Annotated in this window: 46 protein-coding genes and 4 pseudogenes; 27 read left to right on the top strand and 23 right to left on the bottom strand. The window is 38.7% G+C overall.

All coding sequences use genetic code 11. The annotated features are described in order from the left end of the window. Positions 1–219 precede the first annotated feature (219 nt). From VB797_RS16405 to VB797_RS16360, 10 genes are all read left to right on the top strand, one after another. Complete coding sequence (locus VB797_RS16405; protein WP_323238776.1) at positions 220–1,008, top strand: hypothetical protein; 789 nt, start codon at positions 220–222, stop codon at positions 1,006–1,008. A gap of 33 nt (positions 1,009–1,041) precedes the next feature. Next, entirely contained in the window at positions 1,042–7,041 is a 6,000-nt protein-coding gene (locus tag VB797_RS16400) for a non-ribosomal peptide synthetase (RefSeq protein ID WP_323238775.1), read from the top strand. Between the two features lie 20 nt (positions 7,042–7,061). Further along, the gene (gene asnB, locus VB797_RS16395; RefSeq protein ID WP_323238774.1) at positions 7,062–8,942 is read left to right on the top strand and encodes an asparagine synthase (glutamine-hydrolyzing); all 1,881 of its coding nucleotides are present in this window, start codon (positions 7,062–7,064) and stop codon (positions 8,940–8,942) included. A 42-nt stretch (positions 8,943–8,984) separates the two neighbouring features. After that, positions 8,985–9,797: an aspartate/glutamate racemase family protein gene (locus VB797_RS16390; RefSeq protein WP_323238773.1), complete on the top strand. Its 813-nt coding sequence runs from the start codon at positions 8,985–8,987 to the stop codon at positions 9,795–9,797. A 21-nt stretch (positions 9,798–9,818) separates the two neighbouring features. After that, positions 9,819–11,714, top strand: a complete 1,896-nt coding sequence (locus tag VB797_RS16385; protein WP_323238772.1) for a non-ribosomal peptide synthetase — start codon at positions 9,819–9,821, stop codon at positions 11,712–11,714. Next, positions 11,711–15,904 carry an amino acid adenylation domain-containing protein gene (locus tag VB797_RS16380; protein WP_323238771.1) on the top strand — a complete coding sequence of 1,398 codons (4,194 nt, stop codon included), beginning with the start codon at positions 11,711–11,713 and terminating at the stop codon, positions 15,902–15,904. Before VB797_RS16385 ends, VB797_RS16380 begins: the two co-directional genes overlap by 4 nt. Positions 15,905–16,051: 147 nt before the next feature. Further along, a complete protein-coding gene (locus tag VB797_RS16375; protein WP_323238770.1) occupies positions 16,052–19,363 on the top strand; it encodes a type 2 lanthipeptide synthetase LanM family protein in 3,312 nt (1,103 codons plus the stop codon). Positions 19,364–19,503: 140 nt separating this feature from the next. Next, entirely contained in the window at positions 19,504–19,770 is a 267-nt protein-coding gene (locus VB797_RS16370) for a DDE transposase family protein (protein WP_323238792.1), read from the top strand. Next, positions 19,682–19,864 (top strand): transposase family protein, encoded by a 183-nt coding sequence (locus tag VB797_RS16365; protein ID WP_323238769.1) that lies wholly within the window; start codon positions 19,682–19,684, stop codon positions 19,862–19,864. The genes VB797_RS16370 and VB797_RS16365 overlap by 89 nt, the downstream gene beginning before the upstream one ends. A gap of 146 nt (positions 19,865–20,010) precedes the next feature. Beyond that, a complete protein-coding gene (locus tag VB797_RS16360) occupies positions 20,011–20,388 on the top strand; it encodes a transposase family protein (protein ID WP_323238787.1) in 378 nt (125 codons plus the stop codon). 163 nt (positions 20,389–20,551) lie between these two features. Here the strand turns inward: VB797_RS16360 and VB797_RS16355 are convergent, their stop codons facing one another. From VB797_RS16355 to VB797_RS16340, 4 genes are all read right to left on the bottom strand, one after another. Next, positions 20,552–21,451: an Eco57I restriction-modification methylase domain-containing protein gene (locus tag VB797_RS16355; protein ID WP_323238768.1), complete on the bottom strand. Its 900-nt coding sequence runs from the start codon at positions 21,449–21,451 to the stop codon at positions 20,552–20,554. Between the two features lie 49 nt (positions 21,452–21,500). Next, entirely contained in the window at positions 21,501–22,883 is a 1,383-nt protein-coding gene (locus VB797_RS16350; RefSeq protein ID WP_323238767.1) for an IS4 family transposase, read from the bottom strand. 399 nt (positions 22,884–23,282) lie between these two features. Further along, complete coding sequence (locus VB797_RS16345) at positions 23,283–23,591, bottom strand: caspase family protein (protein ID WP_323238766.1); 309 nt, start codon at positions 23,589–23,591, stop codon at positions 23,283–23,285. A 257-nt stretch (positions 23,592–23,848) separates the two neighbouring features. Further along, on the bottom strand, positions 23,849–24,049 hold the full coding sequence (locus VB797_RS16340; RefSeq protein ID WP_323238765.1) for a plasmid partition protein ParG: 201 nt from the start codon (positions 24,047–24,049) through the stop codon (positions 23,849–23,851). 269 nt (positions 24,050–24,318) lie between these two features. Here VB797_RS16340 and VB797_RS16335 point away from each other — a divergent pair, with 269 nt between their 5' ends. The 3 genes from VB797_RS16335 to VB797_RS16325 all read left to right on the top strand — a co-directional run bounded on the left by VB797_RS16335 (position 24,319) and on the right by VB797_RS16325 (position 26,135). After that, the gene (locus tag VB797_RS16335; RefSeq protein WP_323238764.1) at positions 24,319–24,726 is read left to right on the top strand and encodes a hypothetical protein; all 408 of its coding nucleotides are present in this window, start codon (positions 24,319–24,321) and stop codon (positions 24,724–24,726) included. A gap of 174 nt (positions 24,727–24,900) precedes the next feature. Continuing rightward, positions 24,901–25,776: a hypothetical protein gene (locus tag VB797_RS16330; protein WP_323238763.1), complete on the top strand. Its 876-nt coding sequence runs from the start codon at positions 24,901–24,903 to the stop codon at positions 25,774–25,776. A 107-nt stretch (positions 25,777–25,883) separates the two neighbouring features. Further along, complete coding sequence (locus VB797_RS16325; RefSeq protein WP_323238762.1) at positions 25,884–26,135, top strand: hypothetical protein; 252 nt, start codon at positions 25,884–25,886, stop codon at positions 26,133–26,135. 331 nt (positions 26,136–26,466) lie between these two features. Here the strand turns inward: VB797_RS16325 and VB797_RS16320 are convergent. Further along, positions 26,467–28,067, bottom strand: a pseudogene (locus tag VB797_RS16320) (ISLre2 family transposase). A 165-nt stretch (positions 28,068–28,232) separates the two neighbouring features. Here VB797_RS16320 and VB797_RS16315 point away from each other — a divergent pair. Continuing rightward, a complete protein-coding gene (locus VB797_RS16315) occupies positions 28,233–28,367 on the top strand; it encodes a hypothetical protein (RefSeq protein WP_323238761.1) in 135 nt (44 codons plus the stop codon). Positions 28,368–28,507: 140 nt separating this feature from the next. Continuing rightward, entirely contained in the window at positions 28,508–31,246 is a 2,739-nt protein-coding gene (locus VB797_RS16310; protein WP_323238760.1) for a cation-transporting P-type ATPase, read from the top strand. Positions 31,247–31,292: 46 nt separating this feature from the next. Here the strand turns inward: VB797_RS16310 and VB797_RS16305 are convergent, their stop codons facing one another. From VB797_RS16305 to VB797_RS16275, 7 genes and pseudogenes are all read right to left on the bottom strand, one after another. Then, positions 31,293–32,546 carry an APC family permease gene (locus VB797_RS16305; protein WP_323238759.1) on the bottom strand — a complete coding sequence of 418 codons (1,254 nt, stop codon included), beginning with the start codon at positions 32,544–32,546 and terminating at the stop codon, positions 31,293–31,295. 1,306 nt (positions 32,547–33,852) lie between these two features. Then, positions 33,853–34,377 (bottom strand): hypothetical protein, encoded by a 525-nt coding sequence (locus tag VB797_RS16300; protein ID WP_323238758.1) that lies wholly within the window; start codon positions 34,375–34,377, stop codon positions 33,853–33,855. A 199-nt stretch (positions 34,378–34,576) separates the two neighbouring features. Continuing rightward, positions 34,577–35,272 carry a rhomboid family intramembrane serine protease gene (locus tag VB797_RS16295; protein WP_323238757.1) on the bottom strand — a complete coding sequence of 232 codons (696 nt, stop codon included), beginning with the start codon at positions 35,270–35,272 and terminating at the stop codon, positions 34,577–34,579. Between the two features lie 35 nt (positions 35,273–35,307). Continuing rightward, positions 35,308–35,556, bottom strand: a pseudogene (locus tag VB797_RS16290) (YhjD/YihY/BrkB family envelope integrity protein); the annotation flags it as partial. A gap of 72 nt (positions 35,557–35,628) precedes the next feature. After that, positions 35,629–36,192 (bottom strand): hypothetical protein, encoded by a 564-nt coding sequence (locus VB797_RS16285; RefSeq protein WP_323238756.1) that lies wholly within the window; start codon positions 36,190–36,192, stop codon positions 35,629–35,631. A gap of 169 nt (positions 36,193–36,361) precedes the next feature. Then, on the bottom strand, positions 36,362–36,715 hold the full coding sequence (locus tag VB797_RS16280) for a phage holin family protein (protein ID WP_323238755.1): 354 nt from the start codon (positions 36,713–36,715) through the stop codon (positions 36,362–36,364). Positions 36,716–36,968: 253 nt separating this feature from the next. Beyond that, positions 36,969–38,246, bottom strand: coding sequence for a sensor histidine kinase (locus VB797_RS16275; protein ID WP_323238754.1), 1,278 nt, complete (start codon positions 38,244–38,246; stop codon positions 36,969–36,971). Positions 38,247–38,470: 224 nt separating this feature from the next. Between VB797_RS16275 and VB797_RS16270 the strand changes: the two genes are divergently transcribed. Next, a complete protein-coding gene (locus tag VB797_RS16270; protein ID WP_323238753.1) occupies positions 38,471–39,076 on the top strand; it encodes a hypothetical protein in 606 nt (201 codons plus the stop codon). A gap of 56 nt (positions 39,077–39,132) precedes the next feature. Here VB797_RS16270 and VB797_RS16265 read toward each other — a convergent pair whose 3' ends face one another. From VB797_RS16265 to VB797_RS16250, 4 genes are all read right to left on the bottom strand, one after another. Continuing rightward, complete coding sequence (locus VB797_RS16265; protein ID WP_323238752.1) at positions 39,133–39,810, bottom strand: response regulator transcription factor; 678 nt, start codon at positions 39,808–39,810, stop codon at positions 39,133–39,135. Positions 39,811–40,080: 270 nt separating this feature from the next. After that, positions 40,081–42,753 (bottom strand): MGH1-like glycoside hydrolase domain-containing protein, encoded by a 2,673-nt coding sequence (locus VB797_RS16260; protein WP_323238751.1) that lies wholly within the window; start codon positions 42,751–42,753, stop codon positions 40,081–40,083. 137 nt (positions 42,754–42,890) lie between these two features. After that, positions 42,891–43,496: a fasciclin domain-containing protein gene (locus tag VB797_RS16255; RefSeq protein ID WP_323238750.1), complete on the bottom strand. Its 606-nt coding sequence runs from the start codon at positions 43,494–43,496 to the stop codon at positions 42,891–42,893. 53 nt (positions 43,497–43,549) lie between these two features. After that, complete coding sequence (locus VB797_RS16250; RefSeq protein ID WP_323238749.1) at positions 43,550–44,236, bottom strand: hypothetical protein; 687 nt, start codon at positions 44,234–44,236, stop codon at positions 43,550–43,552. A 355-nt stretch (positions 44,237–44,591) separates the two neighbouring features. Here VB797_RS16250 and VB797_RS16245 point away from each other — a divergent pair, with 355 nt between their 5' ends. Beyond that, the gene (locus VB797_RS16245; protein ID WP_323238748.1) at positions 44,592–44,849 is read left to right on the top strand and encodes a hypothetical protein; all 258 of its coding nucleotides are present in this window, start codon (positions 44,592–44,594) and stop codon (positions 44,847–44,849) included. A gap of 139 nt (positions 44,850–44,988) precedes the next feature. Here VB797_RS16245 and VB797_RS16240 read toward each other — a convergent pair whose 3' ends face one another. The 7 genes from VB797_RS16240 to VB797_RS16210 all read right to left on the bottom strand — a co-directional run bounded on the left by VB797_RS16240 (position 44,989) and on the right by VB797_RS16210 (position 50,953). Continuing rightward, positions 44,989–46,398 carry a hypothetical protein gene (locus VB797_RS16240; protein WP_323238747.1) on the bottom strand — a complete coding sequence of 470 codons (1,410 nt, stop codon included), beginning with the start codon at positions 46,396–46,398 and terminating at the stop codon, positions 44,989–44,991. A 174-nt stretch (positions 46,399–46,572) separates the two neighbouring features. Beyond that, positions 46,573–46,710: a hypothetical protein gene (locus tag VB797_RS16235; RefSeq protein WP_323238791.1), complete on the bottom strand. Its 138-nt coding sequence runs from the start codon at positions 46,708–46,710 to the stop codon at positions 46,573–46,575. A gap of 47 nt (positions 46,711–46,757) precedes the next feature. After that, positions 46,758–48,101: a ferric reductase-like transmembrane domain-containing protein gene (locus VB797_RS16230; protein WP_323238746.1), complete on the bottom strand. Its 1,344-nt coding sequence runs from the start codon at positions 48,099–48,101 to the stop codon at positions 46,758–46,760. 13 nt (positions 48,102–48,114) lie between these two features. Further along, on the bottom strand, positions 48,115–48,930 hold the full coding sequence (locus VB797_RS16225) for a superoxide dismutase (RefSeq protein WP_323238745.1): 816 nt from the start codon (positions 48,928–48,930) through the stop codon (positions 48,115–48,117). A 73-nt stretch (positions 48,931–49,003) separates the two neighbouring features. Beyond that, positions 49,004–49,354, bottom strand: a complete 351-nt coding sequence (locus VB797_RS16220; RefSeq protein WP_323238744.1) for a phage holin family protein — start codon at positions 49,352–49,354, stop codon at positions 49,004–49,006. Between the two features lie 140 nt (positions 49,355–49,494). Next, a complete protein-coding gene (locus VB797_RS16215; protein ID WP_323238743.1) occupies positions 49,495–50,499 on the bottom strand; it encodes a TIGR00341 family protein in 1,005 nt (334 codons plus the stop codon). Positions 50,500–50,773: 274 nt separating this feature from the next. Beyond that, on the bottom strand, positions 50,774–50,953 hold the full coding sequence (locus tag VB797_RS16210; protein WP_323238742.1) for a hypothetical protein: 180 nt from the start codon (positions 50,951–50,953) through the stop codon (positions 50,774–50,776). Positions 50,954–51,230: 277 nt separating this feature from the next. Here VB797_RS16210 and VB797_RS16205 point away from each other — a divergent pair, with 277 nt between their 5' ends. The 10 genes and pseudogenes from VB797_RS16205 to VB797_RS16160 all read left to right on the top strand — a co-directional run bounded on the left by VB797_RS16205 (position 51,231) and on the right by VB797_RS16160 (position 57,647). Continuing rightward, positions 51,231–51,566: a helix-turn-helix transcriptional regulator gene (locus tag VB797_RS16205; RefSeq protein ID WP_323238741.1), complete on the top strand. Its 336-nt coding sequence runs from the start codon at positions 51,231–51,233 to the stop codon at positions 51,564–51,566. A gap of 583 nt (positions 51,567–52,149) precedes the next feature. Beyond that, a pseudogene (locus VB797_RS16200) lies at positions 52,150–52,566 on the top strand (Uma2 family endonuclease); the annotation flags it as partial. A 141-nt stretch (positions 52,567–52,707) separates the two neighbouring features. Continuing rightward, positions 52,708–53,067: a hypothetical protein gene (locus VB797_RS16195; protein ID WP_323238739.1), complete on the top strand. Its 360-nt coding sequence runs from the start codon at positions 52,708–52,710 to the stop codon at positions 53,065–53,067. Then, positions 53,067–53,468, top strand: a complete 402-nt coding sequence (locus VB797_RS16190; RefSeq protein ID WP_323238738.1) for an HNH endonuclease signature motif containing protein — start codon at positions 53,067–53,069, stop codon at positions 53,466–53,468. The genes VB797_RS16195 and VB797_RS16190 overlap by 1 nt, the downstream gene beginning before the upstream one ends. 71 nt (positions 53,469–53,539) lie before the next feature. Next, a complete protein-coding gene (locus VB797_RS16185) occupies positions 53,540–54,226 on the top strand; it encodes a Uma2 family endonuclease (RefSeq protein ID WP_323238736.1) in 687 nt (228 codons plus the stop codon). Between the two features lie 366 nt (positions 54,227–54,592). Beyond that, positions 54,593–54,820, top strand: a complete 228-nt coding sequence (locus VB797_RS16180) for a hypothetical protein (RefSeq protein ID WP_323238734.1) — start codon at positions 54,593–54,595, stop codon at positions 54,818–54,820. Next, the gene (locus VB797_RS16175) at positions 54,789–55,214 is read left to right on the top strand and encodes a hypothetical protein (protein WP_323238732.1); all 426 of its coding nucleotides are present in this window, start codon (positions 54,789–54,791) and stop codon (positions 55,212–55,214) included. The genes VB797_RS16180 and VB797_RS16175 overlap by 32 nt, the downstream gene beginning before the upstream one ends. A gap of 536 nt (positions 55,215–55,750) precedes the next feature. Continuing rightward, positions 55,751–55,969: pseudogene (locus VB797_RS16170) on the top strand (reverse transcriptase N-terminal domain-containing protein); the annotation flags it as partial. Between the two features lie 596 nt (positions 55,970–56,565). Next, positions 56,566–57,003 carry a reverse transcriptase N-terminal domain-containing protein gene (locus tag VB797_RS16165; RefSeq protein WP_323238731.1) on the top strand — a complete coding sequence of 146 codons (438 nt, stop codon included), beginning with the start codon at positions 56,566–56,568 and terminating at the stop codon, positions 57,001–57,003. Positions 57,004–57,182: 179 nt separating this feature from the next. Next, a complete protein-coding gene (locus tag VB797_RS16160) occupies positions 57,183–57,647 on the top strand; it encodes a hypothetical protein (RefSeq protein WP_323238730.1) in 465 nt (154 codons plus the stop codon). Positions 57,648–57,671 lie beyond the last annotated feature (24 nt).

Raw genomic sequence — 57,671 nt, 5'->3', positions numbered from 1 at the left:
AGTCTGATCGTTTTGTCAACTTTTTTATTTGTGAGAAATTCGGGTATCGCTTTACTTTATATTAAAAGCCATGTAGTCTATTATGCATCATGCGAAACGGTAAAGTAAGGTTATCCTATTTGTATAAGCCTATTCTCTAAACTACCGAAGGGAAGGATTAGGGAATAGCCAAATTCATCGCTGTCAAATAGATCGATAATAATCTCAAATGAGGACAATATGAAATCAGAATTAGCAATTAAAAATTGGTTAACTTTAACTGCTGAGTCAATAAAAGATTATCCTGATGGCATCAATCAAATTTACGAAGGTAAATTCGATGGAATGGTGATTAAAGAAGTATTGCCAAAATCAGAAATACAGAAGGTTAAACGTAACCTGGAGAGCAGAGATGTTCGAGAGTCCGTACACTTCGGCACAATGCTGGGTGCGATTCTCACCGATAGGCAAACTGATAGGATGAAATATTTCAATACTGCCGATATTGTGAGACCCCAATTGGATCAGATTTTTGAAACGAGTTTTGAAACTTTGGTAGAATCGGTATTGAGTAAAATCTCAGGAGGGAGAAAAGTCGAGGTTCCCATAGAGAATGCGGATTCATATTATATTCCAGGTACGGTCAGATTTGTAGAGCCAAATACGGGTGGAATCCGTGTACATAAAGGAAATGATTTTATTGATATTACAGGTTGGCAATACTTAAATCAAGTTTCCAAAACCATAGATTCTTTGAGCTATTTTATATTAATTGAGAAGGCAGAACAAGGTGGGGAATTGGTACTTTACGAACCATCGACAGATCAATTGTTGACTCCAACACTAGATTTAGATTTAGAAGAATGTAAGGCAACATATATCGATCCCGATGTGGGAGATATGATTGTTTTTCGTGGTGGAAATATAGTACATAAAGTTGCGGATGTTAAGGGATTAACAACTCGGATTACAGTTGGCGGCTTCATGGCTATCTCCAAAGACGATCAAAAGGTCTTTTACTGGAGTTAATTAGCTTTGCTCAGACTTTACGGAGGTGTAGGTGTGCAAGAGGAAAAAAATGAAGCCTTTCGACTTTCAAGTCAACAAAAGCATCTGTGGTTGTTGCAGCAAGCTGATTCGAGCTTTTCTTTCCGTACTCAATCTGCTATTATGATCGAGGGACTTATCGATCTAGAGGCTCTAAAATCTAGCGTAGATAGCGTTATTAATCGGCAGGAAATTCTCCGTACTACTTTTCATTGCGCCCCAGGAGAGATTATCCCTCTTCAAGTCATTACTAATGGCAACCCACCTCCGATTGTTCGGCATGATTTAAGTGCTTTAACTACGTCTGAGCAGACAATTGAAATCGAAGCAATATTTCAAAAGACGAGCCAGTTGCATTTCGATTTTGAAAAGGTTCCAATTCTACACGTATCCTTAATTATTCTCTCACAAAATAAGTATATATTGCTCCTGAGTTTATCGTCTCTTTATGCGGATAGCGTAACGTTGAAGAACTTAGTCCATGAAATTAGTTGTGATTATGCAGGGTTGTCAGAACAGCTTTACAAAGAACCTATACAATACGTTGATTATGCTGAATGGCAACATGAATTATTGACAGCAGAAGATACAATTAAAGGACGAGATTATTGGGGAAAGCAAGATATTTCTAATATTTCAAATTTTAAAATACCTGGAGAAAATCAGTCTTCATTATCAAAAGACTTTCAACCGAAATCGATTACAATTACCATTAGTTCTCACATAGTAGAGGAGCTTAAGCTCGTTGCAGACGAGTATAATACTTCTATATCTGTATTCCTGCAAACTATCTGGCATATCTTATTATGGCGATTGACGGGACAAACAAATTTAATTATTGGTGTATCATACGATGGTAGACCATATGAGGAATTACAGAAATCATTTGGATTATTCGCGAAATATTTACCTATTCATTCTAATTTAACAGAACAAATACAATTTTCAGAAGTTTTAAAACAAGTTGATGAAACTACAAATAGCCAATATAAATGGCAGAATTATTTTAGTTGGGATGTAATAGGTGGGTTCAATAGTAATGATAAAAATATACCTTGGTTTCCAGTAAGTTATAATTTTGCGGAATCAGTCGATAAATGTATTGCTAAAAATCTAACTTTTTATGTATATAAACAGTTTATATGTATTGATAAATTTAAATTAAATCTTTCTTGTTTATTAAAAAAAGATAACGAAATTATCGCTGATTTTTACTACGATTCAAATTTATTCTTAGGAGAAAATGTAAAAGATTGGGCGGAACAATTTCAAACATTATTAGAAAATGCGATTGAAAATCCGTTACGTGCAATTAGTCAGTTAGAAATTCTTAGGGAACCAGAGCGACAAAAATTGTTGTTCTGGTGTAAAAATACAGAAACTAATACTAATTACGGCAAAATTGAATGCTTACATCAACTGTTTGAAAAACAAGCAGATATCACACCAGATAATATTGCTGTTGTGTTTGATAACCAGCAGTTAACTTATGCCCAACTCAATCAGAGTGCAAATCAATTGGCATATTATTTGCAGAGTTTGGGGGTGGAATCGGAAGTGCTGGTGGGAATTTGTATGGAGCGCTCCCTGGAAGCAATTATTGCCCTACTGGCTGTCCTCAAAGCAGGTGGTGCTTACGTACCACTCGAACCTCGGCTCAATAAGGAGCGTCTGGATTTCATTGTAAAGGATACCCAGATAAAATTGATATTGGCTAAGCAGTCGTCAGCTTTGAATCTTCCCGAACACAAAGCATCTGTAGTTTTCCTAGACACAGATTGGGATGTCATTGCTCAACAAAGCAGTGAAAACTTAGTTAGTGCAGTCACCCCAGCTAATTTAGTTTATGTACTCTACACCTCTGGTTCAACAGGAAAGCCTAAAGGAGTCGCTGTAGAGCATCGACAGTTGTTTAATTACCTTTATGGTATTTTAGATCAACTAAATCTGCCCAATGGTGCTAGCTTTGCTTTAGTTTCTACCTTTGCAGCAGATTTAGGAAATACGGCAATTTTCCCGGCTCTGTGTACGGGAGGCTGTCTGCATGTGATTTCTGACCAACGAGCATCTAACGCAGATGAGCTTGCTGCTTACTGTCAAAATCATGGGGGTATTGACTGTCTTAAGATTGTTCCGAGCCACCTTAATGCTTTACTAAATTCCTGCCAAAATCCGGCTCAAATTCTACCCCGACATCGGTTAATCTTGGGTGGGGAAGCTTTGAGTTGGGATAAGGTTGAGAAACTGGAACGGTTAGCCCCCGATTGTACGATTATAAATCACTACGGTCCCACGGAAGCAACGGTTGGAGTAGTTACTTATCAGGTGGAAAACTTGAGAAGGGATATATCAAGTACGGTTCCCCTAGGACGACCCTTGGGAAATAGCCAAATCCTGATTTTAAACGAACATCTGCAACCCGTTCCTATCGGTATTCCCGGTGAATTATATATCGGTGGTGCAAATTTAGCGCGAGGATATTTTAACCGACCAGATTTGACCGGAGAAAAATTTATTCCCAATCCGTTTGAGAATAAAAAAACACAAAGTCGTCTTTATAAAACAGGGGATTTAGCACGTTTCCTCAATGATGGTAACATTGAGTTTCTAGGTCGGATTGACCATCAAGTGAAGATTCGTGGCTTCCGCGTCGAGTTGGGAGAGATTGAAACAGTACTCCAACAACACCCAACAGTACGAGAAACTGTGGCGATCGCTCTAGATGATGAACGAGGTGAAAAGCGTTTAGTTGCATATATTGTCCCACATCCAGGTCAAGGATTACCAGATGGACTACGCAGCTTTTTGCAGAAAAAACTGCCCGATTACATGGTACCATCTGCCTTCGTGATGTTGGACGCTTTGCCCCTAATGGTTAATGGTAAACTTGATCGTCACGCACTACCAGCACCAGACTGGGCTAATCCGGAATTAAAAGTTTCCTTTATCGCACCTAGCACACCAGAAGAACTACTATTAGCTAATATTTGGGCGGAAGTTTTGGGTGTGGAGTCAGTAGGAATAGAAGACAACTTCTTTGAGTTGGGTGGAGATTCAATTCTGTGCATTCAAATTGTTGCTAGAGCCAAAGAAAAGGGGCTTTGCCTAAACCCCATGCAACTATTTCACCATCAAACTATCGCCGAATTGATTGCAGCAGCAACCAAGACTCCTCAATTACAAATAGAGCAGGGGTTGGTAACTGGTGAAGTACCTCTGACACCCATTCAGCATTGGTTCTTTGAGCAGAATTTACCAGAGCCGCATCATTGGAATATGTCGATTTTGCTCGAAACTCCACCTAATGTAAACATCAAGTGGTTGCAGCAAGTCTTAGAAGAATTGAACCAACATCACGATACTTTACGTTTGCGGTTTGAGCGAGTGGGTGATTCTTGGCATCAAATATATACTAGCGATAAAATAGCTCCATTGTCTCAGATAGATTTATCAAGTCTTCCAGCACCAGAACAAGCAAGAGCGATTGAGACAGAGGTTGCTAATTTACACACAACGCTGAATTTGTCAACTACAGTAGTGCGGGTTGCTTTATTTAATCTTGCTGATAATCAACCAGGACGCTTGGTAATTATAATTCATCATTTGGTAGTGGATGGTATATCTTGGCGTATCTGGTTAGAAGATTTTCACAAAGCTTATCAACAGCTTAGTTTGGGTAAAGCTATTGAATTAGGGGCTAAAACCACTTCTTTTAAACATTGGGCGGAATGTCTGAGTATTTATGCTCGCTCGAATACACTTCAGGAAGAGTTGGATTATTGGCTGCAAAGTAGTTTCCGTAAATCTCGATTGCCTAGAGACAATTTTGACCAGCCTAACACTGTTGCAAATCTCCGTACCGTCTCCGTATCGGTGAGTGTGGAAGAGACACAGGCTTTATTGCAAAAAGTTCCAGCGGTGTATAAAACCCAAATCAACGATTTGTTATTAACAGCTTTAGGATTAGCCTTTAAGCAGTGGACTGGGGAAAACACTTTACTGGTTGATTTAGAAGGACACGGACGGGAGCCACTTATTGAGAATGTGGATGTGTCGCGCACCATTGGTTGGTTCACTACTCATTTCCCCGTTGTATTGGACTTATCTGGGGAATCAGAGTCTAGTGTTGAGAATGGTAAAATACCTCATGGGATTGGCTTGGCTGTAAAATCGGTTAAGGAGCAACTGCGGCGTATTCCTAACCGTGGTATCGGCTATGGTGTGCTGCGCTATCTGAGTGAAAATCCAGAAATTACCAAGCAATTGAAAGGTTTTCCTCAAGCTGAGGTGAGCTTTAATTACTTGGGACAATTGGATCGAGTGCTAACGGAATCAACACCATTTCGTTTGGTGAAAGAGTCTACAAGCTCCGAGCGCAGTCATCAAGGAAAGCGAACCCATCTAATTGCCATTGATGGTATAGTTCTCGACGGCAAACTCCAATTAAACTGGACTTATAGCGAGAATATATATAGATGCTCGACAATTAAAAATTTGGCAGAGAATTTTGTCAGTATACTTCAACAAATCATCTGTCACTGTCTAACTTGTTCGAGAGACTTATCACCCGATGATTTTCAGCTAGCTGAGTTGGATCGGAAACAGTTAGATAGACTCAGCAGCAAATTTGGGATTGAAAATATTGAAGATATTTATTCCCTCTCACCTCTACAACAAGGTTTGCTTTTCCATAGCTTGTACGATCCAAAGTCAAGAATGTACTTCCAGCAAAAGATTTTTACCTTGCAAGGAAAATTGAACATTCCGACTTTTGTGCGATCGTGGGAACAAGTAGTAAATCGATACCCCAGTTTACGAACCATCTTTATTTGGGAAGAATTAGCACAACCGCTCCAAGTCGTGTTAAAAGGGGTAGAAATATCTTGGGATATGCAAAACTGGTCTGGGATATCTTCTACAGAACAAGAGCAACAATTGCAAGCTTATCTTCAAGCAGATTTACAACAGGGTTTTTCCCTTAGCGATAGACCGACCATGCGTTTGGCTTTGATTCAAACTGCTACAGATATTTATCAATTGATCTGGAGTCATCACCATTTAATATTAGATGGTTGGTGCAATTCGATTATCTTGAAAGAGGTCTTTAGCTTTTACGAAGCATTGAGTAACAATGAGGATTTATACCTTGAATCAAGTCCTCCTTACAAAAACTATATTGCTTGGTTACAGCAGCAAGATTGGCGTAAAGCTGAAACTTTCTGGACTCAGACGCTAAGCGGGCTACACAGACCAACCTTGTTGGATGTAGAATCAGTAAGTAATTTGTCCAATCGTGTACGGGGATATGCCCAAGAGGAAATCTATCTTGGGGCAGATGCGACATCAGTACTCAAGTCATTTGCAAGGCAGCATCATCTAACGCTCAATACTTTAATTCAAGGGGCTTGGGCTTTGTTGTTAAGTAGATACAGTGGTGAAGAAGACGTAGTATTTGGGATAACTGTCTCCGGTCGTCCAACAGAATTACCAGGAGTTGAGGCAATGGTGGGGTTATTAATTAATACACTACCGATGCGGGTACAGGTTTCTCCTGAGTTAAATTTAATATCTTGGTTGCAAAAGTTACAGTATAAACAAACCGAGATGCTTGAGTATCAGCACAGTTCATTGGTACAGATTCAAGAGTGGAGCGAGATACCGCGAGGAACACCATTATTTGACAGCTTTGTCACTTTTGAAAATTACCCAGTTGATGTTTGCTTACGAGAGCAAAGCGGAAGTTTGAAAATACTCAATGTCCGTTTCTTTTTTGAAACGAACTATCCCCTCAGCGTGACGGTAGAACCGGGTTCAGAATTGTTAATACGGATTGACTACTTTCCCAATAAATTTGATGCTGATACTATTAGCCGGATATTAAAGCAGCTTCAATCTGTGTTAGAAAATATTCCCGTGAATGCAGGGTATCCTCTATCGCATATTTCCCTAACTACTGAAACTACCGCAGTAGAAAGTCAACTGTTAGTTAACAGTTTCAATGTTGACTTGGAGTAAAATAATTTAAGGAAGAAATTATGTGCGGCGTTTGTGGATACTTTGATATTTCAAAACAACGAAAAGCGGAAAAAAATATCCTCGAAAAGATGGCTAATACCTTAATTTATCGAGGTCCCGATTCATCTGGGTATTTGATTAAAGATAATTTAGGATTGGGTTTTCGCAGGTTAAGTTTAATTGATTTAGAGGGTGGTAATCAACCACTATATAACGAAGATAAAACTATTTTCTTAGTATGTAATGGAGAAATATATAATTATCGCGAACTCAAAAAGCAGTTAATTCAACAAGGTCATAAATTTCGCACCAATACAGATGTTGAAGTTTTGATTCATCTGTATGAAGAATATGGGTTAGATTTTTTAAATAAACTTAACGGTCAATTTGCTTTTGTACTTTACGATTCTCACAAGCAACAATTATTTTTAGCTAGAGACCAAATGGGTATTTGTCCACTTTTCTACACGATTGTGGACAAATTTTTGATTTTTGCTTCGGAAATCAAGGCGATTTTAGCCCATCCTTTAGTGAAGCGTGAAGTAGATTTAGTTGGTTTAGACCAAATATTAACATTTCCCGGATTAGTCAGTCCGAGAACTATGTTTAAAAATATCAATAGTTTAAAAAGTGGTCACTATATTAATATTAAGGATTCTCAGGTAAAAATTACAGAATATTGGGATTTAGATTATCCGAAAATTGATGAAACCAAGGATAGTCAACCAGAGAGCTATTATATCGAAAAATTACAAGAGCTTATCATTCAATCGGTGAAGTATCGCTTAAATGCTGATGTTCCTGTTGGGGTTTATGTTAGTGGTGGTTTAGATTCTTCATTAATTGCTGCAATAGTTAATAAAATTCATCTTGAAAGCGATATACATTCTTTCTCGATTGGTTTTACAGATAAAGATATATGTGAGTCAAAATATCGCGAAATTCTGCTCAAAAAACTTAATTTTATTCATCATGAGATTTGCTTTGATTCGCATCAAATTAGCGCAGGCTTAATGAAAGCTATTTATCATTCGGAATGTCCCGTGAAAGAAACTTATAATACAGCTTCCTTAGCTCTTTCAAACTGTGCCAATAGTCAAAATATAAAAGCTGTTTTAACTGGTGAAGGAGCAGATGAATTGTTCGCTGGCTATGTTGGTTATCGATTTGAAGAATTACGAAACAGCAACCTTGGACAAAATCAAAACGATTATAGTTTAGAAACTATATTAGAAGATGAATTGAGGCTGAAAGTATGGGGAGATAAAAATATTTTTTATGAAAAAGATTTATACGCTTACCGAGAAACCAAATTAGCTTTGTATTCTCTAGAACTTAATGAGAGATTTAGTGAATTTGACTGTCTTAATTTTGAGTTAATTAACCAGGAAAAGCTCCAAAATAGACATTCTATTCATCAAAGGTCTTATCTTGATTTTAAATTAAGATTATCAGACCACTTGCTTGCTGACCATGGCGACCGTATGGCTTTAGCTAATTCTGTAGAAGCGCGATATCCATTTTTAGATATTAATCTGGTTGAATTTACTAAAGAAATACCACCATTTTTAAAATTAAATAAATTCCAAGAAAAGTATATTCTTAAACAGACAGCAAGAGACTTCCTTCCTACACAAATAATTGATAGAGAAAAATTTGCTTTCCATGCACCAGGTAGCCCATACTTGTTAAAACAAAATATTGAATATATTAATGATATATTATCAAGCGATTTACTGAAAAAACAGGGCTATTTCAATCCAAACACCATAGAAAATATCAAACAACAGTATTTACAAGATGGGTTTCGACTCAATCTTCCTTTTGATATAGATTTATTAATTATACCCCTTACTTTTGGCATCTTTTTACAAGAATTTCAAATGCCAGAACTCAATTAAAATTATTTACATTATTTTAATTACAAATTAAGAAAAAATAAAATGAAAAAGAGTTATAATAGGGTAAAAAAAGAAATATTTGGTGTTTTAGGTGGTATGGGTCCTTTAGCATCAGCTGAATTTTTAAAAACTATATATGAAAATAATATTTTAGGTCAACGGGAACAACAATCTCCTCAAGTTATAGTTTATTCTGACCCTACTTTTCCTGATAGAACGGAGACTTTGCTCGGAGGTGACTATAAAATTTTACTTGATAATTTAATATCAGCTTTATATAATTTATGTGAATTAAATGTTTCTAAAATTGTTATTTGTTGTATCACATCTCATTACTTACTTCCCCAGCTACCCTATGAGCTAAGGGATAGAATTATTTCTTTAGTAGATATCATCTTTAAAAAGATTTTAGAACAACAAAAAAAGCATTTATTAATTTGTTCAACAGGAACGCACAAGCTAGAAATATTTCAAAATCATATTCTTTGGCAATTTGCCCAAGATTACATTTTACTACCGGATAAAAATGACCAAAATTTAATTCATGAAATGATTTACTATCTCAAAGTTAATGGTGGATATCAAAAATGTATTCCTATTTTAGATAGTTTACAAGTTAAGTATAATGTTCAAAAGATGATTGCTGGTTGTACCGAAATTCATTTACTAAATAAACATTTACAAGTATCTATAGGTAAACAAAAAGAACAATTGTTTTTAGACCCCTTAATGGTTATCTCTGAAGAATTATGGAATATATCAATTCTCCAAGAGTATACCGATTTACCAAATAATATTGCTGGTTTCAAGTTTCTATCTCAAATATTTTCACCAGAATATTTTGTCAATAAATAGGTCAATATAATTCAAAAAATCATGAATCATCCACCATTAATCCAAGATTGGTTTAGCCAAACTGCTGAAAAGTTTGGTGACAATACCGCTATTGATTGCGGCGAGCAAAAATTAACTTACAATGAAATTGAAGCGCAGTCAAATAAGCTGGCAAATTTTCTGATTGATCGTGGTGTTACGAAAGGCTCGATTGTGGCGATTTTGGCTCAAGATTCTATTAAAATTATTATTGCCATCATCGGTATTTTAAAAGCAGGCTGTGTTTTTGTACCGCTAGTTCCAGATTTACCCGAACATCGCATTAATAATATCGTTGCTGAAATCTCACCAAAATGGTTTATCGTTGATACAGCAGGATTGAAGAAAATTAATCGCGGGAGAATCGTAGAGTTTTCACAATCTCCAGTTATTTGTTTGTCTGAAACTCCAGTTTTGGAAAACTTTAATTCCTTTGATTATCACCTCAATGACTATGCCGAATACTCTAAAATAGAAAAGCCGATAGTTCAATCAGAACCGGAAGATATTTGCTACATATATTTTACCTCCGGTTCAACGGGAAAACCCAAAGGAATTGCAGGTCGTTTGAAAAGTATCAGCCATTTTATTAACTGGGAAATCAAAACATTTAATATTAAACAATCTACCAGAGTTAGTCAATTAATAACTCCTGCTTTTGATGCTTTTTTAAGAGATATTTTTGTTCCTCTATGTTCTGGTGGTGTCGTCTGCATACCAGAAGAAATTGATACTATCCTTGACGCAAGAAAACTCATATCTTTCCTGGATAATCAACAAATTAATCTAATTCATTGCGTGCCTTCTTTGTTTCGTTCTATCTTAAATGAGGATTTAGACAACAAACTATTTTCATCTTTACAATATATTCTTTTGTCAGGAGAACCATTGCTGACTACAGATATCAGTCGATGGATGGATGTATATGGTGACAAAATTCAGTTAGTTAATCTTTATGGTGCTTCGGAAACAACAATGACGAAATTCTTTTATTTCGTTAAACCAGAAGATATAAAGCGCCAATCTATCCCCATTGGTAAACCAATGGATGGAACTGCTGCAATAGTAGTGGACGATCGAGGAAAAGTTTGTCCTCCGGGAATGGTGGGTGAAATTTATATTCGCACTCCTTATCGAACCTTGGGATATTATCAGCAGCCAGAATTGACTAGTAAAGTTTTTATCCCCAATCCTTTTAGTGATAATCCTGATGATATTATTTATAAAACTGGCGATTTAGGTCGAATTTTGTCAGATGGAAATTTTGAATGCTTAGGTCGCAAAGATGGTCAAGTCAAGATTAGAGGGGTAAGAATAGAATTAGGGGAAATTGAAAATCATCTGCGATCGCATCCATTAGTTAAGGATATTGCTGTGGTAGATCGAGATGATTCAAATGGCAATAAATATCTATGTGCTTATGTTGTTCTCAAAGAAGCACTTCCCCCAGGGGAGTTGAAAGATTTTCTATTAGAATCCCTACCCGAATCAATGATTCCTTCGGTATTTGTGGTCATGGATGCTTTACCCAGAACCATCAGTGGAAAAATCGATAGACGCTCCCTCCCCGCACCTAATCGACAGCAAAACCGGATTTTTGTCCCACCTAAAACACCCATTGAGGTACAGCTAGCACAAATTTGGATGCAAGTCCTCAATATTGATCGAGTCGGGTTAAACGATAACTTCTTTGAATTAGGCGGACACTCCCTCAACGCCACTCAACTTGTATCCCGTGTGGGTAAAGCCTTCCAAGTCGAAATGCCCTTGCGTTTCCTCTTCGAGTCACCAACATTAGCATCTCTTGCGGAAACTCTTGAAACTCTGCGTTGGGCAAAAGAAGAATCCCAAGTTAAGCAGCATCAATTTCATGGGGTATTAGAGGAGGGAGAATTATGACTACCGTCCAGTTTTTATCCCAGCTGCGTCGGCTCAACATCAAGTTGTGGGTAGATGAGGTTAATGGAACTCCAACTCAAGAAGCTCGTCTCCGTTATAGCGCTCCCCAAGGAACGCTCACACCTGCAATCAAGGCAGAATTACGAGAGCGTAAAGCAGAAATTTTGGAGTTTTTGTGTCAAACTAGAGCTACTCCTACACCCCAACCATTGCGATCCACCTCACGGGATGCCAAACTTCCTCTCTCATACGCTCAACAACGGTTGTGGTTTATCGACCAGTTGAACCCTAACAGTTCGGTATATAACATTTGCGGAGCGTTGGAAATTCAGGGATTGCTCAACATAGTAGCATTGGAAGAGAGCTTCAACCAAATTATTCGCCGCCACGAAATCTGTAGAACTACCTTTAAAGTTGTGAATGGGGAACCAATGCAAGTTATTGTCCCCAATTTCAACTTAAGGCTCAAACAGGTAAATATCACACATCTGCCAAAAAAGCATCACTCTGCTGAGGTGAGACGATTAGCAACGGTGGAAGCCCAACAACCTTTCAATTTATCTACAGGACCTTTGCTACGAGGAACTCTGCTGCAATTAGATGAAATGCATCATGTGCTAATTTTGACCGTTCATCATATAATATTTGATGCCTGGTCTATGGGTGTGCTGATTGGGGAATTAGGGTCACTTTACGAGGCAAACTCTTACGGTATTTCCCATACACTTCCCCAATTACCTGTCCAATATGCGGACTTTGCAGTTTGGCAGCGAAAGTGTTTACAGAATCAGGTGCTGACAACTCAGCTTACCTATTGGAAACAAAAGCTTAGTGGTAATTTACCCCTGTTGCAACTGCCTAGCTATCGTAAACTCACCCAGCCAAGTTTCCGAGGAGCCAGACAACGATTCACACTAACTAAAACTTTAACAGAAGCATTGAGGTATCTGAGTCAACAGCAAGGGGTGACTCTGTTTATGATGCTACTAGCAGCGTTCAAAACCTTGCTTTACCGCTATACAGGTCAGGAAGATTTGCTGATAGGTACGGCTACAGCAGGTCGCAATCAACCAGAATTAGAACTACTAATTGGCTGTTTTGTCAATACCGTGGTACTACGAACTGACCTTTCAGGAAACCCGAACTTTTTGACGCTGCTGGAACAAGTTCGGAACGTAACTCTCGAAGCTTATGCTCACCAGGACTTACCCTTTGAGAAACTGGTGGAAGAATTACAGCCAGAACGAGACTTAAATCACTCCCCACTATTCCAAATCGGTTTCGCGTTTTATAATGCTCCCAAAGTAGAAACTCAGCTTTCTAACTTGACTTTGAATTCTTTTGCGGTAGATAGCGGCACATCCAAATTAGATTTAACCATTAGCTTTAAAGAAAGCGAAGCAGGGTTAATAGGGAATATAGAGTATAAAAGTGAACTGTATGATAGTGCTACAATTACTTGGATGCAGGCTCATTTTCAAACCTTGTTAGAAGGAATTGTTGCCAATCCCCAGCAGCGATTGCATTCCTTACCTTTATTGACTACAGCCGAAAGTCAGCAATACCTACAGTGGAATGATACTCAAACACAGTACCCCGCTGATTTTTGTGTTCATCAGCTATTTGAGGCTGAAGTTGAACGCTCCCCCGATGGGATTGCGCTAAGTTTTAATGACTTTACACTTACTTACCAGGAATTAAATATCCAAGCAAATCAGCTAGGCAATTACTTGCAATCCCTAGGTATAAAACCAGAAATGCGGGTGGGAGTTTACATAGAGCGTTCGCCGTTAACAATTGTCAGCATCTTAGCTATCTTCAAAGCAGGTGGTGTTTATGTACCCCTAGATCCAACAATTCCTCAAGAACGTTTGGCTTTCATAATGGAAGATGTGCAACTTTCATTGTTGCTTACCCAGCAATCTTTGGGGATTGAACCAGAAGAAAAAACGACTGTAGTATATCTGGATAGAGAATGGGAAAATATTACCCAACACGACCATGCTAACCCCCGCCAAATTGTAACACCCGACAATATCGCCTATATTATTTATACATCCGGCTCCACAGGCAAACCCAAAGGGGTACTTTTAGAACATCGAGGACTGTGCAACCTTGCCACAGCACAGATGAAGGTTTTTGATGTCCAACATCATAGCCGCGTTCTCCAATTTGCTTCCCTTAGTTTCGATGCTTCCATCAGTGAAATTTTCATGACTTTAGTAGCAGGGGCAACTCTGTGTTTAGCAACCACTGATGACCTATTGCCTGGTACGAACTTACTGCGGTTGTTGCGCGATCGCAAGATTACGACCGTTACTTTACCACCATCGGTGCTAGCAGTACTACCGGAGTCAGAACTGCTTTCTTTGCAGACAATTATTGTTGCAGGGGAAGCTTGTTCTGCCGATATAGTAGCGCGTTGGGCTTGCGATCGTCGCTTGTTTAATGCCTATGGACCCACTGAAACAACGGTTTGTGCTACCATTGCCGAATGCAGCAACGACCATTTACAGCCGCCTATTGGTCATCCGATTGCCAACACCCAAGTTTATATTTTAGATGAAACACTGCAACCAGTGCCTATAGGAGTACTAGGAGAATTATATATTGGTGGTATTGGAGTTGCTCGTGGTTATCTCAATCGTCCTAATTTAACCGCAGAGAAATTTATTCAAAATCCGTTTAATAATTCAAATAATAATTCAAAATTTAATCGTCTGTATAAAACTGGAGACTTAGGTCGGTATCGTAATGATGGTAATATTGAGTTTCTCGGTCGCATTGACCATCAAGTAAAAATTCGTGGTTTCCGTATTGAATTAGGGGAAGTTGAGACGGTACTGCGCCAGCATCCAGATGTACTTACTTGCATTGTCACAGTCCACGAAGACGGCTCTGGCAAGGGTTTAGTAGGTTATATTATCCCTGAAAATAGTATCGCAATCGATCAGCAACAACTAAAGGACTATCTTAAGGAACATCTCCCAGATTATATGGTGCCTTACGTCCTAATTATTCTGGACAAACTACCCCTGACTCCCAACGGTAAGGTAGACCGCTTTGCTCTCCCCGCTCCCCTGGAAAGCTTAAAAGCAGAAACCAAGATTATACCCCGCGACAGCTTAGAATTAGAATTAGCAAGGATTTGGGAAGAAGTTCTTAATGTAGGGTCTATTGGTGTCACGGAAAACTTCTTTGACCTTGGTGGTCACTCGTTACTTGCGGTACGGTTAATGGCTCTAATTCAGCAACAGTTTGGACAGGAATTACCTCTGTCAACTCTCTTCAAAAACGGAACAATCGAACAACTGGCGATTATTCTCCGTTCCAAAACACCCGCAGAAGCTTGGTCTCCCCTTGTAGCAGTTCAAACCATAGGTTCAAAGCCACCTTTATTTTGTGTCCATCCAATTGGTGGAAACGTTTTGGGTTATATTGCTTTAGGGCGTTATTTAAGTCCGGAGCAACCACTTTATGGTTTGCAAGCTCCCGGAGTGGAGGGACAAATAAAGCCTTATACTCAAATTCCCGAGTTAGCAAAATTTTATATCGAAGCCCTGCAAACCGTTCAACCATCGGGTCCATACTTTTTGGGAGGACACTCTTTTGGTGGACTTGTAGCTTTTGAAATGGCTCAACAACTTCATAGTTTGGGACAAGAAATAGGCTTGTTAGCGATTATAGATACACCAGCTCCGATTCGGGGGAAAGTTACCGAAACCATAGATGATGCTAGATGGTTAGTGAAGCGCTCGCAGGTACTAGAACGTTTTTTTGGTAAAAAACTTGGTGTTGACTATGCAGAACTTATTTCTTTAGAAGCAGAAGCGCAATTCAACTACTTTTTAGAAAAATTGAGACGAGTTAATCTTATTCCTCCCGATGCTGGTCATGATATGATTCGTCGCATTATAGAAGTTCAAAAAGCCAGTTACCAAGCCTTAATAAATTACGTACCGCATTGTTATCCAGGTAAAATTACTCTTGTGCGTACCTCCGAAGTCCTAGTTTCCGATTCTTCGGGTGTGTTTGCTCAAAGCTTTCGCGAACCTGACTATTGTTGGGGTGAATTGACTACTCAACCGATAGAAATTCATCGGGTTCCCGGAGATCATGTGACAATGCTCGCTGAACCGCACGTCAAAGTGCTGGCTGAACGGCTAAAATCTTTTCTTGATTGTTATTAGGTAGAAAATGTGAGAATAGGAAAGTAGAAAGGAAAAAAAGTATTTTCCTTATTTTATTAGGAGCATGGGAGCTACTCCTAGATTTATCGATGGGGTAACTGATAACTGAAATGACGCACCACCTTTCTATTTCTAATCGCTGTAAATATGAAAAATAATAATATAGTAAAGATTGTTGAGAGAGCAACCTCATTATCAGAGCGTCTCAATAAAGAGTCGGATTTAATTCGCCAAGAGCAAACAAATGAAGAGCTATTAGAGCATTGGTGTGAAGTTGTTGCCCAAGGTGATTGGGAGAAATTTCACAAGCGGTTGCAATGGGATTCTTTAGATATTAATACAGTTGGTTCAGTACTATCAACTATTGCTCTAACTGAATCCAAACCATTACCAACCTGGGCAGAAACTTTAACTCTTATTATTCAAATTGCGAGTAAATTTAATTTAGATGAAGTAGATTCAAACAGTAGTAAATTCCCAATTGATCCAGAAAAGCCATTACCATTTTCAGATTTATTGCTAAGCGCTGTTTTGGTCGGAAGACAGAAATTACAAACTTGTTTGGAGTCATCATCACCAGATTGTTTACCTGTAAAACTACTTTCAGAAAAAGCTTACCTACAACTAGAACGCGGTTTGCTACAAAGGCTGGTAAATCTCAGTGCTAAAACCCTACAATTTGAATTTAGTAATTTTCGTCCCCATGATTATAATCAACTTAACTTAATCCTCGAAAAATTAAATTTATCGGCACAGATACAATCAAATAATCCTAGTAAAGAATATTATATTAATTTTGTTAAAAAACTTCTACAAGATGGGTTACTGGCATTTTTTCAACAGTATCCCGTTTTGGCCAGACTGATCGCAACCACAATTGATTTCTGGGTAGAAGCGACGCTAGAGTTTCTACAACGCTTGCAAGCAGACAAAACAAAAATTGAGCGGATTCTAAATTTTACAGAAAATTCTTTAGGAAAGGTAACATTTATTTCTGGCTCCCTTTCTGACTATCATAATCGCGGTCGTTCTGTCTTAATTCTCACTTTTACATCTTCACACAAACTAGTCTACAAACCCAAAAATTTAGGTTTAGATGTTGTTTATAACCAATTATTGGATTGGTGTAATCAACACAGTACACTTTTACCTTTTAAAGTTATCAAACTGCTAGATTGCCATACTTATGGTTGGGTTCTCGATTATGTGGAACAACAACCCTGCGAGGATGAAGAAGCAGCAAAGCGGTTTTACCAGCGTGCTGGTATGCTGTTGAGCCTATTGTATGTTCTCGGAGCAAATGATTGTCACTACGAGAATTTAATCGCTTGTGGAGAACACCCGATTCTAATTGATACTGAAACTCTATTGCATCCTCAAGCTCAGCTCATAGAAGGTTCGGTGCAGACTATAGAAGAAATGACTGACATCGAAGCACAGTTTCAAGATTCAGTGCTACGGACTGGACTTTTACCCCGTTGGGATTTTAGCCCCGATGGACGAATTGCTTATGACATCAGTGCTTTAGGCTGTGTTAAACCACAGCAAGCACCTTGGCGATCGCCGCGCTGGAAAGCAGTAAACACGGACGAAATGCACTTAGCATATGAGAAAGTTAAGTTACAATTACAGGCAAATGTGCCGATGTTACGTGGGGCTGCACTCTCACCCAACGACTACCTAGAAGAAATAGTCGCAGGCTTTAGGCAAATGTATCAATTTTTGAGTACATACCGACAAGCATTGCTGAAAGAGGATGAATTTTTGAATGCACTAAAAGCACAGCAGGTACGGTTTATTTTTCGCGCTACCAAAATTTATCAAGTCCTCTTAGAGAAAACGTTAGCACCACAATTCCTAGGTAATGGAGTTGAGCGTAGTATTGAATTAGATATTTTGAGTCAAACTTTTCTTACATCTAAGGATAAACCAAAGGCTTGGCCGATTTTGCGTTCGGAACTCCAGGCAATGGAACAACTAGATATCCCCTATTTTGGCACATCTTGTAGTACTGATGCCGTAACGGTTGGGTTAAAAGAGCCAATTCAAAAATATTTTAAGCAACCCAGCTACAATCAATTTCTGACTCGGCTGCAAAACCTAAACGAAGCAGATTTAGCTATGCAACTAGGAATTATTCGAGGTTCTTTCTATACTAGAGTTGCACAAACAAATGTATCTGAAGAATCATCAGGCTCCAACTCAACATCTTTCTTGACTGCCGATTTTTCACAAACTCCCCCAATGAATTCTTCTCAACTGCTCCAAAAAGTTGACGCTATTGCTCGGGAAATCCAAGCAAGAAGTCTACGTGCTAACTCTGGTAATGTCAATTGGATTGGCTTTAGCTATGCTCAGAATGCCGAACGCTTCCAATTCGAGCCTTTGGGTTATAGTCTCTACGATGGTACTTGTGGTGTAGCTTTATTTCTAGCAGCAGCTGACCATATTACAGGTAAAAACCATTGGAGCAACTTGGCTTTGGATGCACTACAGTCTTTGCGGACATTATTACACACACCAAATGAATTATTAAAGCAAAAATTTGCGCGGCGAATTGGGATTGGTGCTGGGACAGGAATTGCTTCCATTATTTATTCATTGGTTAAAATTAGCCAATTCTTATCAAATACAGCACTGCTAGAGGATGCCCAGCTAGCTGCTAAATTAATTACGCCAGAGTTAATTGCTGCCGACCAACAGTTAGACCTGATGGGGGGAGCAGCAGGAGCAATCTTAGGTTTATTGACACTTTATCAGAAAACGGGTGAATCAGAAGTTTTGGATAAAGCAATTCTGTGCGGTAAGCATTTGCTTTCCCATCGTGTTAGCGAACCAGAACAGCCCAGAGCATGGATAACCATAGCTCAAAAACCATTAACAGGTTTCTCTCATGGAGCAGCAGGGATTGCTTATGCTTTGTTGCGGCTGTATGAACTCACTCAAAATCAAGCTTATCTAAAAGCAGCTGAAGAGGGAATTGCTTACGAAGACAGCCTTTTCTCAAAGTCGGCACTTAATTGGCCCGATTTACGCCGTCAATCTGGGTTTATGGTTACTTGGTGTCATGGCGCTCCTGGTATTGTAATATCACGGTTAGGTATTTTGTCAATATACCCAACAGATGAAATACATCAAGATGTGGAAATTGGATTGCGGACGACTCAGAGGTATGGTTTGCAAGATGTAGACCATCTGTGCTGCGGCAATTTTGGTCGTATAGAAGTCTTATTGGTAGCAGGACAAAAACTATATAGTTCTCAATTACTAGAAAATGCTCAGAAAAAGGCTGCTTGGGTAGTAGCAAAAGCAGATAAAATAGGTACATATCAACTATTTGGTAACTTGCCAAACTCCTTATTCAATCCTGGTTTTTTCCAAGGTACGGCAGGGATTGGCTACCAGTTATTACGGTTAGCATACCCACAAGTATTACCATCCGTGTTGTTGTGGGATTAATTGTGCAAAGATGAACTTTATTCGAGTTTTCCCGGAGAATAATTCTGTTGTTCAAGGGCATTAGACATCTCCGGAATATAAATAAAATCTGGTAAAATAATATTCAATCAGCTTTTATCAGGGTCAAGAGAATGAATTCAATGTCAGGGTATATCGATAAACATCCCGAAGAAGCACAGCGGTTAGTTGGTCTAAATTTCGAGAAATTAAAACAGCTAATAAGGCAAGCAATTGCCCTACGGACACAATCCGAATCAGAAGCAGAATTGAAAAAGACAAGAATTATAAAAAAAGGAGGTGGTCGTAAAACAAAGTTATATGACGGAAGAACAAATATTACTAACTCTAATATATTTGCGACAATTGACAACATTTCAATTGTTGGGTATTCAGTTCGGAGTAAGTGAAACAACAGCAAATGATACATTTAATTACTGGTTTCCAATTTTAGGCAAACTACTACCACCAAGTTTACTTGAACAGGTAAAAAAACTCCAATGATTACGAAATTGTTCAAGAGCTTTTAACAGAGTATGAGTTAATAGTCGATAGCTGTGAGCAGCCTGTAGAAAGACCGCTGAGTTTACAAAGAGCAGAAAAAGTATTATTCAGGTAAAAAGAAAAACCATACTCGAAAAAATCAATTAATAGTTTTACCAAACGGTAAAGATATTGTTGATGTCGTAGCAGGTAAACCAGGACCAAAAAGTGACGTAAAATTGTTTCGTGAATCCCGAGAAGGATTTGACCCAAATCAAAAATTTAATGGGGATAAAGCATATGAAGGAGAAGAGTTAACAAAAACTCCTCATAAAAAACCTAAAAAACAAGAATTAACTTCAGAACAAAAATCAAGAAATAAAGAGTTAGCATCTGAACGAATCTTTGTTGAACACTTAATTCGTTTGGTCAAAATATTCCGAGTAGCTCAAGAGAGATTTAGATTGAACTCAAATAAATACGAAGAGATAATTATGACTATTTGTGGACTTGTTAGATTGCGAATAGGTACATTTATTTTATGAGTATAAAAAACTCAACATGTTAATAATAAATTTTTCAACACATATGCTAGCTTTCTGCTAGTTATTAATAGTAAGTGTCTCAAATGCCTAATTTTACGTATACATTAGCGACCTTTGCAGTTTGGCGATAGGCGAAGCCGACACCCTTCGGGTGTATCGCAATTTAGAAAGTAGTGATAGTAAGACTTTGGTTATTTTCGGAGATGTCTATTCCCAAAACAATGCTTCCTTGAAAACTTTTATTCGCATTCGCTAAAAGCACCTTTGGATTTTCATTTCCCCCAGCATGAAATAGAAAAGCGGAAATTAAATCAACTTCCCTTCCATCTAATAGCTTTGTTTTTTGATAAATTCCCTTCAATACATTCACAACGCTGACAACAACCGCAGCTTGTCCAACCCATTTCATCCGCTTTTGAGCATGATAAATCGTTCCCCCATGCTGACAAATCCACCTCAAACCAGTGCTACGAGTATCACCTTGAGCAATGGTATTAGTAGCAATTAACCCAAATGCTCCACCTTGACGCAATAAATCAAAAGCACGACGAAAGAAAAACGCTACTAAATCCGAATTACCGTGGGATTCTGGGAAAACTTCTTTTAACCAATCCAGATAACCGGGTGCATTAGCATTAATTGTGGTATTCTTCCCTGCAAACGGCGGATTTCCGACAATAGCATCAAACCCAGATTTCCCAACATCAAATACCTCTGGATATTCAATATCCCAGTTAAAGGGAATAATACATTGATTGCTGCGACGTAGTTTTTGAGAAATCCGTTTTACAGAAGTTAAATTTAACGTCTCTACATCCGATGTTTCATATCGCCATTTTCTAACTAATTCTGCAAACTCCTTTTCTTTCTCCTCTCGTTCCTTCTTATTACTCCCCGCAAAAAACGCCGCAATTTTCACATCACCAGTTAACCGAGCTTCCCGTAATTCTTGTTCAACATCAAGCAGACGCAAACGTTTTTGATCGTAATCAGCATCTCTGCGGTTATCATTCGCTTGAATTTGCGTTCTTAAATTCCGCGCTTTATCAATTTTCTCTTTCAACAAAGCAGCCCTCTCAATATTGACAAAAAACACATATTGTGGTTATGAGTCACGGGATAAAATCTTGATTTGCTTTGTATTGCTTTAACTTTCGTTTCGTAGAACAGTGAGGGTGTTTTCTATCAACCATCGGTGGTGGTTGCTTCTTTTTGGGATTTCTAGGATGCTTGCGAAATGATTTGAGATGTATTTTGGTTGCTAGATACTCAAGAGTGTCCACCAAGTGACTGAGCGTACAATTCTCAAAGCATTGCCAATGAAGCGGAGGAATCGCAATCATCATTCCCCGATAAATGCCATGAATATCATCCACTAGATAAAAATCTGATAGCCCTGCTTGGATTTTGTTCACTCCATGTACGCTTCCGAGGACTGCTTTAAGTGTTGCTAAAAGGTTGTATGCTGATAGAGCCATGCAGTATGAAAATAAGGCAGCTTTGGGATAAGCTAAGGTTTCAATTTCCCCATGAAAGTTTTGGGTCACGGTTTGGAATAAAGTTTCTACACTCCATCGCCCTCGATAAAGTTCTGCCACCAAAATAGAAGAAGCATCTGTTGGTGGTAAGTTGGTTAAAATCGTCATTTCACACTCTTGATCGCGGGTGGGACGAGTCAACTTGACTACAATACGGCGACACTGAAAACTTCCTCCCTCATAAGCAATTTCAACAAGTTGTTCAAACACGATTCCTGTTTCACATAATCCGATTTCCTGTAATTCCCCTGTGGGGGTATATCCTAAGTTTCCGTGTTGACGAATCACAAAAAATGCTGATTGTTGAATAATGCTATGTAGAAATCCAGAGGTACAGAAGTTACGGTCTGCAATCCATACCTGCTGTGGTAGCACTTGTGCTAAAACTTGACCAAATAAAGAGCGTTCTTGGGCATGACCATCTTCACAGGGAATAACATCAACTACCAGTTTTGTCTGTGGGTCTAGGATGGCAATTGTTTTTCCGGGTAATGGTCTGGCTCCATTCCCACGTAAAGCTTTTAATCGACGCTCGCTAAGAGCTAAACAACTGCCATCTACGATTCTTATGGGATATTGTTTTCCTAAACAACTAGGGCTTTCCACATTCAAATGAGCGAGCAATTCCTGGAGGTCGGATGCTGTTTCACGTAATAATGCCCGACTTACGGGCAGTTCAACCCGTTGTAGTTTGTTGTACAATGCCGTGGCGCTCACGCTTATCTCCACTGCTTTTTTTTGATAGGCTGCATGAACTGATGGGTACATCCCGCACACCACCACACTCATCAAATCCACAGTCGTCGAAAACAATAACTCTTGTTCGTATTGGCGATCGCTGTAAGTCTTGAACAAATGATTCATTCGCTCGGAGTTAAAAATGCGTTCCATTAAAACTCGCATCATTACACTGACTGGGCTTGCCTCTACAAAAGCATCAAATAACGGAGATAGCATAAGCGTTTAAATGCTGTTGAGCGTTCTACCTTCTTAAAAAACCCACATCACGTACTATTTGTCAATATTGAGAGGGCTGGAGTTACGTTTCTACGTTGTTATGAAAGGAAAACATAACAACCACCTATTTACCGTTTTGGTTCGAGCTTTTCAGGAGTCATTTAGCTCGTTCTAAAGTGACGTGATTTAATCAATACCTTAGACTGTGTTCACCCTTCTACATCTTTCCCCCTTGCTCCTCACTGCCTGACCCTGGCAGCTATGGCTACTTTTAGCGTCTGCACTCCGACTGTTTCGTTACCTACGAGGGGAGTGACGTACCGTTAGAATACGGAATACTCTACGGAGGTCTGGGGTAGAAAGCCCAGAAAGACTCGGAGTCTCAGTTTAATTGACCTTTCAGGTCGCACTCCCCTTATTTACCTGGGTACCGTGACAAGCGAAATGCACCCAAAGTAAATCATCAGGTGCTATTTGACTGCAAAGTCCTTTTAATTCAGCTTCGATGTTATCGCGAGTGGGAAACCGATGGTCATCCGAGTTCAATTCATCGTGGAGACAAACTACTTGATAACCCAAGTAATTAAGAATTTGTTCTAAAGCTTTGACATCATTGACACAGAACTTTAACCTACTAAAGTTAGGGTCACTATAACGATTTACTCCAACTAAAAATGCCCAACGGTTTCCTACTGTACTGCTTTCCACTCACTATTGCTCCCAACTTTAATTACGCTATATAGTGAAGTGTATTTTAATATAGCAGTTGTTTATTTGTATCCATTTTTACTTACAAACAATTGTTTTAATAGGAACAATACTTGTATTAATATTTACATAGTAACCGAACGGAAACTTTTTCCGTTCGGTAGTGTTGGAAGTGAGAAAGGATTTAGCATACAGATATTTTTTGCTCCGCAAGCATTTTTAACTCGATCATCTACTTTAACTATAAACAAGACGACTTAACTTTTTTTATTCCCATCTGAATCTTCTTCTTGGCTAAGAAGACCTGGTGGTGCATTCTCCTCAACCCACTTTTCAATTAACTCATGGGCAATATCACTCATGTTTATGCCTTTCCAGGTACACACGGTATTAAAACGCCGCTTTAATTTTTCTTCCATAGAAAGGGTAAGTCTCTCCGTTCTGGTTTTCCTAGCCATAACTAATAATACAAATAAATAATACAAATAATCATGTGATTATCTGACTGTCTGAGTGTGTGATTGTGTGATATGATTTTAGGTATAGAAATAAAAATATTCCCAGCACTGCATTTAAGCATTGCTTGAGGAGATTTTGCAACTTGGTTTTAAACACCAAAGTCCCCCGCCACGACTCGCAATCAAAACGGAGGACTTGGTTTATCCAAATAGAAAGAAACATCTCTAAAAAAGACATTTATCTCTTATTCGGAACATCTATCTCTATTATGAACACAACTGCGCCTTTTGCACTAGCGTACACTTTTGATTACGCAAAATTTGCTAAACCCGATTTACAAAATAAAGCAAAATCGACCCTTGGAAACTTTGTGGGTTTCGTTCGTCAAACCTTCGATGGCTTACTAGGAAGCGGTAAAGCTTTGTGGGATTTATATTATGACTGTATTGCTCATTGCCCAAACGGTAAGAAAGTATTTGAACAATGGCTGATATCCGATGACTTTGGTTCTTCGCGTTATTTCGCTAAAAGCGCAATGGAAATTTATGCCTGGTTTGAGAAATTGCCTTCAAGGACGCAGCGTCTCATCCGTCAAAACGTCCAAAAATGGAGCGTATCAGCGCTACGTCAACTAACTAAGGTCAGCCATGATTTAGTAAAAGAGCTAGTGCGATAGCGAAGCGCTGCTGCAAGCAGATCGCGAAGCGCATGTCCGAACGGCTTATCGCCAAAGATAACAGCTGCACAAGTGAAAGAGGAGCGGGAGAGAGAGCGACAGGTAGAACAGGGGAAATCGAACAATATTCCCCCACTCCCCCACTGTTGCGCTCCCCCACTCCTCACTCCTGGAATGAGAATTGTAATCAAAAGTGATGATAGGGGTTGGACTGGTTATAGCGGGATAATAATTTCCGAATGGAACAATGATTTCTGGGTTCTACTTGACCATACAGTTTCTCAGGGTATGGAAGTAAAACATCTGTTCAAACCACATCAAATTCAGCCAGAATCCCTTCGTAGTGATATAAAACCAGCTTCTCCAAAAGAAATGTTTACACCAGCCCAAGTGGAACAGAAAATCACCGAAGCTTTAGCACAACGAGACAAAGAGAGAGCCGAAGAAGCAGTCAGAAAATTTGTAGAAATTCGCGATGCAGCGCTAAAAGCAGCAAAAGAGGAAATAATTGCGGCGCAAAAACACGCGACTCAGATGGAACAAGCCAAACATGAACTAATCGAGCAATTAATAGCTTCATATAACGAATTGCAGTCTGTACGTAGTTTAGTAGATCAAAATAACCAACTCCAACAACGAATAAAAGACTTAGAAAAAGCCCTCGAAGATTCAAACAAAGATAGCTGGGGTAATACCTTAAATAAGCAAGCTGCAAAGGTGGTTAACAAGAAGTTAGAGAAAAGTATTGAGCCATTAATGTCAGAAGTCGAGCGCTTAAATAACGTACTTTCCCAAAGAGAACAGGAATTAACTCAGCTTCAAGTAATGAGCAGGAAACATCATGAAGTTTTGCAGCAGAAATCAAAATCTAACTCGGTAATAGCTGAATTTGGCTCTATTGGAGAAAATCTGGGCTGGAATGGTTGGAGTGGTAAAGGATATCAAACAAAAAGTGGAACTTTGTACACGGGAATTCATGCTCTAACTGCTTTTATCTCGGATTTGAAAGCATCGCATCCTAATTATCAATCTTCAGAGATTCCTTTTTAAATTGAGAGCAAATTAGATTCTTGTAAAACGTTGCCTTTGATTAACAATTAATTAATGGCATTTCAGTTGGCATGACTAAATAAAACAACCATTCATAAATAAGTAATATGCAATGTCGTCAAGAACCGCAAACGAACACTAAAAAAATCCCTCGTTGGTTCGCAAAATTTATATTGCTAAGAACGCAAAATAAACCCGATAGCCAAGAGATATTGTTCGGAATATTAGAACCTATGACACCGCAGGAATGGTGCTTATTTTGGATACCAATTATTCATCCAGGAGTTGAGATTCCTTACAATGGAGAACGGAATCCTCATGGTTACATGGTGCGACTCGTTCTTAGTAGAAACCCCTAGAAAATAGGGAAGTATGGCTAAGGTATTCCGTAGTAATACGAGGATATAACTATTCCCTCTATGTAAGTGAAAACCCTACCCTTGAGGAGACAGGGAGCAACGCGATTTTGTGAAATCAACCAGTTTTATCGCGATCGCTAACAACAAACATCAGTAATAAAAATATAAATGACACATATCATTAGAGTAATAATACTGTGTGAGACAAGAGATGTGTGCCGCAAAGCGGCACACATCTCTAAGTTATAGATATAAAGTCAGCAAAAAATACCCCAGCGGAAGGGTGCTGATAATTACATAATAAAGAGAAAAAAAGAATATTTGGTATAATTTATGCAATCTGTATCGGCTTAACGAGTGCAGTTAAAATAGAATCACAGAAATTATTCCAACAGTCAGCAATCCATTGACAACGAGCGTGTAACAAAATTTTCAGCATTATTTTTTAACCAAAATTTGCTATTTCCAATCAGGGCGTAAGTTAACAGCTTGGCGAATTAAACTTTCCACAGCACCCTTCGGGTTCGGCAGCTGCTACAACGGGGGGAACCCCCGCAACGCACTGCCTCACCGCTACCAATAGGTAGTTTAATTTTGGAAATTTTATGATAATTGAAACATCCTTCTTTATTCCCTTTGATAAAATAATTCCTAACTCTATCTAAATTTTTACGACGCTCGCCAGTCAATTCCAAACTTAGTTTATTCATGTCTTGAATAATAGAATTTATTTTACCTTTTTTTAATGCAGAACGAGTTTCTTTACACAAAGGCTTCCGTTCTGTTTCTTTAGAAAAAATATTATCTGCAAATATTTGCAGATGTTCAGTTGCGTAATAAAAATCTAACAGATGATAAGTTTCTAATGGGCAATTTAATTTTTCAAGAAGAGGAGGAATATGTTTCCATATCCATTCTGCTCCGTCAGCAATTAATAAAACTTGTTTCGCTTTATTTATTCCTAAACTAACAAGATACATTTCGAGGATTTTGAGAAATTCTTTGTAATCTTCATCTCTTTCCATCATTTACAATTGGAATTTCACCATTTTTAATTTTTTTACCTTTTTCATCTACACTATAAATCGTCAAAACTTTCGGTTCAATCCATTCTCCAGTAGAACCATGCCTGTTTGTCTTAGAATTTTTACGACCTTTTTTATCAATACGAATTCTAGTTCTTCCACCCTTCGGGTTCGCCAGTTCGACGGGACGGAAACCGACACCGCCGACTGGACTCACCATCAGCAGCTATAACTACCCGTTGACCTTTTAATGTATCACCTGGTAATAAATTACCAATATTAAGATTAAATATTTTTGATTCACGTAGGCTCAATCCAATTTTACCAAAACAATAAGTAAGGCGTTCTATACGTTTTAAACGGTGGATGAATACCCCAATCTATTAATGTTTGACGTGCAGCGTCAAATGATGAACTTATTGCGCCATCCGCCAGCAACAGTTGACCATACCAGAGGAGTAATTCCTTCTTCCATACCTAGCCACCTTAAAAAGGGACAAAATCCTTGATTTAAAGTCTTGCTTGTTTGATTATTCTTATTATTACGTTCCACAACGTAAGGCAACTTGAGACTTAATTCTACATTTCCTATAGTTAATATCTGACGATTTTTATATCCGTGATTTTTTGTTTTTATACGCCACCATCCTTGTGTTTTCTTGTTTGCTGTATTGATAGCTAACGTACTATGAGAAAGATTATACGTTCATAATTGCTACACATTGATATGCGATAAATTAGAGCAATATTTCTTATTTCCTCTTCTTTATTTTTTATTTCTACTCCATCCCAATTTTCAGCATCAGTCAATTCTAAAATTTTCGTAACATTGTCTTTGAATTCCTCCTTCATATTTGCTTAAATCTAGAGTTGCATATATTTTATACCTAAAAGGTAAGCACCCCATGAGTAGAGAGTTTTGAGCCATAAAACCCTTTATCATAGGGAATCTTACCTTTTTTTGTTCTCAAAGAATAAGGAGTTGCAGCAAAGCTGCAACTCCTTATTCCTCTCGCTTATGTATTTATACTATATGTCATGTTATTTTTTTGTTTTGTTCCTAGGTGTTAATTTGGCGATAGGCGAAGCCGACACCGAAGGTGTATCGCACTGGTTTTCACAAAATCGCGTTGCTCCCATTCTGATGACTGGGGAAGCTGCAACTACCATGACTCGAATTATGTCCGACATTCAATTTAAATTCTGAATTTTAATAGACTCACTTTTGAATCACATTTGTCTCTAATAGTAGATATACAGATCAACTTTAATAATTAGCTAAAAATTACAACAATAGCTAATAGTCTTAGATTTTCACTGCAAATCTTAAATATAAGGGCGAATAAGATGACAGCAACACAAAGAGAGATAATTCGGTCAACTCAATGGCATCATCTATCTGTACAAGAAATAACTCGACATTTAGATTCTAATTTAGAAACTGGTTTAATTTCTGCTGTTGCGACGAAAAAACGGGAACATTTTGGTGAAAATGAACTCAAGAGCAAGCCAGGTAAGAGTCCATTGCTACGATTTATCTTACAATTTAACCAACCCCTGCTGTACATCTTATTGATAGCAGGTGCAATCAAGGCGTTTTTAGGGCAATGGGTGAATGCTGGGGTGATTTGGGGTGTAACCCTGATTAACGCCATTATTAGTTTTGTGCAAGAGTCTAAAGCTGAAAGTGCGATCGCTGCCTTAGCTTCCTCGGTAAAAACAAATGCAACCATCATTCGCGATGGTCAAAAGATGCAGATTCCATCAACAGAGTTAGTTCCGGGGGATATGGTTCTACTAGCTTCCGGAGACAAAGTACCAGCCGATTTACGTCTGGTGCAAGTACGGAATCTGCAAGTGAATGAATCAGCACTCACGGGTGAATCAATTGCAATTGAAAAAAACACGCAACTACTCAGTCTAGATGCACCTTTAGCAGAACGCACTAATATGGCTTATGCGGGTAGTTTTGTCACCTTTGGCATTGGCAAGGGCATTATTGTTGCCATTGGAGATACTACAGAAGCTGGGCGTATTTCCCAGCTAATGGAGCAGGGAAACAGCCTCAAAACTCCATTAACTCGCAAGTTTGACAAATTCAGCCGTACTTTGCTCTATATCATTTTAGGGATAGCAGCATTGATGTTTGCGGTTGGACTAGGATACGGCTACTCTTGGGCAGAGATGTTTGAAGCTGCGATCGCCTTTGCAGTCAGTGCTATTCCTGAAGGGTTGCCAGCAGTTGTTACGGTTACATTAGCAATAGGTGTTTCCCGCATGGCACGTCGTCATGCAATTGTTCGCAAATTACCAGCAGTCGAAACTCTTGGTAGTGCTACAGTTATTTGCTCTGACAAAACTGGTACACTCACTGAAAACCAGATGACTGTACAATCGATATATGCCGGAAGTCAAAATTACACTGTGACTGGTGTAGGCTATGCTCCACAAGGAGAAATTTTACTCAATGAAAAAGCATTAAACTGGGATAATTGTGCTGCTCTTAAAGAATGTTTAAAAGCCGGATTTTTATGTAATGACTCGCATCTAGAAAAAAAAGACGAGCAGTGGGAGATTGTTGGCGACCCAACAGAAGGAGCGTTGATAGCCGTTGCCAATAAGGCTGGATATACCCGCAGCAGCTTAGAACAGAAAATGCCCAGATTGGATGTTATACCCTTTGAATCTGAGTTCCAATACATGGCAACTTTACATGAAACTTCGTCATTGCCAAATAAACAAAAACACAAAATTATTTACATTAAAGGCTCAGTTGAAGCTATTCTTAAACGTTGTCAACTTTGGTTAGATGCAGAGGGAAACCTTACCCCTGTGGATGCACAAACGGTGCATCAAAAAGTTGATGCAATGGCGAATCTTGGTTTACGGGTATTAGCGTTTGCAAAAAAATCCATGCCAGTTACTCAGGATTCCCTTGACCATACAGACATCGAAAATGATTTGATTTTCTTGGGATTGCAGGGGATGATCGATCCGCCTAGAGCAGAAGCAATCAAGGCGGTACAAGCCTGTCAAGAAGCTGGTATCCAAGTCAAAATGATTACAGGCGACCATGCAGTAACTGCTCAAGCAATAGCTCAAACTATGGGCTTCAACAAAAACGGCGAAGTTCTGGCTTTTACAGGAAGCGAACTTGCTCAAATGGGTAAATCAGAACTCGCTATGGCTATAGAAGATGGAATGGTTTTTGCTCGCGTTGCTCCAGAGCAAAAACTCCGTATCGTCGAAGCATTACAATCAAAAGGTGAAGTCGTCGCGATGACGGGGGATGGTGTCAACGATGCGCCCGCTCTCAAGCAGGCAGATATTGGTATTGCGATGGGAGGTGCAGGTACAGAGGTAGCAAAAGAAGCCTCTGACATGATTTTAACCGATGATAATTTTGCGTCCATAGAAGCAGCAGTTGAGGAAGGGCGCACTGTTTATCAGAACTTGCTCAAAGCGATCGCTTTTATCTTACCTGTCAATGGCGGTGAATCGATGACGATTTTGATTAGTGTACTGTTTGCCAGAGAATTGCCGATTTTATCTTTACAAGTTCTGTGGTTAAATATGGTTAACTCTATCACCATGACTATACCTTTAGCCTTTGAGCCAAAGTATCTTGGGGTGATGCAAAAACCACCACGTAATCCTCGCGAACCGTTACTTTCCCAAAGTCTAATCAAACGCATCCTGGCAATTTCAGTCTTTAATTGGATTTTGATTTTTGGCGTTTTTGAATGGATACGACAAACCACAGGAAATATCGATTTAGCCAGAACAATGGCAATTCAGGCTTTAGTAGGAGGAAGAATTTTTTATCTTTTAAGTATTAGTCAATTCGGAAGTGCTGTTATCAATAAACTTCGTGGCATCAAGCAGACAGTTAGCGATGCCTCAGCAATAGGAATTGGAATCGCTTGTACTGTAATTTTGCAGATAATTTTTAGTCAATGGAATTTGATGAATAGCTTATTTTATACGGCACCACTAAACTTGAATCAATGGTTAATTTGCCTATTTCTTGGATTGCCAATGGTTGTAGTATCTTTCTTGGTTAATAGTTTTGACCCTATTAACTGATTCAGTTTTTTGTCTAAAGTCCAATTTTCGATTTAATTCTCCTTAATTACTTGATATCTTCAAGACCTTGCAAATCATTATTCATTCTCAGACGATTAATTAAATGAAAATATCCAGGCGCAAATTGACTGGAATTTTCTAAAATATTTGCTCGTACATTACCGGGAATTTCTTCGGGGACAACCCACAGGTAAATCGGATTTCCTCTCTTAGTTTTAACCACGCGATCAGGTTTCCATTCGCCCATATCAAATGCGTGGGAAACAATGCGAGTACCGGGTTTGAGTTGTTCTAACAATTGAGATCGCAGTCTCAAGTTGAGTTCGGGTAACAGATAAAGTGTCACAACTGAGAAATCACGTCCCAATGCGTAATTTGTGCGAGCGCCAGTTAAAATTGTGGCATTAAGAGAGCAAACTGTGGCGATCGCAACCAAGCAACTCGTTAATATGGCACCAGTTTCTCCCAGATTTAACCGCATTAAATCTGCAACAACTGCTTGAGATGCTGCCATTCGAGTTAATCCTAGCCCCCTAATTAATGCCAAGTTAACGAGCATATACAGCGCGGAGATGATGGCAATACTCCAAATTAGCGCTCGCGCAATGTTTCGTTTACCATCGCGAACTTCTGCGGAAATATATGCTGCTTCGTTCCAACCTCCGTAACTGAGCAATACAAATACCATTACTAAACCTAGATTGTTTGAAGTGGGATTAGTTGCTCCATCAGGGGGTAAAGTAGGCGCTCCGTTATACGAAACTCCCAGTAAACCAATGGCACAGATAATGATTAAGCCTACAACTTGAGCAACTGCTAACAAATTTTGCGTCTGCTTGCCTTGACGAACACCAAGCATATTTAATCCAGTTAACAGCACAATTGCGATCGCAGCATAAATCGAGGCAGAATAACCTCCCAATCTCCATAGTTGCGAGGCATAATCCCCAAACACAAAGGCTAATAATGCGATCGAACCAGTTTGGATTACGCTCATACGAGTCCATGCAAACAGGAACCCGATTGAGCTACCAAAGGCTCGTCTGAGATAGTAATAGGTACCACCGGGATGGGGATAAGTCGTTGCTAGTTCGGCATAGCACAACGCACCAATTAAAGAAATCACTCCACCAACCCCCCAGGTAAGCAAAGCAATTTCCACACTACCAGTGTTTGCAGCTACTAATGAGGGAGTTTGAAAAATGCTAGCACCAACTACTACTCCAACAATTATCGAAATCGTATCGATGAGGGAAAGTGTCGGTTTAAGCGTTATTATCGGACGCGCAGCTAATTTCAAAAGGCTTCTCCTATGTAACTGTGATGGTTAACTTAGTAGTTATTTTGTTCTAAAAGTTCAAAGGCAAATTTTCACTTAAAGATAGGTTTATTGAATCCATATGGTTAGCAATAGAACCTGATTTTTGAATCTGATTTTAAGTTATTCACTGCCCTGGCTGAGTTCACTAAAAAAATGATTACATTTACTTCAAATTGCTTGCTAATATTGTATTTATTTGAGATAAAAAATGCTTTTGTCTATTGCAAAACAAATACAAAAACATTTCAGGAATCTAAAATAAATTTGCATAAATGTTATTTTTTTATTCTATTTTTTATGCAATTATTAAATATAATAAAACTATTTGTTCCTTTAAAAAATCTATCTTAAGTACTAACTTTTAAAGATATTAATTATTTGTTTTGAGAATATATCTGTCTTAGGTTGTATAGTCAGGCATTAATAAAGTATGATTTAAAAGACTTTTTGTTGTAACTATTTACGCAAGAATAATTATGTTATTTCGTTCAATTTACCTTTGAAAAACGTGCTTATTACGCAATATAATGAAGCATTCACTAGATGTAAATGCTTCATTATAAGAAGTCCCAAGCAATAACAATATATAATTATTTCCCAGCAATACTTAGTATTAATAAGATAGGTTTAATTAAAGATGAATTTCATGATTCTTCAGTGTTAATACATTTATATAAACTTGAGTTGTCGGGTATTTATATTGGAGATTAAATACGAAACCAATAAAATAGTTAAACTATATAAAAAGAAGTAATTATGACGAAATTATCAAAAACTAGTTGACGAGTTTATACGTACTAAAAGATAGAGAGAATGGATAGATATTGTAAATCAGTGATGATGCTTTTTGTTGGTGCCAATTAGGTAAGGTTGGGATTGTAGAAATTGCTCATAAGGTTATGCTCAAGAATAATTGTTTACTCATTGCTAATTGTCTTTTAAGCTACTACTTTTAATTGTTTCACTAAAATGTGACAAGAAAGTGACACTAATAACGTAGATGAATTTTAAACAGCAGTTCAATTTCACTGAATGTCAAAATTTGTGTTTTTTTCGCGGCATTTATACTTATTAGTCTAAGCTCTTGCATAAGAAGGCAAGAGGCAGGGGGAACTGAGGGCTTTATGTTCCTTTGTGATGGGGATTCGACCCCAACTTATTCAGGGGCAATGCCGAGTAAGTTGGGGTATTAGAGCCTTCAGGATTGTGACAGGTAGAGAGCGCATAAATAGCTACCTCTTGACCTCTGCTTTATTCAATAACATAAAGCAGAAATCCAACCGTTTCAACTTGTGGGAACATCAACAACACGCCAATCTTGGATACCCCAACGACTAAGAACTGGTTCAGCACGACGGATATCATCCTCTATTGCTTCTATTGTTACTAAATAATTTCCTTGACATACTCGGTTGTTATAAAGCAAAGCCGCTTCTTCAGGTAAAAACCAACCTTGTAATGCGCCAATTAGACCACCAGCTGCTGCTGTCGCTCCACTTCCTAAAAGAGTTACTAAAACAGACTCTACAGCCAATATTGGACCAAACCCAGGAATCAACAAAGCACCCAAGCCTGCGACCAAAGTAAGTAAACCTCCAACTCTAGCACCTGCTATGGCACCCATTACTGCGCCTTCAGATGAAGCAATGTTACTTTCACTTGTATCGGCATCGTCAAGTTGAGGCTTTTTGGCGATCGCAGAAATCTTATTCATCGGAAAGCCACTATTTCTCAACTCGTTGAATGCCTCTACCAAATGTTGATGGCTGGAAAATACACCAATAGCGTGTTGAAGTTGATTAGAAGCCATTTTAACTCTCATAAAAGATTAAAATTTAATTACAAAAAATGCTGCCAAAGTTATGCTCAAGAATACTTGTTTATTCATCGCTAATTACCTTTTAATTTTGCTACCTTCATTGTTTAAATAAAATGTGAAGATAAAGTGACGAACATAAGTAAATTTGAAACAGTAGTTCAATTCAACTGAATATCAAAATGTTCATTTTTTAGCGGCGCTTATACAAACCGAATAGAGGAGCAAGAATAGCTCCGAAGACAAAGCCCCCTGCGTGTGCCCAATAAGCAATCCCTCCTCCTTCCATTCCAATATTAGAGCGAGCCTGTAAACTGGCAATACCATAAAAAGCTTGCTGGACAAACCAAAACCCCAGAAAGAAAAATGCCGGAATTCGTGCTGTGGTTATGAAAAACCCCAAAGGAATTAAGGTCAGAACTTCGGCTCTTGGGAAACGAAGAATGTATGCACCTAAAACTCCTGCGATCGCACCACTAGCACCCAAAGAAGGAATCGTCGAATTTTGTGAAAAAAACCACTGAGACAACGCTGCTAAAACGCCGCAGGTCAGATAAAAAATTAAATATTTTACATGACCCAAGCGGTCTTCAATGTTGTTACCAAAAACCCACAAAAACAGCATATTGCCTGCTAGGTGCAAAAAACCTCCATGTAAAAATTGGGATGTAATTAAGGTCATCCACTCCGGTATAAACTGATTGTCTAAGCCACTGGGACAAGTGTTTGAAAGTTGGCATGGTACTAATGCTGCAACGTAGAAAAGCCCTTGCAATTGTTGCGATGTCAGGCTCAGTTGATAAAGAAAAACGAGGATATTGGCAATGATTAACCCATAATTTATATAGGGGGTAATTGTTGTCGGGTTGTTATCTCGTAAAGGAACCACGATTATTTATCCTCATAATTGCTACTTGAAAACAGCTAGAAGTTTTTATTTTTGTTAGAAATGCGGACTGCATACTTTTCCGGTACAATCGGAGAACCGTATATTTTAGCGTAAACCTTAGTAAACTCTGCACCTAAAAATAGAATGTGAGCGGCATAATAAATCCATGTAATAATAATTAGAAAAGAACCTGCTACTCCGTAAGGAGATCTAATATCAATTTGACTAAGAAATGACCCAAAGAAAAACTGCCCTACCATAAATAAAACTGCGGTAATTGCTGCACCTACTAAAGTAGATTATCAGTCAAAAGACACCTCTTGATGAAGATTGATTTGCAAGGGAATCTCATTATATTAATACCGGAATGTAGCAGCTAAGAACGTATTCTCTGGAACTAATTCCGGTGATACTGCATAAACGGTTCCACTGTTTAACAAAGTATAAATAGCAGCAAAATCCATTAAATCTTCGTCACCAATTTCTTGCTGTGAATGCAATTCAACTTGGTTAGACTCCGGGTTAAAACTTCCCCACAGTTGAATACCTCTCCCCACAAACAAAGTCTCTATTCTTTGATAATAAGCAGCCGCAACAATTTCTTGAATATCATTACTAGTTTGTTCTGTATCAACTAAATCTTGATAATAGTCTGCTGCTGCTTGTTGAGATTGCTCAAAGTGTGGCTGGATAATTTGCCAAGCACAGGAATGCAATTCTTCTACTGTTAGCCGATGTGGATTACCTGTAACCCCTTCATCAATTAAATTAATGTAAGTGTTTGCTTGTTCATAAATTGAAAATAGATATTCAACTCCCGCTAAAATTAAAGGTGTTTGTTGATTCTTGAGTAATTCTCGTAAGCCTTTATCTACCGGACGAAAGTAGCGCAGGAGATCATCAAAATCATATTTAACCATGACTAAAAAATAGAGAATAGGAAAAATATCAGATTACTACGTTCAAAAAATATTAACTCAGATTTTAAGACACAATTATCTAAACTCATCATAACTATCTGAATCTTCAGTATTAGCGTGTAATAAATTTGAATAAAAAGTGACAAAAACAAAAGTGAACTAAACAATTTTACGTAACATTTCTAACTAAAAGCCCCAGCACTGTAGAAACAATTGTCAGAACAATAGAAGCTAATATGGCAGGTACGAAACCAGCAACAACAAAACCAGGTACAAGAAACCCTACTAGCAAAAGCATCACCGCATTAACGACAAAAAGAAACAAACCCAGGGTGACAAGGGTTAGGGGAAGTGTCAAAATCACCAAAAAGGGTCGAACAATTGCATTGACTAACCCTAAAGTTAATGCTGCAACAGCAACTGTGCCAAAAGTGTCAAACTGAAAGCCTGGTACAAAGTAGGCTGTAAGCAATAGCGATAGAGCAGCAATTAGCCAAGTTAGTAAAAAGTTGATTATTAACATGATTCAAATGTTGTGGTTGTTTGATAAGCTGATGTGCAGCTAAATTGTATAACAGGAAAACCTGAAAATATTGTAGTGCGGTAGCGCAGCGTGTCCGTAAGGACATGCATCTTGCTCGCTAGTATTATACAAATTAAATGCGTAACAGCTTACCAGTTGTCACTCAAGATTGTAAATAAGGCAGATCAAAAAGAATGCAACCTTCTCGTTATTTTCAGTATTGCCAAAAAATGTTAACAGAAAGTGACAGCGACTACTTGAGTGGCAAAACTATTCTGAAAGTTGACCCCTTCTCAACTGTACTTTTGACACTAAGATGACCACCGTGTGCAGATAAAACTTGTTGGACAATCGATAATCCTAATCCATATCCACCAGTTTTGCGCGTTCGCTTTTTATCCACCCGATAAAACCGCTCAAAAATATGTGGTAAATCGGCTTCAGGAATACCGATACCATTGTCTGCAACTTCAACCACAGCCCAATTTGACTGGGTGAACAGTCGTAGTTCAACTTGACCCCCAGGGAAAGTATATTTACAGGCATTATCAAGTAAATTAACTACAGCTTGTCGCAGCAAGTCGGCATCACCTAATACAAGTATACTGGCAGTTGGTAAAGTATAAGTTAGATTAAGATGTTTTGCAGCTTCTTGTGTTGTATATTCATCTGCTATCCCTAAAAGCAGACTTTTTAGGTCAACTTCTTGTAAAGATTCAGGAGATAATCGACCTGCATGACGCGCTAAAAGCAGCAGATTGCTCACCAGAATATTCATTGACTTGGCAACATTGGAAATCTTCTCGAAACGCTGACGCTGCACCTCAATATCGTTAGATTTAGACAGAAAGCCATACTGAGCATTGCTAATAATAGCTGATAAAGGCGATCGCAATTCATGGGAAGCATTAGATGTGAAGCGTTGCAGCTGGTCGTAGCTATCACGAATCGGTTGCATTGCGATTCCCCCCAAATACCAACCAGCCAGACCAATAACTCCTAAAGTTACTGGTACTGTCAAAATCAATACAAGCCTTAACTCAGCTAGATTATTTTGTGCGGACGTTAGGGGTATTGCTACTTGAAGATAACCGATTAATAAATTATCTTGGTATACGGGCAGCGTTAACTGACGGAGCCAAGTAACGGTAGACTCTCTTTTTGACGAATAAAAGGTAGTCTTAAGAGTTTTAAATCCAGGGGCTATCGTCCACTGCGTCTCTGGAACCGTACCGAAAAATTGTATCAGTTGTTCTTTAGTATCGTACCAACGTGCATATACAAGTTCGCTACCTAAAGGTAGAACTTTACTTCCTATAAGCGGCACATTTTCCAAGTCTAACTGTTTTTGACGCAGATCGTACCTTGCATTCACCGTGATGATTCTGGATTTTTTGAGAAGTAAGCGATCAAGATTCTCTAGCTGGTCTGAGACTGCTTGATAATAAATTACTCCCGCAAAAACAACCAAAATGCTCCCCATTGTCAGGGTAAACCATAAAGCTAAATTGCTGCGACTACGATGAAACATGAAACTTAGGCGAGAGGCTCATAGAGGAGCGAATGTGAACACAATTTTTATAAGGCGCGGTAATTTTTGATTTTGATACTTATATCGGCAATATAGACAAGAAAAACTAAGCCTATGAGTACATTTGCGTTACTTGTATTCTTATAAAATACCAGTGTGAAAAAGACTTTGTAATAGAATTATTAAACTTAATTTATCCACAAAATTTAATCAGTTGTTGCTCTATGTCCTTCTCTCGATTATTGGAAAAACTGCATTCTTCCAAGCTAGCATACTTACTACCATTACCGCTGCTTATAATTGCTTTCGGACTTAGTGGTGAATCGTTAACGAACCTATTATTAAGTCGTTCCTACACTACACAAAACAAGCTCCAAGCTGGTACGCGCACGGTCATGGTAAAGTTTGCAGCTAATGTATTAATAACTAAAGCTGAAATAGAACAAGAGCAGGAGTTTACCGAAGTTGAACTTCAGACCACAAACTCTACACTCAAAAAGTTAACGTTCAAAGTTCCAGGTACAGAATTAATTTTTGTAAAAGCTATAATTGCTCAAGAACTGGGACTATCCAATCCGATAGAGACGCTGCAACCTAATACACAAATGCAGGTACAATCTACGGTTAAAGTATTAGGAATTTTAGCCGAAATTAAAAAAAAGCGTGGTTTTACAAAAGTTCAAGTTAATACTGCTAACTCCGCACTTCAAAGATTAGAATTTGAATTTCCAGTTACAGAATTAAACTCTGTCAAAGCTATGATTATTCAAGAACTGGGATTATCTCGCGAAGATGTCAGGATATTGGTAAGCTATCGACTCAAAAATTAACAAGGATTTAGGTCAGTTTTGACTAAATTTTGATTTATTATTTAATTTGTTTGTTTTTAGTTACCTGGTGTTTTCAAACTATAGCCCATACCGTAAATAGTTTTAATCCAATCCGCTGCACCAACTATCTGCAAGCGATGTCTCAATTTGCGTACTAGCACAGTCAATGCATTACTCTCTGGTTCCGTACCCCACTCCCATAAAGCTTCTTCGATCTGCTCGCGAGTCAAGACTTGGTTACGGTGACGCATTAGGTACTCTAGCAATTGAGTTTCCCGTGGGGATAATTCCACACATACTTGATTGCGTCCAACAGTCAAGTTACTTAGATGTAGTTGTAAATCTGCAACAGTAAGAATATCTCCCACCCACTGAGGAGAACGCCTCCCTAAAGCACGTACCCGCGCTAAGAGTTCTAGCAGATCGGCAGGCTTAACAAGATAGTCATCTGCTCCCGCGTCTAAGCCAGCAACTTTATCCAACGTGGTATCCTTAGCAGTAAGCATCAGTACGGGTGCGGTTTTACCGAGCATTCGATACTGACGACAAAGACTTAACCCGCTGATTGTAGGCAACATCCAGTCTAGAATCAACAAGTCATACTCTTTTTTGGATAACAGCCACTGTGCGGTTTCTCCTTCATCAACCCCATCTACAAGATATCCGGCTTCTGACAGCACACCTTGTAATGGCTCCAATTGTTCGGGGTCGTCTTCTACTAATAGTATTCGCATACAAGTTTTTAGCAACTGACATAATTAGAACTGCCAGTCTCCTTACTCATAGTAGAGAAACCGAACTAACCTCTCGTCCTCCGGTAGGAATATTTGGATGCTTAAATTATTGACACAAAGTAAAGATTAGATTTGTGTCAATAGGTAGTGTTTAATTTACGATTTTTGTGAATAGATAGAATAATTCTCTTCACTTCCTTTCTGGCAGAAGATTACAACAATTCGCAATTGAAATCATTGATTTCTTTCCTGACTAAAGTCGAGGAAATTCTAATGTAGTTGAGAAATAATCACACGGTTAGTATTTTCTGGTTGTGAAGGAACTCCACAGGAATGGATTAAAGTTGCTACTAAACCCGTCCAACCTGTTTGATGATTGGCTCCGAGTCCAGCACCATTATCGCCGTGAAAGTACTCATAAAACAAAATCAAATCGCGCCAGTGGGCATTGGTTTGGAACAAACAATTACCACCATGAACCGGACGATATCCAGCTTCCGAGCGCAAAAAGATATTCATCAACCTATGGGATAACTCGGTTGCGACTTCTTTCAAGGTCATAAATTGACCAGAACCAGTAGGACATTCAACTTTGAAATCATCCCCCAGGTAGTCATAGAATTTTGCTAAAGATTCAATCATCAAGTAATTCATCGGAAACCAAACTGGACCGCGCCAGTTAGAATTTCCACCAAACATTCCATTAGTTGATTCTGCGGGTTCGTAATTAACAGAATGCTTTTGTCCATCAACTTCAAATATATAGGGATGGTCAGCATGAAATCTGGAGACAGAGCGGATACCATGAGGACTTAAAAACTCAGTTTCATCTAGCATTTTTTGCAGAATTGATTTAAGCTTTTCTGGGCTGACAATGGAGAGCAATCGTCTAGCTTCACTTCCCGTAGTTTCTAAAGAAGCAATATTTTTTTGTAAATTAGGACGGTTTTTGATAAACCATTCAAACCGTTTTCTAAAGCCAGGAAAAGCTTGTAAAATATTTGCTTCCAAAGTTTCTACTGCAAACAAAGGAACTAAACCCACCATTGAACGAACTTTCAAATGCAGACGCTCGTCATGGGGTAAATGCAATACATCATAGTAAAATTGGTCAGTATCATCCCACAGGTGAATATTAGTTTCACCGATGTGATTCATGGCATCGGCAATATACAAGAAATGCTCAAAAAATTTACTCGCAATATCTTCATAGACAGGATTAGTTTTAGCAAGTTCTAGAGCAATTACTAACATATTCAAGGAATACATTCCCATCCAACTGGTACCGTCAGATTGCTCTAAATAACCTCCTGTAGGTAGTTCAGCACTGCGGTCAAAAATACCGATGTTATCTAAACCTAAAAAACCTCCTTGAAAGACATTATTTCCATTATTGTCTTTACGGTTAACCCACCATGTAAAATTGAGCAGTAGTTTTTGAAATACCCGTTCTAAAAAATCTGTATCGGTACGTCCGTATAACTCCTTTTCAATCTGATAAACTCGCCAGGTACCCCAAGCATGAACTGGGGGATTCACATCACTAAAATGCCACTCATAGGCAGGTATTTGTCCGTTAGGATGTAGATACCATTCTCGCGTTAATCTATCCATTTGGCGTTTGGCAAAATCTGGGTCAATCATTGCCAAAGGAATGACATGAAAAGCTAAATCCCAAGCAGCATACCAGGGAAATTCCCATTTGTCGGGCATGGAAATTATGTCATCATTATAAAGATGCATCCATTCTTGATTGCGAGCGTTATCTCGTTGAGGAGATGGTTGATTGGGGTCGCCATTTAACCAATCTTCTACTACATAGTAATAAAACTGTTTTGTCCATAACAAACCAGCAAAAGCTTGTCGTTGTACGCTACGAATATCTGCTGATAAATTAGCCGGAGAAATGTGTTGATAAAATTCGTCTGCTTCTTGTTTACGAAGATGCAAAGTGGTATCAAATTCTCTACCAAAAGGTTCTGTTAAATCGGCAGTGTTAGATAATCTGAGTCGAATAATTTGTGTTTCACCAGCGTCAATTTTTAACTGGTAATGAGTCGCTGCTTTTGTACCTTTTAGACTAGGATTTACTGCTTGAGTTTGCCCGGAAACAATGTAATCATTAATCCCATCTTTAACATAGGGGTAATGGTTTTCCGATCCAAATAATCGCTCGTAATTAGTTTCATTTTCAGTAAATAAAGTAGCTTGGCAATCTTGAAAATAAAGCCAGCGGTTTCCTAAAGAAGGGTGAAACGCATTGATGACATTTGAAGAATCCTGGATAATAATTGGCTTTTCACAGTTCTGTTGCCAAGACCAAGTATTGCGAAACCATAGCGTCGGTAAAATATGGAGAGTTTTGGCTTCAGAAGCACGATTGACAATGCTGATTTGAATCAGAATATCTTCAGGTGAGTGCTTGGCATATTCAACAAACACATCAAAGTATTCATTCTTATCAAAAATACCTGTGTCTATTAGTTCAAATTCTGGATCGTGGTAGCCCCGTTGTTGATTCTCTTCTACTAATTGCGTATAAGGAAATGCATTTTGGGAATATTTGTAGAGGTATTTCATGTAGGCATGAGACGGGGTATTGTCGAGATGAAAGTAATATTCTTTAACATCTTCCCCGTGATTTCCTTCGGGACCAGATAAACCAAATAACCGTTCCTTAAGGATTGGATCTGCACCGTTCCACAACGCGATCGCAAAACACAACCTTTGATGGTTATCGGAAATGCCAGCAATACCATCTTCCCCCCAACGATAAGCACGAGAGCGAGCGTGTTCGTGAGGAAAATAATCCCACGCTGTACCATCAGAACTGTAATCTTCGCGCACCGTTCCCCATTGGCGATCGCTCAAATAAGAACCCCATCTGCGCCAATATGCTTTACGGGTACGGTCTTCTTCCAATCTTTTTTCTTCTGCGGTCATATTCACACTTCCTTTAATTACAGTTATTACAGCAATGGTTTGAAAATTAATCCCATTTGATGTTCTACCCGTTATGTCATTGAGCGGGTCATTGTTTCTTTAGGAACCATAACAAACCAACTATCTATGTAAATTCTCTACTGAATAGTAGGTGGTAGAATTACTCGGTCGATTATATGGATGACTCCATTGCTGGCTTGAATATCTGGCTGGGTAACGCGAGCATCGTTGACTCTAACTTGGTTGGTAGCTTGGTCAACTTGAATGTTTACTGGGTTATTGTCAAGAGTCTGTATTTCTTGTGACTGGAGTTGGCTGGCAGTAAGCTTACCTGGAACAACATGATAAGTCAAAACCTGTCTGAGAAGTTGGCGATTTTCTGGTTGCAAGAGTCGCTGTCTGGTCGCCTCTGGAAGTGCCGCAAAGGCTTGATCTGAAGGTGCAAATAAGGTAAAAGGACCAGCATCATCTAACGTATCTTCTAAATCTGCCTCATCAATTAAATTCGCCAGTGTTTTTAATGAAGGGTTATCTTCTACAACATCGGCAATATCTTCATCCGTCGTTGCGATCGGGCTTGTTGGTGGTGTTGAAGTAATTGGTGGAACGGGTTCGGGTGTATTTACATCAACAGCAGGGGGTGGAGTTGTGGGAGGGACTTGAGCAGTATCGTTTTGCGTACAGGCGGCAATTACTGGTAGTAGTAGAATACTTGTCGCGATCGCAAATTTTTGAATCTTCATTTTTTCCTCGATATAGGTTTGTGTTGCAATAATATAGGCAGCATAAAACTTGTTTAGAAGTTGTAACCAACGCCTAACATTAGTCCAACTTCAGTGTCATTGATAAAACCAACATTGACACCTGCATTGGCAGTAAATTGAGGTGACAGAGGTACATCTACACCACCAGTCAGAAGAAAGCCAACGGTATTATCTTGACCTGTAGAAATTGCGGCTCCTCCACCAATATAGGGAGCAACACTTATTTGTTGAACACCTGTATCTGTAACTGACTCTACTGGAAAATCAAGAGTTAAAGGAATTAGAAAAACTGCATTATCACCAATTAAGGCACTAGGACGTACAGAAAAGTTATTAGTTAAACCAATTTTGCTGATTACAGAAAAAGAGCCTTCACTCAATGTAGTATCACCACCTAATCCAATATTGCCACCAACTCCAATGTAGCTAGAACCACCACGGGTTTCTCTACCAGGTGATATCGGTGCTGGTGTCTCGATTTGTGGTACTCGATCGGGTGATGGATCTGGTATTGGTGTAGGATATTGTTCTTGTGTGGGAGGAAGTATTTGCGCTTGCAAGTCGGTAGCATTTTGACTGATATTAATACCTGAATGTGTCGAGGTATCTTTGTAGACATTTTGTCCTTCTGAGGCATTTGCTCGAATGTTGCCAAAAGCAAAAATACCAGTTGTGATGCCTAAGATAGAAATAATGTGTTTGAGATAAAAAGTATTCATGGGTAATGATTGTGAATGGTAGGTTAAAAACAGTAATTAATTGCTTTTATTGTTATGTTCAATGATAAATGTGAATAAAAAGTGACAGGAATCTATTACTAGTCTTTTAAGAAAAAAATCAAGACAAAACATAAGCTTTTATTGGTCTAACTACAAAATAATTATAAAAAAACATCTTACAAACAGAATATATTTACGAGATGAAAATCTAACTTAAGTATTATGCTAAAAATAAAAATTGTTGAAATAAAATCACCACTAATCAAACTTCAGATAGATGTAAAAGTGTTTAAATTAGGTGAAGGTTAGTGAGAACTAGAACCTTTGTAAGAGAAACCAAGCATATTCAGGTTCAATGCTAGTTCAGATTTATAAAATCAAAATTGCAAGTAATTTAGGAGGAAAAAAAATGCGTTATCTTCTGATTCTTACAATGCTAATCTGCATCCTACTGTCGAGTTGTGAGTTCTTTACTCCTCATACCAGTGATGCACTTTCTCAGACAAAGCAATTGAAAGAACTTGAGAAGCAAACCCAGCAAATTGAAAAACAGACAGATGCACTGGAAAGTTTAGCAAAGTCAACTGAAAAAATTGCTAATCCTCAAAAATAATTTACGTGTCTGCTTTTCTGAGACAACAACAGTAAATTAACTTAAACTTTATGGCAATGGAAACTGAATCCCGCAGCCCACCCGATCAAAACCCAATTTTGGTATTATCGTATAGGCTTATCGTAATAGAACTTTTATATTATCTAGAAATGATTTGATGAATCTGGCTTGCTTCTTCTAATATTTTTTCAACCCCAGAATAATTAATGCCTTTGACATAATTAATTTTTATTTCTTCTAGCATATCGATTAGTAAAGATTGAAGTTCTTGAATATTATGCTTTTTCTGTATTTCATCCTCTAGCACATCACGAAAGTTTGTAATTAGATTAGAAGTAAGTTCTCCTACAACTGGGTCTGAAATTGCTTTAATTAAATTGTTACAAGCAGATTGAGATAAGTCATGAGCCAACTTTTCTGTTAATTGACTGGGTAAATGATTTAGACCGGGTATGTTTTGTACTTGTTGGTAAACGGGAGACTCGTTGAGAGTGCTGGCAATACTATGATGCATCAAGGCTTCTAGATGAGGCTGGATTTGAGGTAATACATCATAGATACTAATGTTGACTAAGCGAGTCGCAATAGCTTTTACCTCATTTATTTGATTTACTTGAACGTAAGGTTTGCGCGTTTCAGGATGAAATAACCAACGTGCCAAATCACCTTGACGAATCACATCTTGCATTTGGTCAATCGCTTGAATACCTACCATTTCAGTGATTTCCTCAGCAAAATTCACTGCAAAATCATGATTGAGTTGCGATCGCAATGGCTCAAGATTTAATAAATCGGCTTGGTAAAGACGAATAGTTACGGGGATGACTCGTAGCCAACGCCATTGAGGAAGTAACAAAAATAAATCATACCAGCGTCGTAGCATCGCTTCTAGCCAGTTTAATGAAGGATTGCGGCGACCGATATAAAAAGTACGTGCCAGAAATTCTAAAGCAAAAATGATTCCAAAAGGTAAATCAAGCACCCAGAAACGATTGACGAAATTGCCAAATCTATCAATATCACGATAGTAGTTACTATTAATTAAAGGTTTAATTTGAGAATTAAAAAAGTTGAGTTCTGATTGCCAACCCATCTCAGATAAATAAGTTTGACTCCAAAAAACATTAAAGGCATCTCTAGCAGATTGTTGATTTGTATGCAAGCGTATTTCATTTTTAATTTTTGCAAGAGTACCACTTTTATTCGCGACATCAAACGGATTATCCTCAATCAGGCGATGACTCAAGAAACGTAATTGACTAAGTTTACTTTCGGCTTGAGGTGAGTCCAAAGCAGTCTGCAAAACCTGTTCTTCTAATTGTGTAACTTTATTCAGGTAATTTTGCGTTTCCGGGTGGGGTTGAATACCTTTAATTAGGTCATATCGAACTATATTTGGTAATACTTGTAAATAGAAATCACGACCAGCTATATAGGTCAAATCAAAGAAGATTAAACATAGGTTTATTAGTGCTAAGATAGCAATCAATCTTTCAAACCAACGGTTACGAACGACGGTAGATGTTTTTATATCTATTTTTGATGTCATGATTAATCGAAAAAAAACTAATTTATTCTATCTTAAAATAAATTAGTTCTAAATGTTAATAAATAATTGGCTTGGGGAGTAGCATCCCAATGCAGGAACATTTACCAAAATTTAGGATTGGGATGCTCATGTTTAGATCATCTCCTTAATAAATGTGACATTTTTACTTATTTTTTACTTATTTAGAACAGGAGTATATAAAGAAGTGTTCGGTAAATTTCTTTCTTCTGGACTTGGACGGTATTGCAACCAGGCAAACAAAGCAGCAGTGCCAATAAAAATGAAGGTGATAGTTGCCACTACTTGAAGCATGATACTGTAACGCATAATAAAACTTTGGTTTTTTAGTTAAACACTATTTAAACAAGGTTGTAATGTTCCATATGAATATGGGTGACAGGTACTTCCAACTCGTGCAAGGCTTTCTCTACTTGATCCATCATTTTGGGTACAGCACAGATAAAGTAATTCCGAGTTGCAGGACGCTTGGGAATGTAGCGTTCCAGGATTTCCCGATCGACATATCCGCTTTCTCCCGACCAATCCTCTGGAGGTTTCCTAAGAACGTGAATAACTGTCAGGTCTAATTTGTCTTTTAAAGCTTCAATTTCTTCTCGGTAAGTTATATCTTCCCAAGTTTTATTCCCATAAATTAATAGTAGAGGACGCTCATCTTTACGTTGCGCTAAGGTAAAAAGTATACTCATAATTGGTGTGATACCTATACCTCCAGCAATAAAGACAAATCCGGCAGTATTCTCATAACGGTCTGTAGTGAAAACTCCATAGGGTCCATCAAGGTAAGCTTTAGTACCAGGTTTGACATCCTTGATTGTTTTGGTAAAATCTCCTAAAGCCTTAATGCCAAATTCAACGCGATCGCGATCTTCTGCACTTGAAGCAAAGGAAAATGGATGTTCCCGCATTCTAAATGGCGATATTTCTAAAGTCAGCCAAGCAAATTGACCGGGTTGGAAGTTAATTCCTGCGTGTCCTCTAGGACGCAAAACTAAATTCCAAACGTTACCTCGCTGAGGAATTGCGGCTTCTACTAAGTAAGTTTTTTTCTGCATAAAATAGGGTTTGACCAAGCGGACGTAAACTAATAGCCACAATGCAGCTAATGCAATACCAGTCCAAATAACTGCTTTCCAAAACAACCCCAGATAGTTACCTACACCCAGAACGTGTCCCAAAGCAAATCCAATAATAATAACCGCTAAGATCCCGTGAGCTATACGCCAAGGTTCGTAAGGAATGTTAAGCTGTTTGCGCCAAATGGAAGTGGCAATAATCGCAATTAGCGCCAAAGTAGCTATTACAGCCGCCCTTGCTCGCCACGGAGCTTCGATGAAATTCAATAATTGCAGTGTCTCTGGGTTATCTATAAACACAATGATTGGGTGAATCAAGATGAAAAAGAATGCAACTATTGAGGTATAGCGGTGAAATTGAAGAATTAAATCAACACCATATGAGGCTTCAACGCGGTTGATCCGGGCGGTTAAAGCAAATTGCATTGCCATCATTGCTAAACCGATAAAACCTAAAGCAGCGGAAAATTCTAGCCATACACTACGTACATCACTTGGTGTAGGTGGGTATAAAATTAGTACTAATAGAGGTAATAGGATAATTATGATATATGCACCTATCCAAGATGCCCCTATTACCACAGGATTTTTCATCAATAAACTTCTCATAGAAGCATACCTCCTAAGCTGGTTGCGATACAGATTGTAATCGTCTATTAATTTCTGACCAGTTCACCACATTCCACCAGTTATTAAGATACTCAGCACGGCGGTTCTGATATCTGAGGTAGTATGCATGTTCCCACACATCATTACCCATAATTGGATACAAGCCGTCAGCGATTGGGCTATCTTGATTGGGTGTAGTCACAATCTGGAGTTGATTTTGTGGGTTACGTACTAACCAAACCCATCCACTACCAAACCGATTTCCACCTTCTTCATTAAACTGTTTCTTAAAAGCATCAAAACTACCAAAAGTTTGATTTATTTGTTGAGCTATATCTCCTGTAGGTTCTCCACCACCGTTAGGACTCATAATTTGCCAGAGAATTGTGTGATTAAGATGACCACCACCGTTGTTGCGTACCGTTTCTCTAATATCCTCTGGGATACTATTTAAGTCGCGCAGCATCGCTTCTACGCTTTTATTTTGCAGTTCTGGATACTTCTGTAATGCTGCGTTGAGGTTTTTCACGTATGCAGCATGGTGTCTATCATGATGTAGTTTCATCGTTTCCGCATCAATGGCTTTTTCTAATGCGTTGTAAGCATAGGGTAATTTTGGTAGTTGTGCGGGAGAAGCACTTAGTTCCTTATCAGGATATGCTACAGCAGTAAGCTGGGTAGTAGCAGTTTCCTCTGCTACGGGTGTTGCTGTAGAAGTTTGTGATTCAACTATTGGTACTCTTTGACAAGCAAATAACAGAGAAATTAAAAAAAATCCTGTAAGAAAAAGTATAGATTTTTGCCGCCAAAACTTTCTGATTATCATCATTTTTTTTCCTCAAACTTTCCTCAAATTTAAAAACTTATGGTTCATCTTGATTAAAAAAATAGAAAGGTTGTTTTTAAGTAAGTGGTGCTGCGAGACTCAAGAGAATGGAATTAATAATAGAAAGAGCAATCGAACCAATCGTAGCGCTCCAAAAACCGTATCTTAAGCGAAACCCCGGTACTATAGCCGCTGATAATCCAAAAATGATTGAATTCAGAACAAAGAAAAATAAACCCAAAGTAAAGATAATAAATGGCAAAGTAAAAAAGGTTAACACGGGAAACAAAAGTGCATTTAATACCCCAAAAACTGCTGCGGTAATTAACGCTTTACTAAAGCTATCTATTTCTACTCCTATGGGTAGTTTAGAAATAATCAAAAAGCTGATAGCCGTTACGAACCAAGTAAGAATCAGCCCAACCATAAGAAAGACTCCTTATCAATGACATTTTCATTTCAGTCTAGTAGGTCGATATTTTTAGTATTGGTGATAAATGTGAAGAGAAAGTGAGCGGACTACCAAGCTCTCACCAAGTTCATATCAGCTAATTTTCCAACTTTAAATCATAAAGGATTGTCTCGCCGAACTTCCTCAATTTTACCAACTTCAAAAATCAAGGTGAAATGCTGACCCATTTCTTTTGCTAAAAATTGCTCTAAAAGTATAACTTGTGTTGGTGTTACAGGTTGCTTTGCCCTAACATTCAAACGCACTTCTGGCGGATTAGTTAACCAATTTACGCTGCTATCTAGCATTACCATCCGTTGAAAGGTAATAGTTCGATTTAGCAACGCTTGTCTAAGACTAGCTTCAAGCCTGTTTTGTCTAATTAACTCAACAAAACTTACGCTTAAGGGAATTAAAAGTATTGCTGTAAAAGCTAACGTCCATCCGAGGGCTTTTTTAGCACGTTTTAATGAAGTGCAACCTGTTAGTAAAAACGTCAGCATACAAGAAAGTGTAATTCCTAGTAAATTGGTCAAATAAAGTAGAGTTGCACCAACACTAAGTGATAAATTTAGTTGCGATAAACCCAAGCCAATTACACAAACTGGTGGCATTAGCGCCACTGCGATCGCAGTTCCGGCTAAACTTTCAGAAATTTTTGGCTGCACTTTTGCAAAACCACTAATTCCCCCAGCCGCTACAGCAATTCCTAAGTCTAGTAAAGTGGGTCGAGAACGGCTAATAATTTCACTGCTAAATTCTGGAAGCGCCACAAAGTAACTAATAAACCAAGCTAAAGCAATTGATAAAATAGTTCCGATGATAATAGCAGTTAACGCTTTACGAAATAAAACTGTATTTCCTTCTAAAGCTCCAAATGCTAGCCCTCGAACTGGTAACATTAAAGGCGCGATAATCATAGCACCAATAATCACAGCAGCACTATTAGAAAGTAATCCAAAGGTAGCGATTATACAAGAACCAATAATTAGCACGATGTAATTAATATTTATTGTTGATTCTTGTAAGATACTACTGCGTATTTTTTCTAACTGTTGTGGCGAAATTAGTCGTTTTTTAAAACGATTAAAACGATGGCGAATACCATTTATATCTTGCACGATCGGAAAACATTTTAGTTGTAAAATTAGGCACTATTTTATTAATATGCCTTAAATGTGACTCAAAAGTGATGGTACATCATAATGCCAGGTAATTAAATTGCCACTCTGCTTTCCTGGAGCAATATCTACCCGATTGGCAGGTCAATTTTCTGCTCTAACTATTCGAGTGCTTATTTCTCAGATTATTGGCTTTAATTTGCCCTAAAGGTCGTTCCAGGTATCCGCCCGTTTCCACTCCAACTCCAAGTTCCTGGATATGATAACATAGCCGTTACTCTTGAGATGAATATCGTTTCATCATCTCCTCAATTTCCATAACTTCTCCATCTGGTGTATAAACCAGACCTTCAGACATAGCAATCGCAATCCTTTCCTTCCTCGCCCATTCAAACCAAACACTCACATCATCCGTAACGGTATTTTTCGGTTTTTCCCTGCAGCCAATGAACATTATTTGCTGCATTTATTTGTGTCTATGAAATTTATTGATCGGGAGTTGCGCCTAAACTCTTCTCAATTTGTAGAAATTTTAGAGACGTGAGATAAATAAAGCTTTGGAACTTGCCTATGAGATAAAAACCTTCCTTAGAAGGCACAATCGGATTAGGAAACGCCAATCAAAGCTTGTTATCAAAACCAAACTGACGGCTTGAATACTCATGCCGTTAACAAATTCTTGTATAACTGAGCTGGTTGCTTGAACTCACAGTACAAAAATATATTGCCACATGACAACTGAAAGTGCAAATATAAAAGCAAAAAATATTAAAGAGGTAATTATGGTTCCAATCGAATGGGTTGTTATGCTTGGATGGAACGAAGAATGTGGAAGAAGTCTAAAAAGTATTAGAGGTAAGAAGTCTAGGCGCGAAATATCAGATATGCTCTCAGATGCAGGAGTTGAATGCTCCCAAGAATACATAAGAAAACTGGAGAATGGAGAAGCAGCGTCAGTCTCAACTAAAATTATTACAGCTATTGCCCAAATTCTTGATGTAGATTTGATTGAGATAATGTCAGATTTACGTGTAGAAGTTTCTAAAAAACTTTGTACTCCTAGTTGATATTTGTACTTTGAGTTGTTACTATAGATATGTAAAACAAAAGACGACCGCCTTAGCCTGGAAAACTTGTGCGATCGCCCTTTGAATCCTTACTCTAATCTATATTATGACGCATTTAAGCGATATTCCACAAGTGCTTAAAAGTGATAAGCACAAATTGCGTTTTCAAACCGCTACAGACTTGAAAACGAGCTATGAAAGCAGCATTAAAACAGTTGAGATATCGTTCTACGACCATGAAATCTACGCTAGCGACAAATTAATAGCTAGCATTACCCATGACCATAGTGATTTTGTAACTCAACCCTGGGTAGTAATAATAAATGATGTAGAAATCCACCGAGCAAATACTTGGATGAGGTGCTACGACTACATAATATGGCACTTCAAGCGAGGAACATTACCGAAACAGCAGCAAGAAGTAGAGCCAGTTAATACTGATAACGAGCAGATGGCGCAGATTGCTACTGAATGTAAAAAGTTTGGATTTTACCTATGGGACGATCTGGGTATTTACTACAAATCGGTGAAGCTAGGTGAAGTCGGTTGTACTGACGGTAAATGGTGGGTAGTAAGAGCATGCCTTACCGGACAACTAGATCGCTGGTACGAAGAAAACAAAAATTTGGGTAAAGCTTTTGATTCTTCTACTGGCTTTATTTTACCTAACGGTGCGACTCGCTCCCCGGATGCTTCATGGGTTAGTCAAAAACGTTGGGATGCACTGAGTGCAGGATAAAAAGGCACTTTTGCTAACATTTGCTTTGATTTTGTCGTTGAATTACGGTCTAGCTCAGATAAGCTTGAGTCGTTACAAGCGAAGATGAAAGAGTATATTGATAATGGTGCTTTCTTGGGCTGGTTACTTGACCCACAGCATCGACGTGTAGAAATTTATCGACCGGGTTTCGCTTAGTCCGTGTTAGAGAATCCCGATTCGCTGTCTGGAGAAGAAGTATTGCCGGGTTTTGTGTTGAATTTGCGTCGGGTATGGGGTTAGGAACTACTCCTATCCCCCACTTTCGATTCCCGAAGTTATCAAGGAAGTGAGGGAGAAATTTCTAGCCAGTAATCTTATAAGCGCGTTGGGAATAGTATTTAAATTATAATGAGCTTTAAACTTGCGTAGGGTAGGCAGAATATGACAACAGTAGCAATTTTACCCATTTACGATGACAGTGGTAATAAATCCTACCGTGCCATTGCAGGCAATAAACATTCAATTGGTAAAACTGCTGGACAAGCGTTGGATGCTTTAACTGCCGAATTAGGTGAAAATGAATTTAGTGCATTATTATTACTTCAAAGTTTTCGTCCCGACCAATTCTTTGGAACACAACAAATTTCTCGTTTATCCGAGTTAATGGATATGTGGAGAACTGCACACTCTCAAGGGCGATCGCTCTCACCTGAAATACAAGCTGAATTAGATAATCTTGTTGAAGCAGAACTTAAAGCAGCAACCAATCGAACTGCATTTCTATTACAACAACCAAACTAATGAATCCAAATTATACATTGGTTGCGAATAGGGCTAATCATCGATGCGAATACTGCTATGCCCCGGAACTTGTTTTTAATTTTCCCTTCGAGGTTGAGCATATCATACCACTCAGTAGACAAGGTAAAGATACCAATGAAAATTTAGCTCTTGCCTGTCGTTCTTGCAATCTACGTAAAAGTAACCGTATAAGTGGAATTGATTCGGAATCAAACACCGAAGTTCGTTTATTTCATCCAAGACTTGACCAATGGAAGGAACATTTTCAAGCGGATGCGACTTCTGGAATAATTATAGGTATGACTTCAATTGGACGAACTACGGTAAGTAGTTTGGAGATGAATAGTCAACCGCAAGTTACGGCACGGCTGCTTTGGATTCGTTTGGGTATATTCCCATAAAATGTTTATGTTAACCGCAGCAAGTTAAATTTAATTGTGATAATAAAACTGAAGCCACATTAGTAACAGCTATGCCTTCAGATAAATCTAAACTCATAGAGCTACCAAGTACCGACGAATTAGCTTGCTCGGATGATATTCCAGTGGATAACGAAGACCAAAATTTTCTGCCCAATATTCTACTGTTCTTACTTAACTCAATTTGGGCGAACCGCATTGATTGGTTTTTCGGCGTAGATATGGCAATTTACCATACAGCAGGGGTTAATCCAAGAGTACCTGTAGTCCCAGATGGATTTCTCAGTTTGGGAGTAGAACGTAAAAAAGGTGGAAAATCTCGGAGGAGCTACGCTGTCTGGGAAGAAGATGAGGTAGTCCCGACATTAGCGTTAGAAATCGTATCGTACACTCCAGGCAACGAATATGATGAAAAATTAGAAATTTATCGAAAACTTGGCGTACTTTATTACGTAATCTACAATCGAGAATATTGGCAACGCGACCGACATCAACCGCTTGAAATTTACAAGTTGGTAGATAGTAATTACCAACTACAAATAAGCGAACCATTATGGATGCCAGAAGTTGATTTAGGTATTGGCAGACATCAAGGTGTTATTGCTGGAATTCAACAGGAGTTTTTGTCCTGGTATGACGAAAGTGGAAATCGCTATTTGACGGCAGAAGAAAGAGCAGATAATTTAGCACAACATCTACGTTCTCTTGGCATTGACCCGTCGAATTTACCCAGTAATTAGAAATTTACTTTCATCAAATTACAGCGCCAAAACTCTTCGTCCTGGTGTTTTTTTTAGCAGATTAGCTACCGAATAATTACGTATAACCTTGTACACAAACGGATATTTTATTGTTTAATAAAAGTAATTAAATACTTTAACTAAATGAAACTGTTTATTTAGTTAAACATCAGAATGACTGTAAACAAACCTACAGATTGATTCATGAAATATGTACACAAACTTTACACTCAGTCGTCTTTAGCTAAAGAATTGAACGTCAGCACTACAACCGTTAGAAACTGGTGCAAGCTAGCTGACATCAAAATCCCAAAAAGAAGAAGCTTTTTCAGTTGCTTCGATTTAGAGCTATTAGCTTGTTTTTAGGTGGCTAATCGATTTCTAAGAGTCGGTCAGTTCGATTATCTACAAGAAGTAGTTAACAGAGGAGGATTGAAATTATATGTTCAAGAAGTTCGACGGACTGACTTGTATCGCTTCTTAACTGAGTTCTTAACCCCCCAAGAGCAAGACTCTTTTTTCGTAAAAATTCTGATTGAAAAATTAATCGAGGAGAAAAGCAATGAATCTGTCAACAGCGGTGCAGCAGCTTGAAATACCCGTTTCTGATTTCAAGGCTATTTGTCAAGTTTTAGATATTGCAATCGTCAATAATTCAATTAATGATAAAAGTTTCACTGAGGTCAAAGTATTTGTTAACGCTTGTAAAGAAAGAAATGTGAGCATTCTTGAAGGTATTCAAGAAGTAGTCCGATTGAAGCAGGATGCACAAACTCAACAAAAAACTTCGGGTGAAAGATTTAATTTAGAGGACTTCTTTAAACAACGCATCGGCACCTCGCCAGAAGAGTTAAATCCTGGCAGCTATCATTATGACCTTTATCAGCTGCTATTAAAATCTCAATCAATTTCTCAGGTTGGCTATGCATTGTTTAGAGAGGCGTTTCTACGTCAAACTCAGGACTTAATCATGGTGCGGCTCGTTTAACGTAGGAACCCTTAGAAACTAAGGGAGTATGACGTTAGTAAAGTTACAAAACAACTTTATGACTGTTTCTCAGATGTGGGTGAAAGTCCCACCGCTCAAGGGTTAGTTGACTCCCTACCTGACCACACCGAGTAAGAACTTTGACACTTACAGAGTGAAGCTGGTACCAGGACGCAATCAGAGCCTAAGCAGGTAAGGTACACTGGCGTTAATGGGGGGATGACATGGGTAAACAAGTCCTAGAAAAATGTCTAAAAGTCGGGCTGTAACCTGGAAAACAAAATATAGACCTCATTCTTGAACTCTCACGGCAGATTCATGATTCTAGCCGTAAACCCTGAGAGAAGGATAGGCAAATTGGACTGCCCTAAATCATCAAAACAATCTGAGTTACGGAACGAGTAAAAACGTGTGTAAGGTCTGGGAAAAGGTCGAAAATCCCGGTAGATGGTCAAGCATAACAATCCCTTCACACGGGTAGGATGTAGGCGGAAACTGCCTACGGGATGAAAGAATACGCTCACAAGGAGTAAAGCATGATTAGGCACAGTAAGATTACTAGTGAATCTTGGAAGACGCTCACATGGAAGAAATTCCGCCGAGACTTATTCCGCTTACAAATTAGAGTGTACAAAGCTGTTAGAGCAGGTAACAAGCGCAAAGCTAGGTCACTGCAAAAGCTTATTCTTCGTTCCCGTGCGGCTAGATTCTTGGCTATTCGTCAGGTCGCGCAGCTAAATCAGGGTAGTGCGACCTGAAAGGTCAACTAAATTGGGACTCCGAAGTCTCTCTGGGCTTTCTACCCCAGACCTCCGTAGAGTATTCCGTATTTTAACGGTACGTCACTCCCCTCGTAGGTAACGAAACAGTCGGAGTGCAGACGCTAAAAGTAGCCATAGCTGCCAGGGTTAGGCAGTGAGGAGCAAGGGGGAAGGATGTAGAAGGATGAACACGGTCTAAGGTATTGATTAAATCACGTCACTTTAGAACGAGCTAAATAACTCCTGAGAAGCTCGAACCAAAATGGTAAATAGGTGGTTGTTATGTTTTCCTTTCATAACAACGTAGAAACACAATTCCTATCGTGAAATAGATACCCACTCCAACTACGTCGAAAACTTTAGGTGATACAACAGGAAAAGCCCTACAGAGTCTAGAAAACGGTCGAATTTTCTAGTAAGCCGAGAGTAATCGAAGCCTAACTCTCTGGAGGGTAAGGGATGAGTGAAAAAGCGAATGCCATCTTGTAACGAGGTGGATAGGGGTTCAAAATTTGCCCCTGACCGAAAGGAAAGCAGAATTCACTTGGGTCATATACGAAAGTGAAACTTATCTTTGAGAACGAATCCTTATGAAAAGTTTGATACATCAAACTGATGTAAATGGACATAGGAAACAACTTTCAAACTGGAACCAAATCAACTGGAAGAAAGCAAGAAAGATTGTTAGTAACTTGAGAAAGCAGATATTTCGTGCCAGAAAACTTGGGCAATGGAAGCAACTCAGAAGATTGCAGAAATTGTTATTAAAATCTTACGCTAATTTATTACTTGCAGTACGACAAATTACTCAACATAATCACGGCAGGAAAACAGCAGGAGTAGATAAGGAGGTATTTGATACTCCTGAAAAACGAGTAAAACTTGTCAACAGTTGGAGAAAAGTTAAAGCATCTCCGGCTAGGAGAGTTTATATACCCAAATCTAACGGCAAGAAACGTCCCCTTGGTATTGCGACCATTGGGGATAGAGTCATGCAAGTTATAGTTAAAAACTCCCTTGAACCCTAATATCCAGCGGTGGAAGCGCACATCCTTCGGTATCACGTTTGTACACCGATGTTCTAGGTAATTGCTAATTCAGCTTTCGTTAGCAATACACCCCGACCTAGGAGCGATGAGTAATGAACTCATCCAAGGATATGAGTAGGAACCTAAGTCGTTCTTTAAAAGTTCATCAGTGACGGAACATGGGATTGCCTACGGGACGAGAGTCCTATGGTGACGGAGTTCTAATAGTAGTCGTGGGAGTAATGCCCCACCAGGGAAAACGGGAGAACCGTTTACAAGGCGAAGTAGAACAGGTAATTGGATGTAACAGAAATCGAGAGGTACGCGAGATGCGGACAGCCGAAACGGTACTGAACATCATACGTGAACGCGGACAAAGTGGGTTGCCAGTAGAAAAAGTTTATCGACTACTATATAACCCAGATTTGTACTTACGTGCCTATGCCAAGCTAAACAGCAATGCAGGTACAATGACACCTGGCGCTACGTCCGAAACAGTGGATGGGATGTCTCTGGAGAAAATCAATACCATCATTGAAGCGCTCAGATACGAGCGTTATAGATGGACACCAGTAAGACGTATTTATATCCCAAAGAAAAACGGTAAACCCAGACCTCTTGGTATGCCTTCGAGGGGAGGATAAATTACTTCAAGAAGTTATTCGTTA

The sequence above is a fragment of the Rivularia sp. UHCC 0363 genome, assembly GCF_034931125.1.
Taxonomy (GTDB): Bacteria; Cyanobacteriota; Cyanobacteriia; order Cyanobacteriales; family Nostocaceae; genus Rivularia.
Note: the sequence above shows the minus strand (reverse complement) of the source record. Positions and strands in the feature narration are given on the sequence as shown.

What these genes read in the sequence shown, in the direction of transcription:
- VB797_RS16300 (WP_323238758.1), bottom strand. Translation starts at nt 34,377, where the DNA reads ATGGCTTCTAATCAACTTCAACACGCTATTGGTGTATTTTCCAGCCAT.
- VB797_RS16175 (WP_323238732.1), top strand. Translation starts at nt 54,789, where the DNA reads ATGAATCTGTCAACAGCGGTGCAGCAGCTTGAAATACCCGTTTCTGAT.
- VB797_RS16405 (WP_323238776.1), top strand. Translation starts at nt 220, where the DNA reads ATGAAATCAGAATTAGCAATTAAAAATTGGTTAACTTTAACTGCTGAG.
- VB797_RS16225 (WP_323238745.1), bottom strand. Translation starts at nt 48,930, where the DNA reads ATGATGATAATCAGAAAGTTTTGGCGGCAAAAATCTATACTTTTTCTT.
- asnB (WP_323238774.1), top strand. Translation starts at nt 7,062, where the DNA reads ATGTGCGGCGTTTGTGGATACTTTGATATTTCAAAACAACGAAAAGCG.
- VB797_RS16265 (WP_323238752.1), bottom strand. Translation starts at nt 39,810, where the DNA reads ATGCGAATACTATTAGTAGAAGACGACCCCGAACAATTGGAGCCATTA.
- VB797_RS16325 (WP_323238762.1), top strand. Translation starts at nt 25,884, where the DNA reads ATGCAATGTCGTCAAGAACCGCAAACGAACACTAAAAAAATCCCTCGT.
- VB797_RS16270 (WP_323238753.1), top strand. Translation starts at nt 38,471, where the DNA reads ATGTCCTTCTCTCGATTATTGGAAAAACTGCATTCTTCCAAGCTAGCA.
- VB797_RS16370 (WP_323238792.1), top strand. Translation starts at nt 19,504, where the DNA reads ATGTCAGGGTATATCGATAAACATCCCGAAGAAGCACAGCGGTTAGTT.
- VB797_RS16340 (WP_323238765.1), bottom strand. Translation starts at nt 24,049, where the DNA reads ATGGCTAGGAAAACCAGAACGGAGAGACTTACCCTTTCTATGGAAGAA.
- VB797_RS16285 (WP_323238756.1), bottom strand. Translation starts at nt 36,192, where the DNA reads ATGGTTAAATATGATTTTGATGATCTCCTGCGCTACTTTCGTCCGGTA.
- VB797_RS16375 (WP_323238770.1), top strand. Translation starts at nt 16,052, where the DNA reads ATGAAAAATAATAATATAGTAAAGATTGTTGAGAGAGCAACCTCATTA.
- VB797_RS16185 (WP_323238736.1), top strand. Translation starts at nt 53,540, where the DNA reads ATGCCTTCAGATAAATCTAAACTCATAGAGCTACCAAGTACCGACGAA.
- VB797_RS16245 (WP_323238748.1), top strand. Translation starts at nt 44,592, where the DNA reads ATGCTAGTTCAGATTTATAAAATCAAAATTGCAAGTAATTTAGGAGGA.
- VB797_RS16280 (WP_323238755.1), bottom strand. Translation starts at nt 36,715, where the DNA reads ATGTTAATAATCAACTTTTTACTAACTTGGCTAATTGCTGCTCTATCG.
- VB797_RS16350 (WP_323238767.1), bottom strand. Translation starts at nt 22,883, where the DNA reads ATGCTATCTCCGTTATTTGATGCTTTTGTAGAGGCAAGCCCAGTCAGT.
- VB797_RS16275 (WP_323238754.1), bottom strand. Translation starts at nt 38,246, where the DNA reads ATGTTTCATCGTAGTCGCAGCAATTTAGCTTTATGGTTTACCCTGACA.
- VB797_RS16330 (WP_323238763.1), top strand. Translation starts at nt 24,901, where the DNA reads ATGAGAATTGTAATCAAAAGTGATGATAGGGGTTGGACTGGTTATAGC.
- VB797_RS16390 (WP_323238773.1), top strand. Translation starts at nt 8,985, where the DNA reads ATGAAAAAGAGTTATAATAGGGTAAAAAAAGAAATATTTGGTGTTTTA.
- VB797_RS16235 (WP_323238791.1), bottom strand. Translation starts at nt 46,710, where the DNA reads ATGCTTCAAGTAGTGGCAACTATCACCTTCATTTTTATTGGCACTGCT.
- VB797_RS16190 (WP_323238738.1), top strand. Translation starts at nt 53,067, where the DNA reads ATGAATCCAAATTATACATTGGTTGCGAATAGGGCTAATCATCGATGC.
- VB797_RS16335 (WP_323238764.1), top strand. Translation starts at nt 24,319, where the DNA reads ATGAACACAACTGCGCCTTTTGCACTAGCGTACACTTTTGATTACGCA.
- VB797_RS16310 (WP_323238760.1), top strand. Translation starts at nt 28,508, where the DNA reads ATGACAGCAACACAAAGAGAGATAATTCGGTCAACTCAATGGCATCAT.
- VB797_RS16220 (WP_323238744.1), bottom strand. Translation starts at nt 49,354, where the DNA reads ATGGTTGGGCTGATTCTTACTTGGTTCGTAACGGCTATCAGCTTTTTG.
- VB797_RS16385 (WP_323238772.1), top strand. Translation starts at nt 9,819, where the DNA reads ATGAATCATCCACCATTAATCCAAGATTGGTTTAGCCAAACTGCTGAA.
- VB797_RS16160 (WP_323238730.1), top strand. Translation starts at nt 57,183, where the DNA reads ATGGGATTGCCTACGGGACGAGAGTCCTATGGTGACGGAGTTCTAATA.
- VB797_RS16195 (WP_323238739.1), top strand. Translation starts at nt 52,708, where the DNA reads ATGACAACAGTAGCAATTTTACCCATTTACGATGACAGTGGTAATAAA.
- VB797_RS16165 (WP_323238731.1), top strand. Translation starts at nt 56,566, where the DNA reads ATGAAAAGTTTGATACATCAAACTGATGTAAATGGACATAGGAAACAA.
- VB797_RS16230 (WP_323238746.1), bottom strand. Translation starts at nt 48,101, where the DNA reads ATGAGAAGTTTATTGATGAAAAATCCTGTGGTAATAGGGGCATCTTGG.
- VB797_RS16250 (WP_323238749.1), bottom strand. Translation starts at nt 44,236, where the DNA reads ATGAATACTTTTTATCTCAAACACATTATTTCTATCTTAGGCATCACA.
- VB797_RS16210 (WP_323238742.1), bottom strand. Translation starts at nt 50,953, where the DNA reads ATGTTCATTGGCTGCAGGGAAAAACCGAAAAATACCGTTACGGATGAT.
- VB797_RS16260 (WP_323238751.1), bottom strand. Translation starts at nt 42,753, where the DNA reads ATGACCGCAGAAGAAAAAAGATTGGAAGAAGACCGTACCCGTAAAGCA.
- VB797_RS16240 (WP_323238747.1), bottom strand. Translation starts at nt 46,398, where the DNA reads ATGACATCAAAAATAGATATAAAAACATCTACCGTCGTTCGTAACCGT.
- VB797_RS16255 (WP_323238750.1), bottom strand. Translation starts at nt 43,496, where the DNA reads ATGAAGATTCAAAAATTTGCGATCGCGACAAGTATTCTACTACTACCA.
- VB797_RS16380 (WP_323238771.1), top strand. Translation starts at nt 11,711, where the DNA reads ATGACTACCGTCCAGTTTTTATCCCAGCTGCGTCGGCTCAACATCAAG.
- VB797_RS16365 (WP_323238769.1), top strand. Translation starts at nt 19,682, where the DNA reads ATGACGGAAGAACAAATATTACTAACTCTAATATATTTGCGACAATTG.
- VB797_RS16205 (WP_323238741.1), top strand. Translation starts at nt 51,231, where the DNA reads ATGACAACTGAAAGTGCAAATATAAAAGCAAAAAATATTAAAGAGGTA.